Annotated in this window: 58 protein-coding genes (2 of these 58 running past the window's edge); 28 read left to right on the top strand and 30 right to left on the bottom strand. The window is 58.7% G+C overall.

Features of this window, described 5'->3' with window-relative positions:
• Together addA and trxA are read left to right on the top strand one after the other, a co-directional pair.
• Positions 1–3,087, top strand: partial view of a double-strand break repair helicase AddA gene (gene addA, locus CLM58_RS02440; RefSeq protein ID WP_095594309.1) — the 3' portion only. Its footprint begins 276 nt before the window's first position; only the last 3,087 of its 3,363 coding nucleotides appear in the window; the start codon falls outside the window, past its left edge; the stop codon is at positions 3,085–3,087.
• A gap of 35 nt (positions 3,088–3,122) precedes the next feature.
• Entirely contained in the window at positions 3,123–3,443 is a 321-nt protein-coding gene (gene trxA / locus CLM58_RS02435; protein WP_095594308.1) for a thioredoxin, read from the top strand.
• Between the two features lie 46 nt (positions 3,444–3,489).
• Here the strand turns inward: trxA and CLM58_RS02430 are convergent, their stop codons facing one another.
• From CLM58_RS02430 to hslO, 6 genes are all read right to left on the bottom strand, one after another.
• A complete protein-coding gene (locus CLM58_RS02430; protein WP_233132961.1) occupies positions 3,490–4,731 on the bottom strand; it encodes a class I SAM-dependent RNA methyltransferase in 1,242 nt (413 codons plus the stop codon).
• An 89-nt stretch (positions 4,732–4,820) separates the two neighbouring features.
• Entirely contained in the window at positions 4,821–6,650 is a 1,830-nt protein-coding gene (locus CLM58_RS02425; RefSeq protein WP_095594306.1) for an ABC transporter ATP-binding protein, read from the bottom strand.
• A 25-nt stretch (positions 6,651–6,675) separates the two neighbouring features.
• Positions 6,676–7,257, bottom strand: coding sequence for a LysE family translocator (locus CLM58_RS02420; RefSeq protein WP_095594305.1), 582 nt, complete (start codon positions 7,255–7,257; stop codon positions 6,676–6,678).
• A 4-nt stretch (positions 7,258–7,261) separates the two neighbouring features.
• Positions 7,262–8,410 carry a CCA tRNA nucleotidyltransferase gene (locus CLM58_RS02415; protein ID WP_095594304.1) on the bottom strand — a complete coding sequence of 383 codons (1,149 nt, stop codon included), beginning with the start codon at positions 8,408–8,410 and terminating at the stop codon, positions 7,262–7,264.
• A complete protein-coding gene (locus CLM58_RS02410) occupies positions 8,407–9,000 on the bottom strand; it encodes a CoA pyrophosphatase (protein WP_188720510.1) in 594 nt (197 codons plus the stop codon). Before CLM58_RS02410 ends, CLM58_RS02415 begins: the two co-directional genes overlap by 4 nt.
• Positions 8,987–9,982 carry an Hsp33 family molecular chaperone HslO gene (hslO, locus tag CLM58_RS02405; RefSeq protein WP_095594303.1) on the bottom strand — a complete coding sequence of 332 codons (996 nt, stop codon included), beginning with the start codon at positions 9,980–9,982 and terminating at the stop codon, positions 8,987–8,989. The genes CLM58_RS02410 and hslO overlap by 14 nt, the downstream gene beginning before the upstream one ends.
• A gap of 78 nt (positions 9,983–10,060) precedes the next feature.
• Between hslO and CLM58_RS02400 the strand changes: the two genes are divergently transcribed.
• Positions 10,061–10,498 carry an NUDIX hydrolase gene (locus tag CLM58_RS02400; RefSeq protein WP_095594302.1) on the top strand — a complete coding sequence of 146 codons (438 nt, stop codon included), beginning with the start codon at positions 10,061–10,063 and terminating at the stop codon, positions 10,496–10,498.
• A 1-nt stretch (position 10,499) separates the two neighbouring features.
• Here the strand turns inward: CLM58_RS02400 and CLM58_RS02395 are convergent, their stop codons facing one another.
• Both CLM58_RS02395 and CLM58_RS02390 read right to left on the bottom strand, forming a co-directional pair.
• Entirely contained in the window at positions 10,500–11,765 is a 1,266-nt protein-coding gene (locus CLM58_RS02395; RefSeq protein ID WP_268236433.1) for a PP2C family protein-serine/threonine phosphatase, read from the bottom strand.
• A gap of 109 nt (positions 11,766–11,874) precedes the next feature.
• Positions 11,875–12,996 (bottom strand): THUMP domain-containing class I SAM-dependent RNA methyltransferase, encoded by a 1,122-nt coding sequence (locus CLM58_RS02390; protein WP_095594301.1) that lies wholly within the window; start codon positions 12,994–12,996, stop codon positions 11,875–11,877.
• 125 nt (positions 12,997–13,121) lie between these two features.
• On the opposite strand from CLM58_RS02390, the gene CLM58_RS02385 reads away from it, so the two are divergent.
• From CLM58_RS02385 to CLM58_RS02360, 6 genes are all read left to right on the top strand, one after another.
• Positions 13,122–13,448, top strand: coding sequence for an Hpt domain-containing protein (locus tag CLM58_RS02385; protein ID WP_095594300.1), 327 nt, complete (start codon positions 13,122–13,124; stop codon positions 13,446–13,448).
• 204 nt (positions 13,449–13,652) lie between these two features.
• Positions 13,653–14,870, top strand: coding sequence for a hypothetical protein (locus tag CLM58_RS02380; RefSeq protein ID WP_095594299.1), 1,218 nt, complete (start codon positions 13,653–13,655; stop codon positions 14,868–14,870).
• A gap of 130 nt (positions 14,871–15,000) precedes the next feature.
• Entirely contained in the window at positions 15,001–16,224 is a 1,224-nt protein-coding gene (locus tag CLM58_RS02375) for an argininosuccinate synthase (RefSeq protein WP_095594298.1), read from the top strand.
• Between the two features lie 150 nt (positions 16,225–16,374).
• Entirely contained in the window at positions 16,375–17,043 is a 669-nt protein-coding gene (gene msrA / locus CLM58_RS02370; RefSeq protein ID WP_229666179.1) for a peptide-methionine (S)-S-oxide reductase MsrA, read from the top strand.
• A 166-nt stretch (positions 17,044–17,209) separates the two neighbouring features.
• Positions 17,210–18,346, top strand: coding sequence for an S-(hydroxymethyl)glutathione dehydrogenase/class III alcohol dehydrogenase (locus CLM58_RS02365; RefSeq protein ID WP_095594798.1), 1,137 nt, complete (start codon positions 17,210–17,212; stop codon positions 18,344–18,346).
• 81 nt (positions 18,347–18,427) lie between these two features.
• Positions 18,428–19,267 (top strand): beta-1,6-N-acetylglucosaminyltransferase, encoded by an 840-nt coding sequence (locus CLM58_RS02360; protein ID WP_095594297.1) that lies wholly within the window; start codon positions 18,428–18,430, stop codon positions 19,265–19,267.
• Here CLM58_RS02360 and CLM58_RS02355 read toward each other — a convergent pair.
• Both CLM58_RS02355 and CLM58_RS02350 read right to left on the bottom strand, forming a co-directional pair.
• Complete coding sequence (locus CLM58_RS02355) at positions 19,249–20,121, bottom strand: ribokinase (RefSeq protein ID WP_095594296.1); 873 nt, start codon at positions 20,119–20,121, stop codon at positions 19,249–19,251. The genes CLM58_RS02360 and CLM58_RS02355 overlap by 19 nt on opposite strands.
• Complete coding sequence (locus CLM58_RS02350) at positions 20,121–22,379, bottom strand: NADP-dependent malic enzyme (RefSeq protein WP_095594295.1); 2,259 nt, start codon at positions 22,377–22,379, stop codon at positions 20,121–20,123. The genes CLM58_RS02355 and CLM58_RS02350 overlap by 1 nt, the downstream gene beginning before the upstream one ends.
• 157 nt (positions 22,380–22,536) lie before the next feature.
• Here CLM58_RS02350 and mutS point away from each other — a divergent pair, with 157 nt between their 5' ends.
• Entirely contained in the window at positions 22,537–25,152 is a 2,616-nt protein-coding gene (mutS, locus tag CLM58_RS02345; RefSeq protein ID WP_095594294.1) for a DNA mismatch repair protein MutS, read from the top strand.
• Position 25,153: 1 nt separating this feature from the next.
• Here the strand turns inward: mutS and CLM58_RS02340 are convergent, their stop codons facing one another.
• The 3 genes from CLM58_RS02340 to hrcA all read right to left on the bottom strand — a co-directional run bounded on the left by CLM58_RS02340 (position 25,154) and on the right by hrcA (position 27,862).
• A complete protein-coding gene (locus CLM58_RS02340) occupies positions 25,154–26,179 on the bottom strand; it encodes a TPM domain-containing protein (RefSeq protein WP_158221834.1) in 1,026 nt (341 codons plus the stop codon).
• Positions 26,180–26,252: 73 nt separating this feature from the next.
• Positions 26,253–26,819, bottom strand: a complete 567-nt coding sequence (locus CLM58_RS02335; protein WP_095594292.1) for a nucleotide exchange factor GrpE — start codon at positions 26,817–26,819, stop codon at positions 26,253–26,255.
• 5 nt (positions 26,820–26,824) lie between these two features.
• A complete protein-coding gene (gene hrcA, locus CLM58_RS02330; protein ID WP_373286811.1) occupies positions 26,825–27,862 on the bottom strand; it encodes a heat-inducible transcriptional repressor HrcA in 1,038 nt (345 codons plus the stop codon).
• A 143-nt stretch (positions 27,863–28,005) separates the two neighbouring features.
• Here hrcA and rph point away from each other — a divergent pair, with 143 nt between their 5' ends.
• The 4 genes from rph to CLM58_RS02310 are packed head-to-tail and all read left to right on the top strand — an operon-like array spanning position 28,006 to position 30,844.
• Entirely contained in the window at positions 28,006–28,722 is a 717-nt protein-coding gene (gene rph / locus CLM58_RS02325; protein WP_095594290.1) for a ribonuclease PH, read from the top strand.
• Complete coding sequence (gene rdgB, locus CLM58_RS02320) at positions 28,722–29,327, top strand: RdgB/HAM1 family non-canonical purine NTP pyrophosphatase (RefSeq protein ID WP_188720505.1); 606 nt, start codon at positions 28,722–28,724, stop codon at positions 29,325–29,327. The genes rph and rdgB overlap by 1 nt, the downstream gene beginning before the upstream one ends.
• Positions 29,320–30,486: a radical SAM family heme chaperone HemW gene (gene hemW / locus CLM58_RS02315; RefSeq protein WP_229666178.1), complete on the top strand. Its 1,167-nt coding sequence runs from the start codon at positions 29,320–29,322 to the stop codon at positions 30,484–30,486. The genes rdgB and hemW overlap by 8 nt, the downstream gene beginning before the upstream one ends.
• Before the next feature lie 4 nt (positions 30,487–30,490).
• Positions 30,491–30,844: a YbaN family protein gene (locus CLM58_RS02310; protein ID WP_095594287.1), complete on the top strand. Its 354-nt coding sequence runs from the start codon at positions 30,491–30,493 to the stop codon at positions 30,842–30,844.
• Here the strand turns inward: CLM58_RS02310 and CLM58_RS02305 are convergent.
• From CLM58_RS02305 to hemJ, 7 genes are all read right to left on the bottom strand, one after another.
• Entirely contained in the window at positions 30,819–31,724 is a 906-nt protein-coding gene (locus CLM58_RS02305; RefSeq protein WP_095594286.1) for a ParB/RepB/Spo0J family partition protein, read from the bottom strand. The genes CLM58_RS02310 and CLM58_RS02305 overlap by 26 nt on opposite strands.
• Positions 31,725–31,740: 16 nt before the next feature.
• Positions 31,741–32,541 (bottom strand): ParA family protein, encoded by an 801-nt coding sequence (locus CLM58_RS02300; protein ID WP_095594285.1) that lies wholly within the window; start codon positions 32,539–32,541, stop codon positions 31,741–31,743.
• Positions 32,531–33,130, bottom strand: a complete 600-nt coding sequence (gene rsmG / locus CLM58_RS02295; RefSeq protein ID WP_095594284.1) for a 16S rRNA (guanine(527)-N(7))-methyltransferase RsmG — start codon at positions 33,128–33,130, stop codon at positions 32,531–32,533. Before rsmG ends, CLM58_RS02300 begins: the two co-directional genes overlap by 11 nt.
• A complete protein-coding gene (mnmG, locus tag CLM58_RS02290) occupies positions 33,127–34,992 on the bottom strand; it encodes a tRNA uridine-5-carboxymethylaminomethyl(34) synthesis enzyme MnmG (RefSeq protein WP_095594797.1) in 1,866 nt (621 codons plus the stop codon). Before mnmG ends, rsmG begins: the two co-directional genes overlap by 4 nt.
• Before the next feature lie 11 nt (positions 34,993–35,003).
• Positions 35,004–36,293 (bottom strand): tRNA uridine-5-carboxymethylaminomethyl(34) synthesis GTPase MnmE, encoded by a 1,290-nt coding sequence (gene mnmE, locus CLM58_RS02285; protein ID WP_095594283.1) that lies wholly within the window; start codon positions 36,291–36,293, stop codon positions 35,004–35,006.
• A gap of 9 nt (positions 36,294–36,302) precedes the next feature.
• Positions 36,303–37,574, bottom strand: coding sequence for a transcription termination factor Rho (rho, locus tag CLM58_RS02280; protein WP_095594282.1), 1,272 nt, complete (start codon positions 37,572–37,574; stop codon positions 36,303–36,305).
• A 122-nt stretch (positions 37,575–37,696) separates the two neighbouring features.
• Entirely contained in the window at positions 37,697–38,146 is a 450-nt protein-coding gene (gene hemJ / locus CLM58_RS02275; RefSeq protein WP_095594796.1) for a protoporphyrinogen oxidase HemJ, read from the bottom strand.
• Positions 38,147–38,560: 414 nt separating this feature from the next.
• Here hemJ and CLM58_RS02270 point away from each other — a divergent pair, with 414 nt between their 5' ends.
• The 4 genes from CLM58_RS02270 to dnaQ are packed head-to-tail and all read left to right on the top strand — an operon-like array spanning position 38,561 to position 41,322.
• Complete coding sequence (locus CLM58_RS02270; protein WP_095594281.1) at positions 38,561–39,160, top strand: Maf family protein; 600 nt, start codon at positions 38,561–38,563, stop codon at positions 39,158–39,160.
• Positions 39,157–39,990: a shikimate dehydrogenase gene (locus tag CLM58_RS02265; RefSeq protein WP_095594280.1), complete on the top strand. Its 834-nt coding sequence runs from the start codon at positions 39,157–39,159 to the stop codon at positions 39,988–39,990. The genes CLM58_RS02270 and CLM58_RS02265 overlap by 4 nt, the downstream gene beginning before the upstream one ends.
• On the top strand, positions 39,987–40,589 hold the full coding sequence (gene coaE, locus CLM58_RS02260) for a dephospho-CoA kinase (RefSeq protein WP_095594279.1): 603 nt from the start codon (positions 39,987–39,989) through the stop codon (positions 40,587–40,589). Before CLM58_RS02265 ends, coaE begins: the two co-directional genes overlap by 4 nt.
• The gene (gene dnaQ, locus CLM58_RS02255; protein ID WP_095594278.1) at positions 40,582–41,322 is read left to right on the top strand and encodes a DNA polymerase III subunit epsilon; all 741 of its coding nucleotides are present in this window, start codon (positions 40,582–40,584) and stop codon (positions 41,320–41,322) included. Before coaE ends, dnaQ begins: the two co-directional genes overlap by 8 nt.
• 64 nt (positions 41,323–41,386) lie before the next feature.
• Here dnaQ and secB read toward each other — a convergent pair whose 3' ends face one another.
• Both secB and CLM58_RS02245 read right to left on the bottom strand, forming a co-directional pair.
• Positions 41,387–41,887, bottom strand: a complete 501-nt coding sequence (secB, locus tag CLM58_RS02250; protein ID WP_095594277.1) for a protein-export chaperone SecB — start codon at positions 41,885–41,887, stop codon at positions 41,387–41,389.
• A gap of 56 nt (positions 41,888–41,943) precedes the next feature.
• Positions 41,944–42,429: an FxsA family protein gene (locus CLM58_RS02245; RefSeq protein WP_095594276.1), complete on the bottom strand. Its 486-nt coding sequence runs from the start codon at positions 42,427–42,429 to the stop codon at positions 41,944–41,946.
• A 113-nt stretch (positions 42,430–42,542) separates the two neighbouring features.
• Between CLM58_RS02245 and CLM58_RS02240 the strand changes: the two genes are divergently transcribed.
• Both CLM58_RS02240 and CLM58_RS02235 read left to right on the top strand, forming a co-directional pair.
• On the top strand, positions 42,543–43,190 hold the full coding sequence (locus tag CLM58_RS02240; RefSeq protein WP_095594275.1) for a Tim44/TimA family putative adaptor protein: 648 nt from the start codon (positions 42,543–42,545) through the stop codon (positions 43,188–43,190).
• Positions 43,191–43,202: 12 nt separating this feature from the next.
• Positions 43,203–43,799, top strand: a complete 597-nt coding sequence (locus CLM58_RS02235) for a Smr/MutS family protein (RefSeq protein ID WP_095594274.1) — start codon at positions 43,203–43,205, stop codon at positions 43,797–43,799.
• On the opposite strand, the gene CLM58_RS02230 is transcribed toward CLM58_RS02235, so the two are convergent.
• Both CLM58_RS02230 and hslU read right to left on the bottom strand, forming a co-directional pair.
• On the bottom strand, positions 43,796–44,881 hold the full coding sequence (locus CLM58_RS02230) for an alpha/beta hydrolase (protein WP_095594273.1): 1,086 nt from the start codon (positions 44,879–44,881) through the stop codon (positions 43,796–43,798). The genes CLM58_RS02235 and CLM58_RS02230 overlap by 4 nt on opposite strands.
• Before the next feature lie 52 nt (positions 44,882–44,933).
• Positions 44,934–46,247 (bottom strand): ATP-dependent protease ATPase subunit HslU, encoded by a 1,314-nt coding sequence (hslU, locus tag CLM58_RS02225; protein ID WP_095594272.1) that lies wholly within the window; start codon positions 46,245–46,247, stop codon positions 44,934–44,936.
• Between the two features lie 129 nt (positions 46,248–46,376).
• Between hslU and CLM58_RS02220 the strand changes: the two genes are divergently transcribed.
• Complete coding sequence (locus tag CLM58_RS02220; protein ID WP_095594271.1) at positions 46,377–47,051, top strand: 5'-methylthioadenosine/S-adenosylhomocysteine nucleosidase; 675 nt, start codon at positions 46,377–46,379, stop codon at positions 47,049–47,051.
• Between the two features lie 3 nt (positions 47,052–47,054).
• Here the strand turns inward: CLM58_RS02220 and CLM58_RS02215 are convergent, their stop codons facing one another.
• Positions 47,055–48,119, bottom strand: a complete 1,065-nt coding sequence (locus CLM58_RS02215; protein WP_095594270.1) for a hypothetical protein — start codon at positions 48,117–48,119, stop codon at positions 47,055–47,057.
• Positions 48,119–48,676 (bottom strand): ATP-dependent protease subunit HslV, encoded by a 558-nt coding sequence (hslV, locus tag CLM58_RS02210; RefSeq protein ID WP_095594269.1) that lies wholly within the window; start codon positions 48,674–48,676, stop codon positions 48,119–48,121. The genes CLM58_RS02215 and hslV overlap by 1 nt, the downstream gene beginning before the upstream one ends.
• Positions 48,677–48,778: 102 nt before the next feature.
• On the opposite strand from hslV, the gene CLM58_RS02205 reads away from it, so the two are divergent.
• Positions 48,779–49,690, top strand: coding sequence for a hypothetical protein (locus CLM58_RS02205; RefSeq protein ID WP_143226500.1), 912 nt, complete (start codon positions 48,779–48,781; stop codon positions 49,688–49,690).
• Between the two features lie 127 nt (positions 49,691–49,817).
• Positions 49,818–50,348, top strand: coding sequence for a L,D-transpeptidase family protein (locus CLM58_RS02200; RefSeq protein ID WP_188720502.1), 531 nt, complete (start codon positions 49,818–49,820; stop codon positions 50,346–50,348).
• 15 nt (positions 50,349–50,363) lie between these two features.
• Here the strand turns inward: CLM58_RS02200 and dalA are convergent, their stop codons facing one another.
• Positions 50,364–50,900 (bottom strand): divisome-associated lipoprotein DalA, encoded by a 537-nt coding sequence (gene dalA, locus CLM58_RS02195; protein WP_095594267.1) that lies wholly within the window; start codon positions 50,898–50,900, stop codon positions 50,364–50,366.
• A gap of 163 nt (positions 50,901–51,063) precedes the next feature.
• On the opposite strand from dalA, the gene CLM58_RS02190 reads away from it, so the two are divergent.
• A complete protein-coding gene (locus CLM58_RS02190; protein WP_095594266.1) occupies positions 51,064–51,669 on the top strand; it encodes a L,D-transpeptidase in 606 nt (201 codons plus the stop codon).
• A 60-nt stretch (positions 51,670–51,729) separates the two neighbouring features.
• On the opposite strand, the gene hemH is transcribed toward CLM58_RS02190, so the two are convergent.
• On the bottom strand, positions 51,730–52,776 hold the full coding sequence (gene hemH / locus CLM58_RS02185; protein ID WP_095594265.1) for a ferrochelatase: 1,047 nt from the start codon (positions 52,774–52,776) through the stop codon (positions 51,730–51,732).
• Between the two features lie 73 nt (positions 52,777–52,849).
• Entirely contained in the window at positions 52,850–53,662 is an 813-nt protein-coding gene (locus CLM58_RS02180; RefSeq protein ID WP_095594264.1) for a methyltransferase domain-containing protein, read from the bottom strand.
• A 46-nt stretch (positions 53,663–53,708) separates the two neighbouring features.
• Here CLM58_RS02180 and CLM58_RS02175 point away from each other — a divergent pair, with 46 nt between their 5' ends.
• Genes CLM58_RS02175 through CLM58_RS02160 form a run of 4 tightly spaced genes read left to right on the top strand, consistent with a single transcriptional unit; the run spans position 53,709 to position 55,988 of the window.
• A complete protein-coding gene (locus CLM58_RS02175; protein ID WP_229666177.1) occupies positions 53,709–54,410 on the top strand; it encodes a ComF family protein in 702 nt (233 codons plus the stop codon).
• A gap of 32 nt (positions 54,411–54,442) precedes the next feature.
• Positions 54,443–54,700, top strand: coding sequence for a glutaredoxin 3 (gene grxC / locus CLM58_RS02170; RefSeq protein ID WP_095594262.1), 258 nt, complete (start codon positions 54,443–54,445; stop codon positions 54,698–54,700).
• Entirely contained in the window at positions 54,700–55,533 is an 834-nt protein-coding gene (locus CLM58_RS02165) for a carbon-nitrogen hydrolase family protein (RefSeq protein ID WP_095594261.1), read from the top strand. The genes grxC and CLM58_RS02165 overlap by 1 nt, the downstream gene beginning before the upstream one ends.
• Positions 55,530–55,988, top strand: coding sequence for a MarR family winged helix-turn-helix transcriptional regulator (locus CLM58_RS02160; protein ID WP_095594260.1), 459 nt, complete (start codon positions 55,530–55,532; stop codon positions 55,986–55,988). Before CLM58_RS02165 ends, CLM58_RS02160 begins: the two co-directional genes overlap by 4 nt.
• Here CLM58_RS02160 and ubiG read toward each other — a convergent pair whose 3' ends face one another.
• Positions 55,989–56,190: the final stretch of a bifunctional 2-polyprenyl-6-hydroxyphenol methylase/3-demethylubiquinol 3-O-methyltransferase UbiG gene (ubiG, locus tag CLM58_RS02155; RefSeq protein WP_095594259.1), read on the bottom strand. Its footprint extends 542 nt past the window's final position; only the last 202 of its 744 coding nucleotides appear in the window; its start codon lies beyond the right edge, outside the window; the stop codon is at positions 55,989–55,991.

The raw sequence follows: 56,190 nt of genomic DNA, 5'->3' as shown, positions 1-56,190 counted from the left end.
GAACGGGCGGTTGATGACGAGACCCTGCGCCGTGCCCGCCGCCTGTTCGCCCGCGCGATCGAGACGCCGGGCGGATTGAAGATCCAGACCATCCACTCTTTCTGCGCGGCCCTTCTGCGCCGCTTCCCACTAGAGGCGGGCGTGTCGCCGCAGTTTGTCGAAATGGACGACCGCTCGGCCCGCCGCCTGCGCGAAGAGGTGTTAGAGACCCTGGCTGATCAGGAAAACCCGGAAACCTTCGACGGGCTGGTCCGCTATGCCTCGGGCGATGATCTGTCGGGGCTGATCAGCGAGATCACCAAACATCGGGCCGAGTTTTCCTCGCAGGCGGATGCCGCCATGATTTGGGATCGCTTCGGCCTGCCCGCAGGGTTTGACGAAAACGATCTGCTGGCGAAAGTGTATTTGGGTGGCGAAACCGAACTGATCCGTTATCTTTGCGCCGGGCTTGAACAGGGCAGCTCTACCGACGCGAAAGCCGCCGCCAAGCTGCAAGCATTTCAGGGACCCACGCGGGACATGCTGCCACTGCTGGAAGGGGTCTTCCTGTTTGGTGCCAAGTCCAAGGCCCCCTTTGGGGCGAAGGTCGACAGCTTCCCGACCAAGGCAACGCGAGACGCCCTTGCCGACCTGATGCCCCGCCTGAACGCGCTGATGCTGCGGGTCGAGGATGCCCGCGCACAACGTCTGGCCCTTGCCGCCGCAGAGCGCACCCATGCCCTGCACCGGTTCGCGCAGGACTTCCTGCCGGAATACGAACACCGCAAACAGCTGCGTGGTTGGCTGGACTTTGACGACCTGATCCTGAAATCCCGCGACTTGCTGACCGATCCCGGTGTCGCCCAGTGGGTTCTATTCCGTCTGGACGGCGGCCTTGACCACATCCTTGTGGACGAGGCGCAGGACACCAGCCCCTTGCAGTGGCAGGTCATCGACCTTCTGGCGCAGGAATTCACTAGCGGCATTGGGGCGCGGGACGACACGCAGCGCACAATCTTCGTGGTGGGGGACAAGAAGCAGTCGATCTATTCCTTCCAGGGTGCAGATCCGGACGGGTTCGACCGGATGAAGGACCATTTCGGCACCAAGCTGCTCCAAGTGGATCAGACCCTTGCCGACCGGCAGCTTGAATACTCTTTCCGGTCCGCCGCGCCGATCCTGCAGCTGGTGGATGAAACCTTCACAAACGCTTCTGGCATGGGGGACACCGTCCACCACAAGGCGTTCCAGTCCGAAATGCCCGGCCGCGTCGACCTGTGGCCTGCCATCGCCAAGACCGACAAGCCGGAAAAACCGGACTGGACCGACCCGGTTGATATCCTGTCACCCGAACACCACGCGGTTCAGCTGGCAGAAACCGTGGCCGCAGAGATCGCGGCAATGCTGGACAGCGACCAGACGCTATGGACGCAGAAAGGTCGCCGCAAAATCTCTGCTGGTGACGTGCTGATCCTTGTCCAGCGCCGTTCTGACCTGTTTCACGAGATCATTCGCGCCTGCAAAGCCGCCAAGCTGCCCATCGCCGGTGCCGACCGCCTGAAAATCGGCGGAGAGCTGGCAGTGCGCGACCTGACAGCGCTGCTGGCCTTTCTGTCACTGCCAGAGGATTCACTATCGCTGGCCTCGGTCCTGAAATCGCCGCTGTTCAATTGGGATGAGGCGCGGCTTTACGATCTGGCGGCGGGCCGTACGCAGAAACACCTGTGGCCCTGCCTGCGCGATGGTTCGGATGAGGCCACTAAAGAGGTTCTGTTCGACCTGCTCGCCCATGCCGATTTCCTGCGCCCCTTCGATCTGCTGGAACGCATCCTGACCCGTCATAAGGGCCGGGAAAAGCTGATCGCGCGACTGGGGCCAGAAGCCGAAGACGGGATCGACGCGCTGCTGTCGCAGGCGCTGACCTATGAACAGGCCGAAGTGCCCAGCCTGACCGGCTTTCTTGGTTGGCTGGAAACGGACGAGGTCGAGATCAAGCGCGAGCAGGGCTCTGCGGGGGACCAGATCCGCGTGATGACGGTTCACGGGGCCAAGGGATTGGAGGCGCCGATCGTCATTCTGCCCGACACGGCGCGCCGCGACATCCGCATCCGCGAGAACATCTTTGTCGATGAAACCCCGATGTGGGCGCCAACCAGCGACGAAAGCCCGTCGCAAATCACGGCGCAGCGCGAAGCCGCGCGCGCTCGTCAGGAAGAAGAACGCCAGCGACTGCTGTATGTTGCAATGACGCGGGCCGAACAGTGGCTGATCGTTTGCGCCGCAGGAGAAACCGGGAAGGGCAACAGCTGGTACGACCAGATTGCCGCGGCCATGGCGCGCACAGAGACTGTGCCCCTGAACACCGATCTTGGTCCGGGGCTGCGGTTGGAATCCGGCGATTGGGGCAAAGAGGCAACCCTTGGACAAGCCCCGGAAAGCAGGGGCGAAACCACCCTGCCGGGCTGGGCGAAAGCCACTGCGACAAAATCTGGGGCAAGCAAATCCACCTTTTCACCCTCCGACCTTGGCGGCGCAAAGGCCATGCCCGGAGAGCACGCCGGATGGGACGAAGAGGCCTCGAAAGCCCGGGGATTGGCGTTGCATTTATTGTTGGAACACCTGCCGAACTATCCACGGGAGCGGTGGGAAGAGATTGCGGATCACCTTCTGCCTGATCCCGGTGAACTGGCCTATTCCGCTGATATCGAACCCGTTTTTGACGAGGCCATGCGGGTTTTGTCGAACCCCGACTTGGCACAGGTCTTTGCGGACACCACGCTTGCCGAAGTCCCCCTAACAGCCCCGGTCCCAGGGTTCGACCGGCCATTCTATGGCATCATTGATCGCCTGATCCCAAGTGACGGCCGCATCCTTGCCGTCGACTTCAAATCGAACCTTTTGGTGCCCACCAAACCAGAAGACACACCCGAAGGCGTATTGCGCCAACTTGGGGCCTATGAGGCCATGCTGTCGGCCATCTATCCGGGCCTTACGGTTGAAACCGCCGTCCTTTGGACCCGCACTGCGACCTTAATGCCCATCCCCCGCGCCCTGATCACCGAAGCGTTAGCGCGCGCGGCCCTTGACGGGGATGCAGGGGGTTCTTAGGTTCCCAGTCCAACGCAGCCTTTAGGAGAGCATCAATGGCAACTGTCGCTGTAACCGACGCCACATTTGACGCCGAAGTCCGCCAGTCGGACATCCCCGTCGTCGTAGATTTTTGGGCCGAATGGTGTGGCCCGTGCCGTCAGATCGGCCCGGCTCTGGAAGAGCTGTCGGCAGAGCTGGATGGCAAGGTGAAAATCGTCAAAGTCAACGTTGACGAAAACCCGAACTCGCCCGCGCAACTGGGTGTTCGTGGTATCCCGGCTCTGTTCATGTTCAAAGGCGGCGACGTCGTTTCGAACAAAACCGGCGCAGCTCCCAAGGCGGTACTGCAAAGCTGGATCGAAGAAGCCATCTAAGGCAGCTTCGATATTCTGATTGAAAGGGCGCTTTAAGGCGCCCTTTTTATTTGGAGAACCGCGCTGCGATCTCGATATGCGGGGACCAGCGGAACTGATCGACGACCTGCACCCAGTCAAGCGTATAGCCCGCACCGACCAACACCTTGGCATCCCGCGCGAAGGTGACCGGGTTGCAGGACACCGCCGCAATCACCGGCACATCCGAACGCGCGATCTCTCGGAATTGCGCCTCGGCCCCAGCACGAGGCGGGTCGATGCAGATCGCGTCGAACGCATCCAGTTCATCGGGCATCATGGGTCGGCGAAACAGGTCACGCGTTTCGGTTTTCACCCGCTTCAGCCCTTGGGCCCGCCGCCAGCCCTGATCCAGCGCTGTCATCATGTCCGCGTCGCCCTCGACCGCGACGACCTCTGCTGTTTTCGCCAAGGGCAAGGAAAAGGTCCCACTGCCCGCGAATAGGTCAACGACCTGAGCGGCATTGCCGACGGCTTCGCGCACGGCATCGGTCAACGCCTGCTGCCCTTCTGCCGTGGCTTGCAGGAAAGCACCTGCAGGCGGGACCACATCAGCCATGCCAAAGCGTTGGCGCGGGGGCCGGCGGGTGACGACAACCTCTTCCTCCCACGTCAGGCGAGCAAGGTCATGGGTCTGCGCAATCTCGACCAGCGGCAGGAACATGGACTTGTCCATCGGCTTCACACCGCGCGCGGCCACATCGACACCATCCTGCGACAGGGACACGGTAAAGCTGGCTTCACCCTTTCGGCTGGCACCGGCCATGGTCAGCTGCTCTAACGCCGGGATCGCCGCCATCAGGTCGGGATGCAGCAAGGTGCAGCTTGGGATCGGGATGATCGTGTCCGAGGCCCGGGCATGAAACCCAACCAAGGCCCCCTTTTTCGTTCTGCGCGCGGACAGAACCGCGCGACGACGGGACTTTGGCGGCGAGGTCAGGATCGGGCGCATCGGCGCCGTTAGCCCCTGAGCGTCCAATGCGGTCTGGACGACCCCGACCTTCCAAGCGGCGACAAAGTCATCACTGGCATGTTGCAGCGCGCAGCCACCGCAGCTTTTAAAATGAGAACAGGGCGGGCGCACCCGGGCATCCGAGGGCGTAACGATCCGCCCCTCGCGCAGCTTGTCGCCGTCCAGCACGCCTTCAACCTCTTCCCCCGGCAGGGAAAGCGGCACATATACCGGCCCTTCGGCGATCCCATCGCCGTGGTGCCCCAGTCGTTGAATTGTCACCTTGGTCATAGGCGCGGCATAACCGCTTCTGTCCATCAGGGGAAGAGTCAGTCCAACGTCCGGGCCAGAGCGAACACACAGCTTTCGGGCGACAGGATCGTCCCTTCGCGCTGGTTTCTGTCGCCTTACTCGGCCGCCTCTGTCTGGATGAAACCACCAGATTGGCGCGCCCAGAACCGGGCATAAAGTCCACCCTTGGCAAGAAGCGCGTCATGCGAGCCTTCTTCGACGATCTGACCATCTTCCATCACGATGATCCGGTCCATGGCCGAGATCGTGGACAGCCGGTGCGCGATGGCCAGAACGGTCTTGCCCTCCATCAGCTTGGACAGGCTGTCCTGAATGGCGGCCTCGACCTCGGAATCCAGCGCGCTGGTGGCTTCGTCCAGCACTAGGATCGGCGCGTCCTTCAGAAAGGCGCGGGCCAGGGCGATCCGCTGGCGCTGACCACCAGACAGTTTCACACCCTGTTCACCCAGATGCGCCTGATAGCCCGCGCGATCCTTGTGGTCCTTAAGCCCCAGAATGAACTCATGCGCCTCGGCGCGGCGGGCGGCGTCGATCATCTGGTCTTCACTGGCTTCGGGGTTGCCATAGATGATGTTGTCGCGGGCCGAGCGATTGAACATCGCCGTTTCCTGCGTGACCATCGCGATCTGGCGGCGCAGGCTTTCTTGCGTCACGTCGCGCAGGTCCGTGCCATCGATGGAAACGGTTCCGGCCTCTGTATCGTAAAGTCGCAGCAGCAGTGACACCAAGGTCGACTTGCCCGCGCCAGAGGCCCCGACGATGCCCAGCTTCTCGCCCGGGTGGATCGTCAGATTGATCCCGTTCACCCCGCCAACCTGCCGCCCATAGGCGAAACTGACGTTATCGAAATGGATTTCGCCTTTTGAAACCACCAGCTCTTTCGCGTTCTCGGCATCGGTCAGGTCATAGGGGGAAGTCAGGGTCCGCATGCCGTCTTCGACCTCACCAATGTTGGAATAGACCCCCATCAAGGCAAAGCTAAGCCAGCCAGTCATCTGCGAGATACGGATCGCAATCGCGCCGGCCGCGACGACATCGCCAGGGGTGGCAGACCCGCGCGACCACAGGATCAGCGACGCACCCACCAGCAGCACCGGGATCAACCCCGCCACAAATGTCAGGGTCAGCCGGAAGGTCGCGGCGACCTTGCCATGGGCAACAGCGGCATGGCGGAAAGTGTCCATCGCGGCCAGTGCCTCTTGGTCCTCAAACTCTGAGGTGGCGAAGAGTTTCACGGTTTTAGAGTTGGTGATCGTATCCACGACCTGACCCGTCACCATCGCCCGCGCCCCGGCCTGTGCCTTGGACCGCGAACGGATGCGCGGCATGAACCAGCGGATCATGTTCAGGTAACCCGCCAACCAGATCGCGAGGATCAGCGCGACCCAGAAATCGATCGCCAGCAACAACAGAACCGATCCCACGAAAGACGACACCGCAAAGGTCACGACCGAGATCATCTCGTTCGTGACTTGGGTCGTCGCCCGCGCGGTTTGCATCTGTTTCTGCGCCAGACGTCCCGCAAAGTCGTTTTCAAAGAAGGTGATCGATTGCCCAAGGGTCCAGCGATACAGCCGCGACAGGATCAACGGGGTGATATTGGGACGGATCAGGATCTCGTTCATCGTGGCGGCGGCGGCAAAGACCAAGGGCCGAAACACAAGAAAGAACAGAACGAACGCAGCAAGGATTGGACCATTTGTGGCCCAAAAACCTTCGACCCCGGTTTCCAATGCCAAATCGACGACGCGGCCCAGGATCAGCGCAGTGACCACATCCATCGTGCCCACCGCCATCGACAAGATCACCGCCCCGCCCAGCCATGGCCATGCCCCGGACAGGCACCAGCGCATGAAAGCCAGCAAGGATTGCGGCGGTGGACCCTCTGCCGGACGGAAGGCGTCGATCAGGTTCTCAATCTTCATGCGCTAAGGATATAGCGTTGAGGGCTCACAGGAAAACCATAAGCGCAGACATTGCCAAGGCCGCCGCCATCACGGTGGTAAAGATCCGCCAAGCGCGTGGAGTGGTCAAAAGATAGGTCAGAAGGGAGCCGGCAAAGCTCCAGAAAAGGCAGACGATCAGGTTGAGGCCTGAAAAGGCACTGCCAAGGCGTAAGGCTTCGCCCCAAGGTTCCAACCCGATGCCATAACCAGAGGCCGCCGCGACGGCCACGGCCCAGACCTTGGCATTGACCCATTGGAACAGAACCGCCTGCCAAAAGGTAAAAGGCTTGTCGCCGGCCTTCATTTGCCCGCCACGAGATTGCAGCAGTTTCCAAGCCATCCAAACGATCCAAGCCGCTGCGATCAGTTTCAACGCAATTGTCAGCACTGGCAGCGCCAAGATCAGCGCACCGACCCCCAGACCGGTCAGCCCAGCTGTCACTCCGACGCCCACGACAACGCCGGCCACATGAGGCAAGGTCGCGCGAAAACCGAACCGCGCGCCCGAGGCTGTTAGCAGGATCACGTTAGGACCGGGCGTGAATAATCCAAGGAATACAAAGATGTAGAGCGGGTCGATGGTCATGAAATTAGCCCAGAAGGTCTGACTTTGTCAGCGTCATGCCCGATTCCAACCAGCGTGTCTCCAGCTCTTTCAACTTCGCGCCCAGCGCCGCGCCAGTAACGTCCGGCATCAGGTCTGCGGATTTGACGGGGAAGGTTGCTTTTGCACCTTTGGCAACGGCGTCTTGCCACCCCTCAGCAGGGGGCGTTCCCATCAGCGCAGCGCGCAGAAGGACCACGTCGGTGGCTTGATCCTTCAGGCGATAACCCAGTTCCATATTGGCCTCGGTGCCGCCAATCCCGTCGCGCAGTGCCTGTAAGCGCCGTTGGTTTTCTCTGCTCAGGCGCAAACGGTCCGTCTGGTTTTCGCCGCCGATCAGTGCCAATCGGCGAACCGGGTCCGGGGCGATTTTGAAAAGCCCTTCCAGATGCACCAGAACAGCCAGCGCCGTCGCATCGGCCCCCGGCAAAACCTGTGCCAGAATACCGGCCTGCTGCATCGACGCGACAGAAGGTGCAGGATCGGGTGCGCCCAGAAGCTTCAGCATCTCGGTACCTATGCGTTCCTTCGAAAGGGTCTCGATCCCTTCAAGGTTCGCAGCGCAGGCAGCCAAACCATCGGGATCAATCCCTACCGAGGCGTCGCCGTACCACGCATGAAACCGGAAGAAGCGCAAAATACGCAGGTAGTCTTCGCGAATGCGGTTCTCGGCCGTCCCGATAAAGCGGAAACGGCGGTCGGCAAGGTCGCTTAGGCCGCCCACCGGGTCGATCACCTGACCATCGGGGCGCGCATATAGGGCGTTCATGGTGAAGTCGCGACGGTGCGCATCTTCTTCGATCGTGTCGGCATAGGCGATCACGGCGCGGCGACCGTCGGTTTCGACGTCCCGGCGGAAAGTCGTGATCTCATAGGGTTCGTGATTGGCCACGACTGTGATTGTGCCGTGGTCGATACCGGTCGGGACCGCCTTTAGCCCGGCTGCCTTGGCCAGTTCCATCACCCGTTCGGGCCGCGCATCGGTCGAGATATCAAGATCGCTGACCGGCACACCCAACAGGGCATTGCGCACGCAACCCCCGACGAACAGGGCCTGATGCCCGGCATCGGTCAGTATCGCGCAGACCTTTTGCGTGACGGGATCAGTCAGCCAGTCCTCGGTAACCTTGGTCACGCCTGCATCCTTTCGGCCAGCCCACGCAGGATGCGTGCGGTGGCACCCCAGATGTAATAGGGGCCATAGGGGACGGTGTAATAGCGCCGCCGGCGACCCTGCCAACGACGGTATTCAACCTGAAACCGAGCGGGGTTGGTCACATGGGTCAGGGGGACGGTAAAGACTTCTTCCACCTCGCCAGCCTCGGGCAGGGGGTCAAACCTTTCCCGGATCAAACCAACAATCGGGGTCACGGTAAAGCTGGTCACCGTCTCGTGGGTCGGCAAAGTGCCGATAATATCCACGATTTCAGTGGGCAATCCGACCTCTTCCTGCGCTTCGCGCAAGGCAGTCGCGGCCAGATTAGCATCACCTTCGTCTTGTTTGCCCCCGGGAAAGGCAATTTGGCCGGGGTGGTGTTTCAGCCGCGATGACCGTTTGGTCAGCAACACGCTGCCATCCATCGTCACGCCAACAAGAACCGCCGCCGGACGCAGTTTGCGCCCCTCGGGCAGAACCACATCCGGGTTCAGATCAAAGTCAGACGAGACGCCACCCGTTACAGACAGCGCCCGGTTCAACTGATCCCTTATGTCACTCTTCACCATCCGATTTGGCCTCGAAACCCACTGTCTTCGGGTCCAGATCGTAATGCGCTCCGCAGAATTGGCAATCGGCGGTAACGCGGTCATCCTCGGTCGTCATCTTCTCGATGTCCTTGGCCGAATAGATCGACAGGGTCTGGCGAACCTTATCTTCGGAACAGGTGCAGCCAAATTTTACGATCTGCGGGTCAAAGACGCGGGGGGCCTCTTCATGGAACAGGCGCACCAGCAGTTCGGTGGGTTGGACGGTGGGGCCGATCAGCTCCATATCTTCAACCGAATCCAACAGGATGTTGGCGCGGTTCCAGTTATCCTCATCATCGCCATCCAGAATGTCGGTCGGCTCTAGCAACCCGCCTTCACCAGACCCCTCTTCGCTGGCCGCGAAAGGGGACGCCTTTGGCATGGACTGCAGCATAACGCCACCGGCGCGCCAGGATTCGGGCTGGCCCGGAAGGGTGGATCGCCCGAAAGACAGCGAGAACCGTGTAGGCAGCTGCTCGGATTGCGCGAAATAGGATTCGGCACAGGCAGACAGTGAGCCGCCCGCGATTGGGGTGATCCCCTGATAGGGTTGCGTGCCTTTGCCCTGATCGATCAGGATCGCAAAGAAGCCATCACCAATCTGACTAAAGGGATCTGCGCTTTCATCCAGTCGCTCGCCGTCATAGCTGGCATAGGCGCGGATCTGCGCCTGCTGCCCGGTTGCCTTCGGGCCGAAATAATCTGTTGCGATCAAGCGCGCAGGACCACGGCCGCGGATTTGCAGCGACAGCTTCCAACGCAGGTCAATCGTCTGCCCAATCAATGCGGTCAGCATGGCGGCTTCGGCCACCAGCGCCTCGATCACCGGGGGATAGTCATGCTGTGCCAGCACTTGGTCCAACACGCCGTCAAGGCGCGCGACCCGACCGCGAATGTCGCTCCGGTCAAGCTGAAAGGGCAGGACGGTGTCGTCCCAGGCGATTTGAGATCCGATATTCATGGGGTTTCCTTACGCGTCTCGCGTTGGCATACCGCGGCTATATAGGCGCAGCAACCAGCAGAACCAAGGGGCATAGGTATGCGACGATTTGGGGAACCGGTGAAATCCGGTCAGAAATACATCTTGCGACCGGGGGTCTATGCTGTTCTGCCCCGCGAAGGGTCGATGCTGGTAACCCACCAGATGCACCCCTACACAGAGGTTCAGTTGCCCGGCGGCGGCATTGACCCCGGAGAGTCGCCCCTACAGGCGCTGCACCGCGAAGTGCTAGAGGAAACCGGCTGGCGCATTGCCCCGCGTCGCCGCCTTGGCGCTTTCCGTCGGTTCACCTTCATGCCGGAATATGAAATCTGGGCCGAGAAACTGTGCCATATCTATCTTGCACAGCCTGTCCGTAAACTTGCCGACCCGACAGAGCCTTTTCACACCGCGCTTTGGATGCCCAGCGAGGATGCGGTTGAAGAACTGGGGAACGCAGGCGACCGACATTTCGCGGCCAGCTGGCTGAACGGCTAAGCTATTCGGGGCCGTTGTATTCCATCATCAACGCCGAAACATCGTCCTCGAACTTGCTTGCGGGTACAAAGCGTCGAAGCTCCTCGACCAAAGATGAAAGAAAGGCGTGGCCATCTTTGCACAGGTGTTGGCGCACGAGGTTCATTAATCCCTCTTCGCCCAGCATGTGACCCTGACGATCCACCGCTTCGACAAAGCCATCTGAATAGAACAAAAGCCGTTCTCCGCGCTGCATTTGCAGATCGATGGCTTCGAATTCCAACCCTGACAGCAAACCAATCGGTGGCCCGCCGTCGCCAACAAAACTCATCGAGCCATCCGCACGGATCAACAGGGGGTGAGGGTGGCCTGCTTGCACAAGGTGCACATCACCCCGCATCAGGTCGATGGTGCCATAGGCAAGCGTGAAATATTCTTCGACACCCACGTCATGCATCAGGCGTTCGTTCAACCGATGCGCCACCTCTTCCGGCGGCAACAGCGAATATAGTTCTTCAGGGCTGCGCGCGAGCGCCAAATTGTTTTCCGGATAATTTCCACTGAGATAGCCCGCAAGCCGCGCGGTCATCATGGCCGAGGTCACCCCGTGGCCGGACACATCCAGACCGTAGAATCCAACCCGGTTGGTGCCGGGCGAGAACGCCCCGATCAGATCGCCACCGACATGTCCGCAGGGCTCTAGCAGCATCGATACCCGCGTTGGACCAAAGTTAAGTTCTGTCTGGGGGACCAGCGCCTCTTGGATCTTGCGGGCTTGGGCCAGATCCCGGTCGATCGCATCGTAAAGCGTTTGCAGTTCCGACAGGGTTTCGGCAAGGATCGCGTTCTTGGACTGAAGCTCTTTCTCCATCCGTAGAACACGTTCGCCGGCCTGCAGGCGCGCCCGCAATTCACTTGAATTTACGGGTTTGGTTAGAAATTCGTCCGCGCCGACCTCTAGCCCATTGACCATTTCGTTGACTTCCGACTTCGAGGTCAAAAGCATGAAATAGCCATAGCTGTCACGATCCAAAGCCCGGAACAGGCGGCAGAATTCGACGCCGTCCATCTCGGGCATGACCCAGTCGCTGATCACGATATCGACCGGGGTGTTGCGACAGATATCCAATGCTTCGTGGCCCGAGGCGGCCTCGATCACATTGTATCCCCATTTGGCCAGCAGGGCATGCAGGATGCGGCGCTGCATGCGGCTGTCATCCACCAGCAAAACGGTGCCTTGGCCGGACGCAACATGGGAAGGTTCAAAACCTTCCCGGACGGACTCCAATATGACTTGTCCCAAAAATCACCTGCAATAATCCCAATTCCGAATTGCTAGGCCGATTGAGTTAACCAACAGTAAAGATTTAGGGTCGCTTTGCTTGGATTTGTCTCAATCAGGGCTTTGGTAGCGCCTTGGTCTGAAACAATTTTACCTTCAAACCACCGTGCGGGATCGGAGGCCCGGGGGGCAAGAACGGAAGGCCAGTTGCACGGGCCAACGCTGGCTCGGTGGTCACGATGCCCACGCGCCAACCCCCAAAATGCTCTTTCAGGGTCTTCCCAAGACTGCCGTATAGCGCGAACAATAGCTTCTTGTTGCCAATCCGCGCGCCATAAGGCGGGTTCACGATCACAAGGCCCGGCGGGCCTTCGGGCGGGGTCAAATCGGCGACGGCTTGCTGTTGGAACTTGGCAAACTCTGAAACACCGGCCCGTTCTGCGTTGGCTTGCGACATTTCGATCGCCCCGGCGTTACGGTCAAAACCGTAAAAAACCGATTTCGGCTGACAGGGGGCGACGTCTTCCTTCATCGCCTGCCAGGTCTCAGCGTCAAAGGAGCCGAATTGCTCGAACGCAAAGTGGCGATGACGCCCGGCGGGCAGGCCTGCGGCAATTTCCGCAGCCTCGATCACGAAAGTACCCGACCCACACATCGGGTCCAGCACCGGTTCCTCGCCGGAGTACCCGCAATCGCGCAGGAACAACGAAGCGAGGGTTTCGCGCATTGGCGCCTTGCCAACGCCACCCTTGTGTCCACGCTTGTGCAGGCTCTCGCCAGAGCTATCGAGGCTGATGGTGCACAAATTATCGTCGATCCGAACCTTGACGCAGATCGGAGCATCTTCGGACAGGTTTGCGCCAAAGCTTTCGGTCAGAGCTCGTTCAATCCTCTGACGTGCAGCCCCGGCGTGATAAATCTTGGACTTACGCGTTGTGACCTCTACCCTAAGAGGAACATCGGGCCGCAGGTGATCGGCCCATGGGAACTTGCGCGCGCGTTTATCCAGCTGCGCAAGATGGAACGCCCGAAAGGAACCGATGCGCACAAGAACACGCGTGGCGCCCCGCAGCCAAAGATTAGCGCGCCAAACGTCAGGCCAGGTTCCCTGAAATTGAACGCCACCGGGCACCACTTTCGCGTCCGCGAACCCCAATCCCTTTGCTTCGTTGCAAAGCACGGTTTCAAGGCCGGGGGTGGCAATCAGGAAGATCTCAAGGCGGTTGGCGTCAGTCATTCCGACTGATTACGCGCTATTCGCTCAGTCGGCGAGCGGTTTTTACGAGATTTTCAGTTATGAAAACCTTTTCTTAAGACCCGCGACAGTACCTATTTGAAATTAACAGGAGAAAGCTCGCCCAAATGATCGACTGGAATCGCGTAGATGAATTGCGGGAAGAAGTCGGGGAAGAGGCGTTTGAAGAAGTGGTCGCGCTGTTCCTTGAAGAGGTTGATGAGACTGTTGCTGGTATCTCTGCAATTTCCGATGCCGCGCAGGTTCGGGACGTCCTTCATTTTCTTAAAGGGTCAGCCCTGAACCTTGGGTTCCAGTCCTTGGCCGACTACTGCCGTGACGGGGAAAGCAAAGTCGATCAGGGCAAAACCGTCGAACTTACCTTGGTAATCGATCGTTACAGAGATTCGCGGCGAGCTTTTTTGGCCGAACTATCCAAACGTACAGACGCCTGACTCCAAAGCATCAGAGATCCGCTCAAACCGGTAGATAGACCGCGAATTCTCGGCGATTTGCCGCTGAATTGGGGCGAAAACTGGGCGAATTGTGCCGATGCGCTTCAGTTTGGCAGAGTTTGGTCGAATTTGGGCCGCCAAGACCTGCTATCAAGACCGAGAAGAAGTGGCTATTTAGCCGCTTGAAGGCTTTTGGAGTTCACGATGAATACTTTTGGAAAAACGGTATCGGCACTTGCAATCAGCACGCTTGCCCTTGGGGCGGCAGCGACGACCACGATCATGATCACAACCGACGCAGCCTACGCCAAAGGCGGTAACGGTGGCGGCAACGGTGGTGGTAATGGCGGCGGCAATGGAAATGGCAATTCCGGCGGTAAAGGGAGCGAAAAAAGCAGCTCTAACGGAAATGGCAACAAGGGCGGCAATTCGTCGAACACCAACAAAGGCGGCGGCAACGGCAAGCTGTTTGGAATCTTCTCGGTAGGCAAGAAGAACGAGCCGAAAGCAAAGGCAGGACCCAAAGCTACAACCGCAGCGGCTAACACAAACGCGGCGAAGACCAACCCGGCGTCCTCCAAAAAAGCGGCGCGTGCAGCAACTGGCCTGCGCCCGAACCAGCTGGGCAGCATGAATGGCGCGCTGATGGCCAATATCAACGCGGTTCTGGCCCATATTCGTAACGGCAACACCAACGGCCCGGTTGGCGCGATGGCTGCTTTGGTCGCGGCGGATTATGCTTGGGCAGAATTAGGTCTGGAAGGGACACCCGCAGAACTGCTTGCTCTGCAGGCACAATTTGACCTGCTGAGTGCGGAACTTGCAGGCGATGTGCCCGCAATTCCGGTCTATGCAACGATTCAAGAGTACTATGCAGCGTTGGGTGACCTACCGGTCGCAGAAATTGAGAGTCTTCTGGACGCCGAAGGAAACCCCCTAGAGAATGTAGTAGCTCTTGATGGAACTGTTACAGTCGACAATGAAGCCGCGCTGGCAGCTGCACTTTCCGCCGCAGGATACGCAGACCTGACCGACTATAAGACCAGTGTGGCTGGTACTGGTGCGGAGCGTGATGCAGAGCTTGACGCAGCCATCGCAGCACTTGGCGGCAGCACCGATACCCGTACTGACATCACCGCGGTTGCACCAACCGAAGAACAGGTCGCTGCCGCTGAAGGTGTGGTTGCGTCCGAAGGCGGTATCGTCAGCGCATGGAACAAGGCAACGGTCGAAGACGAAGCAGCGCTGCTTGATGGCCTTCGCACACGCTTTACCACTGAGGAAGAGCAGGCCGCGATCGCCGCAGCAATTGCAGAGGCCGAGGCTGCCGCCGCAGCGGCAGCAGCCGAAGCCGAAACTGCTGAGGTTACTGAAGCGGAAGCCGAAGGATCCGAAGGCGAAGAGGTCATTCTGGTTCAATAAATCGTCCATTTGGTCAAAAAATTCGACGGGGCGGCCTTTGGCGGCCCCGTTTTTCTGTCCGGCCCTTGCCCCCTTGGACAAAAACCAATAAACGCCGCCCGATACTCCAACGAAACAAAGGCGTTTGCGCATGTCTGCTCCGAAGAAAGTAGTCCTGGCCTATTCCGGCGGTCTGGACACCTCGATCATCCTGAAATGGCTGCAGACCGAATACGGCTGCGAGGTCGTGACCTTTACCGCTGACCTTGGTCAGGGCGAAGAACTGGAACCAGCGCGTGAAAAGGCGCTGATGCTGGGGATCAAGCCAGAGAACATCTATATCGAAGACCTGCGCGAAGAATTCGTGCGCGACTACGTCAACCCGATGTTCCGCGCCAACGCGCAATACGAAGGCCTGTACCTTCTGGGCACCTCGATCGCACGTCCGCTGATCTCGAAGCGCCTGATCGAGATTGCCGAGGCAACCGGCGCCGACGCTGTGGCACATGGTGCAACCGGCAAAGGCAACGACCAGGTGCGTTTCGAGCTGGCCGCCTATGCGCTGAACCCCGACATCAAGGTCATCGCCCCGTGGCGTGAATGGGACCTGACCAGCCGTACCAAGCTGATCGACTTCGCTGAGAAAAACCAGATTCCGATTGCCAAGGACAAGCGCGGCGAGGCGCCATTCTCGGTCGACGCAAACCTGCTGCACACCTCGTCCGAGGGTAAGGTTCTGGAAGACCCGGCGGTTGACGCGCCCGACTATGTCTATCAGCGCACCGTTCACCCCGAAGACGCCCCGAACGAACCCGAATATATCGAGATCGGCTTTGAAAAGGGCGACGCGGTTTCGATCAACGGTCAGGCCGTGAACGCCGCTGAAATGCTGACCCAGCTGAACGAATACGGCCGCAAGCACGGCATCGGCCGTCTGGATCTGGTTGAAGGCCGCTTCGTCGGTATGAAATCGCGCGGCATCTATGAAACCCCGGGCGGCACCATCCTGCTGGAAGCACACCGTGGCATCGAGTCCATCACCATGGACCGTGGCGCGATGCACCTGAAAGACCAGCTGATGCCGCAATATGCAGAGCTGATCTACAACGGTTTCTGGTTCTCGCCGGAACGCGACATGCTGCAGGCCGCCATCGACAAGTCTCAGGAATATGTCACCGGTACCGTGCGCCTGAAACTCTACAAAGGTCTGGCACGCACCGTGGGCCGCTGGTCTGACTACTCGCTGTACTCGGAAGAGCACGTGACGTTTGAAGACGACGCCGGCGCCTATGACCAGAAAGACGCTGCGGGCTTCATCAAGCTGAACGCCCTGCGCCTGCGCCTTCTGGCAATGCGCGACAAGCGTCAGCGCTAAGGCCCCAAGACAACAGAATTCGAAACCGCCCGCGACACCCTCGCGGGCGGTTTTGTTTCAGCCGATCCCGTTGCCGTGACCTCACGGGCTTGTCAGTTCAGCGCGAGCAGGCGGGTGGTCTAGTTTAAGCCATTCACGACGGAGGCTAAGATGATCCTGACCCGAGACATGTTGAAAACCTGGACACTGGTGTTTGCCATTGCCGTGGGCGCCATCGCGCGCTGCGACATTGCCCAAGCTGCCCCAGCCGAGAAACTGGTGGTTGCCGGGGGGTGTTTCTGGTGTGTCGAATCCGATTTTGAATCCGTCGATGGCGTGATCGAGGCCGTTTCGGGCTTTACTGGCGGCAAGTCTGCAAACCCCAGCTACCGCGATGTGGTGTCGGGCGGCACCGGCCATTACGAGGCGGTCGAGATCACCTTTGATCCTGATGTCGTGTCCCGTAAGACGCTTTTGAGCCTGTTCTTCCGATCCGTGGATCCAACCGATAAGGGCGGACAATTCTGCGATCGGGGGCCAACCTATCGCACAGCGATCTTCGTGTCGTCAAAGGCGGAAGAGACCCTTGCGAAACGGGCAAAACGCGAAGCTTCGGGCGTGCTGCAACGCCGGATCGTCACTCCGATCCTGCCTTTAGGCGCATTCTTTCCGGCCGAGGCGTATCATCAGGATTATTACAAGCAGGATAAGGTCATCCTCACGCGTTTCGGACCGCGTAAAAAATCCGTTGCCTACAAGAAATACCGCGATGCCTGCGGGCGCGATGCCCGCACAAAAGCCCTGTGGGGGGACGAGGCTGCCTTTGCCATGGGCAAGTAGGGCTTCGACCGATAGACCTTCTTTGCGTGATTTGTCCGTTACAGATCGCGCTCTATTCTTGACGAGTCGATCCCCTCTATCCTTTTATCAGACCAATTGCGTTCCCCGGGCCATTGCCCGTCGTCCAGTTCTGGACCGCCCATTGATTTGAAAGGATACCACCATGATGCGCACCCGTGCCGCCGTTGCCCTTGAAGCTGGCAAGCCGCTTGAGATCATGGAGGTCAATCTTGAAGGCCCGAAGGCCGGAGAGGTTCTGGTAGAGATCAAGGCCACCGGCATCTGCCACACCGACGAATTCACCCTGTCAGGCGCAGACCCCGAAGGCCTGTTCCCATCGATCCTTGGCCACGAAGGCGCGGGCGTCGTGCTAGAGGTGGGCGAGGGCGTGACCACGTTGAAACCCGGCGACCACGTGATCCCGCTTTACACGCCGGAATGCCGTGAATGTCATTCCTGCCTTTCGGGGAAAACCAACCTGTGTACCGCCATTCGGGGCACGCAAGGTCAGGGGCTGATGCCGGACGGGACCTCGCGCTTTTCGATGCTGGATGGGACGCCGATCTACCACTACATGGGCTGCTCGACCTTCGCCAACCACACCGTCATGCCCGAGATTGCGCTGGCCAAGGTGCGCGACGACGCGCCCTTCGACAAGATTTGTTACATTGGTTGTGGCGTGACCACCGGGATCGGCGCCGTGATCAACACCGCGGGCGTCGAGATCGGATCGTCCGCCGCTGTCTTTGGTCTGGGCGGTATTGGCCTGAACGTGATCCAGGGTCTTCGCATGGCCGGGGCCGACAAGATCATTGGCGTGGACCTGAACAACAGCAAGGCCGAGATGGCCCGGAAGTTCGGCATGACCGATTTCGTCAACCCCGCAGAGCTGCCAGAGGGTCAATCGGTGACCGAAGCGATCATCGAACTGACCAAGACAGAAAAAGACCAGTTTGGCGGCGTGGATTACTCGTTCGACGCCACCGGCAACGTGCAGGTCATGCGCGACGCGCTGGAATGCTCGCACCGGGGGTGGGGCGTTTCCGTGATCATCGGTGTGGCCCCGGCAGGTGCCGAGATTTCAACCCGTCCGTTCCAGCTGGTCACCGGTCGCGTCTGGAAGGGTACAGCCTTTGGCGGCGCGAAGGGTCGTACAGACGTTCCTAAGTTTGTCGACTGGTACATGGACGGCAAGATCGAGATTGACCCGATGATCACACACAAACTGTCATTGGACGAGATCAACAAAGGCTTTGACCTGATGCACGAAGGTAAGTCGATCCGCGCCGTTGTTGAATACTGATTTTGCATCACTGAGCCATACTCAAAGCGACCAGCGCATGAGCCGCTAGAGCGTCAGAACGTTCAAATAGCAAAGCCAAAGATGAAATGTGCAGCCATCATACTTGCCCATGAGCGGCCGGATTGCTTGTCTAGGCTTCTAACGCGGTTATCGGGCCCGTTGTGGCAGCCTTATGTCCATGTGGATGCAACTTCGGATATGGCGCAATTCGAACATCTGCGCCCAAAGGCCAAATTTTTGGAGGATCGCATAGCAGTCCATTGGGGGCATGTCAGCATTGTCGATGCTACGCTTAAGATGTTGCGACAGGCGCTTCAGGACAAAAATATCACCCATTTAGTCCTGCTGAGCGGGCGCTGCTTTCCCGCCCGACCAGATAAAGAGATCGCAACCGCGCTGTTGTCTTGCACGCATGGCGGCAACTTCATTGATCAAAATCCAATGCCGAACGCAGGTCACAAACTTGGCCGTATCACGAAATCGCATTTTCGGTATATACGTTCCAAGTTCTTGCGCAGGCTCATGTACCATCTGCGGAAATGGCGGATACCAGCAGAGACCAAGCATCTCCTTGCAACGACCGAATTGAAGTCCGGCTCTAACTGGATGATCCTATCGCGAGAGGCTTGCGAGAAGATTTTGCGGCTGCTTGAAGATGAGCCTTGGTTCCGGCCCGCCTTTGAGCGCGCGCTTTGCCCAGACGAGTTCTTTTTCCATACTGCGTTCCACTTTCTTGAATTGAAGCCCGATGGGCCAAGCCAGACCTATTCGCGCATTCCAGATGGGACAGCCAATGCTGTTTCATTAAAGAAAGCTGATTGGGATGACATACGCAGGACCGGGAATCTGTTCGCACGGAAAACGGACGTCTTCTTTCCTGAAGAGACCACAGAGCCTGATTTTCAGAACCGGGCGTCCTGAACCTCTTTCAGGTCGGGGATAACGTCTGCCGTGCCATGGCGCGAAACCATCAGCGCTGCCGCACGGCTGGCCAGTTGCATGGCTTGCGGGATCGGCAGGCCTCGGTCCAGTGCCGCCAGAATATAGCCGGTGAACGTGTCGCCCGCGCCCGTGGTATCGACCACCTTGGTCGGCAGGGCGGGGAAGCTGCGCGAGGTTTTGGCCTGATTGTCGTGAAACACCGCCCCGTCGCTGCCTTTGGTCACGACCACATGGCGGATTGGCAGGTCTTGCGGGGCAAGGCCCATGGCCTCTCCCAGCTGCGCGGCCTCAACCGCATTCAGGATCAGGAAATCCAGATAGGGCAGGACCGCCTGTACCGCGTCAGCATCGAACGGCGCGGCGGCATAGGCGACGCGAAGGCCAAGCTCTTTACCCATTTGGGCAGCGAAGGCCTGCCCGTTGGTCTCGTTCTGCAAAAGCAGGGTGTCACCGACCGAGGCCTCGGACAAAGCGGCGCGGATCGCGTCTTTGGAAATCTGGCCATTGGCGCCCGACAGCAGGATGATCGAGTTCTCGCCAGCGTCATCCACCATGATCACGGCTTGCCCCGTGGGCACATCAAGAATGGCGATGTGACGGGTATCCACGCCGTATTCCATCAGCCGGTCCACCGCCCAGCGCCCGTCGGGCCCAACGGCCCCGATATGGCGCAACTGCGCGCCCGCACGGGCCGCGGCGACCGACATATTGGCCCCTTTACCACCCAGACCTGTGGTCAGGTCCGAGGCGGTCAGGGTCTCCCCCGGCAGCGGCAAATGCGGGACCCGGTAAAACAGGTCCGCATTAATCGAGCCGAGGTTGTAGATCGGCATCAGCCGACCTTACAGGCAGCCAGAAGCGCCATATTGGTGATGTCGCTGACGGTCGAACCGATGGAACAGATCTGGATCGGCTTGTCGACGCCCGACAGGATCGGACCAATCACGGTCGCACCCGCCATTTCCTGCATCAGCTTGACCGAGATTGAGGCAGAGTGCCGCGCGGGCACCACAAGCACGTTCGCGGGACCGGTCAGGCGCGAGAAGGGGTATTTCTCCATCGCATCCATGTTCAGGGCCACGTCGACGGTCATTTCGCCCTCGTATTCGAAGTCCACACCACGCTGGTCCAGCACTTGCGGGGCAAGGTGCATCTTCTCGGCGCGTTCGCTGACCGGATAGCCGAAGGTCGAGAAGCTAACGAAGGCCACGCGGGGCTCAACACCAAAGCCACGAGCCACTCCGGCCGCGCGTTCGGCGATATTGGCCAGATCGTTTTCGTCGGGCCATTCGTGAACCAGCGTATCGGCAACCAGAAGGAAGCGGCTTTTGTGCAGCAGGGCGGTGACACCCACCGCGCCGTCCTCTGCTTTGGCGTCGAAGACGTGGTTAATCAGCTCCATCACCTGCGCCGACTTTCGGGTCGCGCCGGTGATCATCCCGTCGCCATGGCCATGGGCCAGCATAAGCGACGCAAATACGTGGCGATCGCGCGAGGCCAATCTGTGGGCATCCTGATTGTCGAAACCTTTGCGCTGAAGGCGCTTGTACAGGAAGTCACGATATGTGGACAAATGTCGTGTGTTGGCGGCGTTCACGACTTCCAGCTCGCGATGGGCATCGCCAAGACCAACAGATTCCAGCTTTTCCTTCACGTCGTTCTCTCGACCAACAACCAGCGACTTGCCGTAACCGGACCGCTGATAGTTCACCGCCGCGCGCAGGACGCGGACATCGTCGCCTTCGGTAAAGATCATCCGGGCCTGTGCCGCACGGGCGCGGGCCGAGATCGACCGCAGGATCGTGGCGGTCGGGTCCATCCGCGCCATCAGGTCCTGTTTGTATTTCTCTAGGTCCACGATCGGACGGCGGGCCACGCCAGTGTCCATCCCGGCCTGTGCGACAACCGGCGGGATCGTGTGGATCAAGCGCGGGTCGAACGGGGTGGGGATGATGTAGTCACGGCCAAAGGACAGCTTGCGGCCATAGGCCATGGCGACTTCGTCCGGCACATCTTCGCGGGCCAGTTCCGCCAACGCCTGAGCACAGGCGATCTTCATCTCGTCGTTGATGGCGCGCGCGTGGATGTCCAGCGCGCCGCGGAACAGGTAGGGGAAGCCCAGAACGTTGTTCACCTGGTTGGGATAGTCCGAGCGGCCGGTGGCCACGATCGCATCGGCGCGCACCTCGTGTGCGTCTTCCGGCGTGATCTCGGGGTCGGGGTTGGCCATTGCGAAGATGACCGGGTTTTCGTTCATGCTGGCGACCATATCCGCCGTCACAGCACCCTTGACCGAAACGCCAAGGAAGACGTCCGCGCCGTCCATCGCCTCTTCAAGCGTGCGCTTGTCGGTGTTGGCGGCATGGGCCGATTTCCACTGGTTCATGCCTTCCTTGCGGCCCTGATAGATCACGCCCTTGGTGTCACACATGATACAGTTGTCATGCTTGGCACCCATGGCCTTGACCAGTTCCAAACAGGCGATGCCAGCCGCACCCGCGCCGTTCAGGACGATTTTGCAGTCCTCGATCTTCTTGCCGCTCAGATGCAGCGCATTGATCAGGCCCGCCGCGCAGATCACGGCGGTGCCGTGCTGGTCGTCGTGGAAGACGGGGATGTCCATCTCTTCCTTGAGCCTTTGCTCAATGATGAAACATTCCGGCGCCTTGATATCTTCTAGGTTCACGCCACCAAAGGTCGGGCCCATCAGTTTGACGGCCTTGATGATCTCATCGGGGTCTTCGCTGTCCAACTCGATATCGATGGCATTCACATCAGCGAACTTCTTGAACAGGACGGCCTTGCCTTCCATCACCGGCTTTGACGCCAAGGCACCAATGTTGCCCAGCCCCAGAACCGCGGTCCCGTTCGAAACTACGGCCACCATGTTGCCCTTGGTGGTATAGTCGTAGGCCGTCGCCGGATTTTCCGCGATCGCCTCACAAGGCACGGCAACACCTGGGGAATAGGCCAGCGACAGGTCCCGCTGCGTGGTCATCGCGGTGGTCGAACTGATCTCGAACTTACCCGGGGTCGGTTCCAGGTGGTAAGCAAGTGCTTCTTCCGAGGTCACTTTAGTCTTGCCGGCCATATGTCTTTCCTCCTTAGACGTCCCCCGTTCTTAACCGCGCGGAAGTTTCGCGACAACCACCGATGATTTCGGGCTTTCGCCCAGTTTGTCGCATTTGTAAGCTGCGGGTCGAACCACGGGGCAGGGGGCAAGCTTGGCCGCAGCAGCAGTGACGCCGATGATGGCGCAGTATCTGGAGATCAAAGAGGCGCATAAAGATGCGCTGCTGTTCTACCGGATGGGCGATTTCTACGAGATGTTCTTTGACGACGCGGTCGCGGCGGCTGAAGCGCTGGATATTGCCCTGACCAAACGCGGCAAACACGCGGGCGAAGAAATCCCCATGTGCGGCGTGCCTCATCATGCGGCCGAAGGCTATTTCCTGACGCTGATCCGCAAGGGGTTCCGCGTCGCTGTCTGCGAACAGATGGAAAGCCCGGCCGAGGCCAAGAAACGTGGCTATAAGGCTGTTGTGAAGCGTGAGGTCGTGCGGCTGGTCACGCCCGGCACGCTGACCGAGGACTCTCTGCTAGAGGCGCGCCGTCACAACTTCCTTGCTGCCTATACCGAGGTTCGGAATGAAGCCGCGCTAGCCTGGGTCGATATCTCGACCGGGGCGTTCCACGTGATGCCGATCACACCAGTGCGCCTGTCGCCTGAAATGGCCCGTCTTGGGGCGCGCGAATTGCTGGTGGTCGACGACGCCGACAGCGCCTTGCGCGATATGGCCGAAGACAGCGGCGTTGCCCTGACGCCCTTGTCGAACGCCAGCTTCGACAGCACCTCTGCCGAGAAGCGCCTGAAAGAGCTGTTCAAGGTTGGCTCGCTAGACAGTTTCGGCCAGTTCACCCGCGCCGAGCTGGGCGTGATGGGCGCGATCGTCGATTATCTGGATATCACGCAGAAGGGTAAACTGCCCCTGCTGCGCACACCGGTGCGCGAGGCCGTTTCGGGCACTTTGCAGATCGACGCAGCCACCCGCCGATCACTGGAATTGACGCAATCCATGGCCGGGGGGCGCGATGGGTCCCTGCTTGGGGCGATTGACCGAACAGTGACGGCTGCCGGGGCCCGGTTGCTGGAACGTCGGATTTCCGGGCCATCAACCGATCTGACGTCGATCCTTGATCGTCAGGAAAACGTCCGGTTCGCCGTGGAACAATCCCGCCTGCGCGACCGTTTGCGCGACATGCTACGCAAAGCACCCGACATGGATCGCGCCTTGTCGCGCCTAGCGCTGGACCGAGGCGGCCCGCGTGATCTGGCCGCCATTCGGAATGGCTTGGCCCAGGCCGCTGACATCGCCGAAACGCTTCAGGGTGATCTGCCAAAGCTTTTGGCCCAAGCGACCCAAGACCTGACCGGCCACGAAGAGTTGCAGCAATTGCTGGACGACGCGCTGATTGCCGAGCCCCCACTTCTGGCGCGTGACGGTGGCTTTATCGCCCCCGGTCATCACCCGGAACTGGACGAGGCCCGGACCCTGCGCGACGAAGGCCGCGGCGTGATCGCCGGAATGCAGGCCGATTTCGCCGCGCAAACCGGCATTCAGTCGCTGAAGGTCAAACACAACAACGTCCTTGGTTATTTCATCGAAACGACGGCCAAACATGCCGACGTGATGATGTCGCCGCCCTTGTCGGAAACCTTCATCCACCGCCAGACCACCGCCAACGCGGTGCGGTTTACAACGGTAGAGCTTTCCGAACTGGAAGCCCGCATCCTGAGCGCCGGCGCCCGCGCGTTGGAGATTGAGAAACAGTTGTTCGAAGGGCTGCGCAGCGCGATCCTTGACCAAGCAGATACCGTCGGCATGGCCGCGCGGGCCTTGGCAGAGATCGACCTTGCCTGCGGTCTTGCCGATCTGGCAGTCGACCAAGACTGGTGCGCCCCGCAGGTCGATGACAGTCGCTGTTTCACGATTGTCGGCGGCCGCCACCCAGTGGTGGAACAAGCGCTGCGTCGCCAAGGCGGCGAAAGCTTCGTCGCCAACGATTGCGATCTGACGGCTGACGCTGGTGCGGCGATCTGGTTGCTGACCGGTCCGAACATGGCTGGTAAATCGACCTTCCTGCGCCAGAACGCGCTTATCGCACTGCTGGCCCAAGCTGGTAGCTTCGTACCCGCGAAGTCAGCCCATATCGGCCTTGTCAGCCAGATCTTCAGCCGGGTCGGCGCGTCGGATGACCTTGCCCGGGGCCGATCGACATTCATGGTTGAAATGGTCGAAACCGCAGCGATCCTGAACCAAGCCGACGACCGTGCGCTGGTGATTTTGGACGAGATCGGCCGGGGCACGGCAACCTATGACGGCCTATCAATCGCATGGGCCACGCTGGAACACCTGCATGACGTCAACCGCTGCCGCGCACTGTTTGCCACGCATTATCACGAGATGACATCGCTCGCGACGAAGCTGGAAGGGGCCGATAACGCCACCGTCGCCGTGAAGGAATGGGAAGGTCAGGTGATCTTCCTGCACGAAGTTCAAAAAGGAGCCGCTGACCGATCTTATGGTGTGCAGGTCGCCAAGCTGGCTGGCCTGCCGCCCGCCGTCGTCGAACGCGCCAGATCGGTTCTGGAAAAGCTGGAACAAGGAGAGCGTGACCGCGAAGGGCCCAAGGCCTTGATCGACGAACTGCCCTTGTTTGCCGCAACCCCGGCGCCTGCGGCAGCGCCCGCTGCGGGTCCGTCCGAAGTTGAAGACCGGCTAGAGGACATCCACCCCGACAACCTGACCCCCCGCGAAGCATTGGAATTGCTTTACGAACTGAAAGCGCTGAAGAAAAGCTGATCTACCAGCTGCCGCTTGCGCCGCCGCCGCTAGAGGATCCACCTCCGAACCCGCCCGAAGAGGACGCGCTTTTTGACTTCTTAGGAATGGTTCGGGTGACGCTCCACGCATCCTGACAGTGGTGGCAGTGGTAGTCGATCCGCTTCTTGCCTGTGGACGACGTGGTCGCCGTCTTCAGAACCGTGGTGTCGCCCTCGACAGTGCGATAGCCGCAGGAACGACAAGCGCCATATTGCGAAAACCACGCCTTATAGCCCTCGACCGTCACGTGGTTACATTTCGGGCAATCCCAAACGTCATAATCGACGCTTTTCAACTGTTCTTCCTTGATTTGTCCCTGCTGCAAATGGTTGTCGTCCCAAACCTCGTCCAGCCGCACCATTTTCGAGCCGTCGCGCGGGCAAATCCGCGGCGTATTGCGTTTCCACCGGCGATAAGCCTGAACCGGTATCAGCATCAGCGGGCCGAGGATGGCCCACAACCAGTTTCCCAGACCATGAATGATATCCATCACACCGCCCCACAGATGGCTGGCGGTGCTCTTGTCGTATTCCCCGGGGTAACGGCCGGTAAGCTCCAAGATGACCTCGTCCACACCTTCTTCGATTCCGCCGATGTAATCGTCACGCCGGAAATAGGGTAGGATATTGCTGTCGATAACGATCTGCATCGGCTTGTTCATTCGGGTGCCGTAACCCGCGCCGACCTCGATCCGCATTTCGCGGTCAAAGCGCGCGATCAGCATCATGACCCCGTCATTACGCTGCGCATCGCCCACACCCCAATAGTTGAACAGCCCTGTGGCAAAAGGTTCGATCGCACCGCTGTGGCCATAGTTTGACATGAGGTTGATTGTCACGACCGTGAACTCGATGTCTTTCTTTTCCTTCAGCTCGATCAGCTTGTCGCGAATGCGGGCTTCATCCGCCTCCGGCAAAAGATCGGCGAAGTCATTTACATAGGTTTCGGTGTAATCCGGGTAGGTCTGGGCCTGCGCTGCAATCGGCACCCAAACTGTAAAAATCAAAAAAAGAATACGTCGCAAAAGAAAAGCTCCCGCCAAAGGACGGGAGCTTTCTAACATCGTTTCCAAGGGCTGTTTAGCCGGGATTGGACGAAACGCCCACCTGCGCGGCCCGCAACAGGCGGTCATGCAGTTTGAAGCCTTGGCCCAGAACCTGAATGATCTCACCCTTTGTGGTATTCGGCACAGGGGCTTCGAACATGGCTTCGTGGACGTCCGGATCGAACGTATCACCAACCTCGGGTGCGATCACCTCGATGCCGTGCTTGGAAAACACGTTGGTCAGCTCGCGCATGGTCAGGTCGATGCCTTCCAGCAGCGCCTTGTTTGCTTCGCGCTGCTCGTCGGTCACCGCGCCCAAAGCGCGTTTCAGGTTGTCGTAAACCGGCGCCATATCGCGGGCCAGCTTGGACCCGCCGTATTTCTCGGCATCGCGACGATCACGTTCGCCACGCTTGCGCAGGTTCTCTGCGTCTGCCAGCGCACGCATGAAACGGTCTTTGTATTCGTCACGCTCAGCAATTACTGCCTCGACCGCTTCACTAATCTCTTCCGGTTCTTCCATGGATTCCGGATCGGTAATATCAATCAGCTCTTCTTCAGACATCAGTTCGTCTGCCACGTCTTTCTTAGCCTCAGCCATAAGTCTCAACCTTTGCCACTGCCGGAAATCAGCTTTCCGACCAGCTGCGCTGTGTAGTCGACCACCGGTACCACGCGCCCGTAATTAAGACGGGTCGGTCCGATCACGCCTACAGCGCCGATTATCTTTCGATCAGCGTTCATATAGGGAGAGACCACCAAAGAGGAACCCGAAAGTGAAAAAAGCTTGTTCTCAGAGCCGATAAAAATGCGCACACCCTCGCCGTCTTCGGCCAGTTCAAGGAAATTGGCGATGTCGCGCTTGCGTTCAAGGTCATCAAACAGGCTGCGGATGCGTTCCAGCTCTTCCGCTTCTGCTGAGTTTTCCAGAAGATTCGCCCGTCCGCGCACGATCAGGCGTTCGTATGCAGTGTCTTCGTTTTCCCAGATCGCCATGCCGTTTTCGACCATGTCGCGGGCCAAGGCGTCCAGCGTTTGGCGGTGTTCCTTGATTTCTCGTGAAACAACGTCGCGCAGTTCGGACAATGTATGACCCTCGGCCACGGCGTTCAGAAAGTTCGCGGCCTCTCGCAAAGACGACGGGGTCTGGCCCGTTGGCGGGGTGAAAACACGGTTCTCGACCTGCCCGTCGGCAAACACCAGAACCACTAGTGCGCGGTCCGGAGCAAGGCTGACAAATTCGATATGGCGAATGGGCGCCTCTTGCTTAGGTGCCAGCACCAGTGATGCGCCATGGGTGACGCCAGACAGGGCCGAGCCAATGCTGTCCAGCATATTGGTCACGTCCGAAGACCCACCGACGGTCGCGTCGATCTTGCTTTGATCTTCGCGATCCAGATTGCGGACCTCTAGCAGTCCATCGACGAACATCCGCAGACCCAGTTGCGTCGGGATGCGCCCGGCCGAAACATGGGGGCTGTCCAGAAGGCCCAGGAACTCTAGGTCCTGCATTACGTTGCGGATCGTCGCTGCCGAGACCTTCTCGGATAAGGTGCGTGTCAGCGACCGAGAGCCTATCGGCTCACCCGTTTCCAGGTATCCTTCAACCACCCGCCGAAATACTTCGCGCGAGCGATCGTTCATCTCTTCCAACAGGCTGTTAGGGTCAGTCACGGCATAAATCCTCTGACTGTCATTAAAGTGCTGTCGTTTCCGGCGTCAATGACCCTTGCATCATGCGCGCCAACATGTGAGCAAAGCGCCAAGTTTTACTAGGAGAGATCCCCATGCGCCCCTCTGGCCGTCAGCTTGACCAAATGCGTTCCGTTTCGATCGAAACCGATGTGACCAAACATGCAGAAGGCTCGTGCCTGATCAAGATGGGTGACACCCATGTTCTGTGCACCGCCTCGCTGGAAGAACGCGTACCGCCCTTCCTGCGCAACAAGGGTCTGGGCTGGGTCACCGCCGAATACGGCATGCTGCCGCGCTCGACTTCGTCCCGGATGCGCCGGGAAGCGACGGCTGGCAAGCAAGGTGGCCGGACCGTCGAAATCCAGCGCCTGATTGGCCGCTCGCTGCGTGCAGGCGTGGATCGTCAGGCCATGGGTGAACGTCAGATTACCGTCGACTGCGACGTTATTCAGGCCGATGGCGGCACCCGTTGTGCTTCGATCACTGGCGGTTGGGTTGCCCTACGTCTGGCCGTGAACAAGCTGATGAAGGCTGGCGACATCATCTCTGACCCGCTGACCGACAATGTCGCTGCCGTGTCCTGCGGCATCTATGCGGGCCAACCGGTTTTGGATCTGGATTACCCCGAAGACAGCGAAGCTGGCACCGACGGCAACTTCGTCGCCACCGGCAGCGGTCGGCTGATCGAGGTACAAATGTCGGCGGAAGGCTCTACATATTCACGGGATGAGATGAACAAGCTGATGGATCTGGCGGACAAAGGACTGGCCGAACTGGTCGCAGCACAGAACGCCGCCGTGGGGGCATAATGCGCAAATTCACTGAAAAGAAGCTGGTGATCGCCACGCATAACGCGGGAAAACTGGCGGAAATTCAAGCACTTATGGCCCCGTTCGGGATCGAGGTGACCTCGGCCGGCGAACTGGGTCTGGATGAACCCGAAGAGACAGAAACCACGTTCATCGGCAACGCCCGGATCAAGGCGCTGGCGGCTGTCAAAGCCACCGGCCTGCCCGCACTAGCCGACGACAGCGGGATCGAGATCGACGGTCTGGGCGGCGCCCCCGGCGTCTACACCGCCGACTGGGCCGAAACGCCCAACGGTCGCGATTTCAAGATGGCGATGACCAAATCTTGGGAAAAGCTGGAAGAGGCCAAAGCCCCCTTCCCCCGCACCGCACGGTTCTGCTGCACCTTTGTATTGGCCTGGCCTGACGGGCACGAAGAGATCTTCGAGGGCCACGCCCCCGGCGAGATCGTCTGGCCCATGCGCGGCGAAGAAGGTCATGGCTATGACCCGATCTTCCAGCCGAACGGGTACGACATCACCTTTGGTGAAATGGCCGCCGATGAGAAAAACCGCATCAGCCACCGCGCCCGCGCCTTCGAAAAACTGGTCGCGATCCTTGGCTGATGACTGGCAAAACGGGGGCTTTGGGCTTTATGTCCATTGGCCCTTCTGCCAGGCGAAATGCCCCTATTGCGACTTCAACAGCCACGTTGCTGCCAGTATTGATCAAACGCGGTGGCGCGATGCCTATCTATCTGAAATTAAACGAATTTCTGACCTTGTTCCGGGCCGCACCCTGAACACGATTTTCTTCGGGGGCGGCACGCCCAGCCTGATGCAACCCGAAGTCGTGGCCGATATCATCGACGCTGCCCGCGCTGCGTGGCCCACAGCCAATGACATGGAAATCACGCTAGAGGCCAACCCGACTTCTGTCGAAGCGGGCCGCTTTCAGGGCTACCGTGAAGCCGGGGTGAACCGCGTTTCGATGGGCGTACAGTCCCTGAATGACGACGATCTGCGCCGTTTGGGCCGCCTGCACAGTGTTGCAGAGGCTCGTAAGGCGTTCGACATCGCCAGAAACACCTTTGACCGGGTCAGTTTCGACCTGATCTATGCGCGTCAGGACCAGACGCCTGACCAATGGGTCGCAGAACTGCGCGAGGCGCTGTCGATGGCCATCGACCACCTGTCGCTATACCAGCTGACGATCGAAGCCGGCACCGCCTTTGGCGACCGCTATGATCGCGGCCTTCTGCGTGGCCTGCCCGACGAAGATAGCGCGGGTGACATGTACTTCCTGACGCAAGAGATTTGCGATGCCGCCGGCCTGCCCGCCTATGAGGTGTCGAACCACGCCCGCCCCGGGTCGGAGAGCCGCCACAACAAGATCTACTGGCGCTATGGCGACTATGCCGGGATCGGCCCCGGCGCCCATGGCCGGTTGACTTTTAACGGGCAACGACATGCCATAGATACGGCGCTTGCCCCGGGTAAGTGGTTGGAAACAGTAGAAAAAACTGGAAACGGCGACCAATCCTGCACACCCCTGACGGGTTTCGATCAGGCCGGTGAATACATGATGATGGGCTTGCGCTTGCGCGATGGTATTAGCGTTAACCGCTATGAATCCCTGCTTGGGCAACCCATTGCGAACACGGAAGAACTGGAATCTTTGGGCATGATCGAACATTCAGGCGACCAATTGAAAACCACGGACCAAGGTCGCGCTGTCCTTAACGCCGTGATCCGGGAGCTTCTTCCAGACAGCGAGGGTGCCTGATCACATGCAGATCGTCTGGCTTCTTCTTGGATTGCTTTGCGTCGGGTTGGGACTGATCGGTATCGCCCTGCCCCTGATCCCGACAGCGCCATTCCTGCTGCTGGCTGCGTTCTTCTTTGCACGCTCGTCCGAGAACCTGCACAACTGGCTGATCACACACCCCACCTTTGGTCCAATGATCCTAGACTGGCAGGAACGCGGGGCCATCCGCCCCAGTGCAAAAAGAGCCGCGACACTTTCCGTTGCTGTGGCTTTTCTGTTGTCCCTGCTGTTGGGTGTGCCAACCAAGATTCTGATCGTTCAGGCCTTGGCCCTGATTGGCGTCCTGATCTTTATTTGGACACGTCCATCGGCGTAGCAGACAGCACGCCGCACAGCGCATCCAACTCTTCCAACGTCTTGTAAGAGATCACCATCTTCCCATTTTCGCCGCCAGCGACATGATCAATGGTCACTTTCAGCCCCAAATTGGCCGAAAGGTCCCCTTCGAGAGCTTTAGTATCTGCATCTTTACCCGGCTTAGAAGATTTTGCTGGACGAGAGGGCACAGATTGTTTCGCAAGTTTTTCGGTGTCACGGACCGATAATCCGCCCGAAATCACCTGTTTTGCCATCGCCAGCGGATCTACCGTTGTGACCAGCGCTCGGGCGTGTCCCGCAGACAGTTTTCCTTCGCGCAAGTAATCCTGCACTTGATCCGGCAAAGTCAGCAACCGCATCAGGTTTGCGATGTGGCTTCGGCTTTTCGACATCGCCTCTGCCAGCTTTTCCTGGGTATGACCGAAGCGATCCATCAGCTGGCGATAGCCCATCGCCTCTTCAATCGGGTTCAGGTCGGCACGCTGAATGTTTTCGATGATCGCGACTTCCAGAACTTCGGTGTCATCCATCTCGCGGATGATGACGGGAACCTCATGCAGCTGAGCCCGCTGAGACGCGCGCCAGCGGCGTTCTCCTGCGACGATCTCATAGCTGTCTGCCTTGTTCGGGCTTGGGCGCACGATAATGGGCTGAATAACGCCCTTTTCGGCAATCGAGTCCGACAGCTCTTCTAGCGCATCGTCCGAAAAATGACGACGTGGCTGGTTCGGATTTGGCACCAGTTGTTCGATCGGAAGCGTGCGATCAGCCGGTTTTGAGGTCGGTTGCTCGGCTTTTGCCGGCTCATCCAAGTTCACATCGGCCATCAGCGCCGACAAACCGCGCCCCAGACCCCGGCGTTCACTGTTTCGTGCCATGGGTTTTCCTTTCCGATTAGGCGGCGGCTGCCACCGACTTTTTCAGCATTTCCTGCGCCAGCGCGATATACGCCTGTGCCCCACGCGATGAGGGCTCGTAATCCAACACGGGAATACCGTAGGAAGGCGCCTCGCTTACGCGGACATTGCGGGGAATGACCGTTTCAAATACCAATTCGCCCAAATATTCGCGGGCGTCGTCTTCTACCTGCTGCGACAGACGGTTGCGCTGATCATACATGGTCAGCACGATTCCTTCGATCCGCAGGTTCGGGTTCGCAGCCTCACGCAGCTCCCGGATGGTCAACATAAGCTGAGAAAGCCCTTCTAGGGCGAAAAACTCGCTTTGCAGCGGCACCAGAATGGAATCCGCGGCCACCATCGCATTCACAGTCAGTAGGTTCAGCGATGGCGGACAATCAATCAGGATATAGTCAAAGGCCTTGCCCTCTGCCCCACGCAGCGCATCCCGCAACAGAAATACACGGCGGTCGTTGTTCGCAAGATCAATATCGGCCGAGCTAAGATCCGTCGTCGCCGGGATGATCAACAGCCCATCAACCGGGGTCGGACGCACGATTGCGGCAAGGGGCGTCTTTTCCAGCAGGTCATAGCTGGTTTTTTCGCGTTCTTCTGTACCAACCGACAAACCCGTCGAGGCATTGCCCTGCGGGTCTATGTCCACGATCAGAACCTTTTTGCCCTGCGCGGCTAAAGCTGCACCGAGATTGATGGTGGTTGTCGTTTTGCCAACACCACCCTTCTGGTTGGCCACGGCAACAATCTTGGTCGGGGTAGTACTCGGGCTATTTGGCACGGCGGATGTCCCTGATCAGCAAAATAACGGCGTCTGAGTCCGTTTGACTTACTACTTTCTGCAGGTCGAAGGACCACGTTTCAAGCGCGGCGTTAATTTCATCCACAGCTGATTTTCCTTTGGGGAAAACTGTGAGTCCTTTTGGGGATAAATGCCGTTCGGCAAAGCCCAAAAGGTCCGTCAAGGGCGCCAAAGCGCGGGCCGACAGGACATCTGCCTGTTGAGGAGGCGCTTTTTCAATACGTTCTGACAGTACCTTAGCCGAAATTCCGGTTTCTCGAATCACTGTCCGCAGAAATGTCGCCTTGCGCAAATCGCTTTCGATCAAGGTTGTGGACATCTCGGGTCGCGCTTCTGCCGCCATGATCGCAACGACCAATCCGGGGAAGCCGCCACCGCTTCCGATGTCGACCCAATGGCGGGTGTCATCAGGGGTCAGATCAAAGATTTGGGCAGAGTCCACAAAGTGCCGGGTCCAGGCATCATCCAGCGTCGATTTCGACACCAGATTAATGGCTGGGTTCCACTTCTTCAGAAGGGATTCGTAGGTTTCCAGACGCTCGCGTGTTTCACGTGAAACATCGATCATGCGCTTTGCCGCTCCATCTGACGAAGACGCGCCAGAATAACGGTCAGCGCCGCCGGCGTCATGCCCTCTACACGGCCCGCCTGCCCCAATGTGCTGGGGCGAACCCGCTTCAGCTTCAGCGTCAGCTCATTTGATAGACCGTTCAGAGCGTCATAGTCGAAATCGACCGGAATTTTATGAGCCTCGTCACGCTTGATGGCGGCAAGGTCCTGTTCCTGACGCTTGATGTAGTTGGCATAAAGCGCATCGCGCTCTACCTGAGCCCGAATTTCCGAATCTACGCCCGACAATTCTTCGTTCAGGGCGACCATGTCGTCAAAACCAACGTCAGGGAACGCCAGAACGTCCATCCCGTTGCGGCGATTACCGTCTTCGCTGACGCTAATACCGGCTGCCCGAATTTGCTTGGGTGTTAGAGACATGGCCTCCAAAGCAGTTTTCGCCGCCTCTAGCCGCTCCATCTTCTGGGCAAAGGCCTTTTGGCGTGCTTCCCCCACGCAGCCGATATCTATGCCTTTCTGGGTAAGGCGTTGGTCAGCGTTATCTGCCCGCAAAGACAGACGGAACTCTGCCCGCGAGGTGAACATACGATAAGGCTCTGTTACGCCGCGTGTGATCAGGTCATCGACCATCACGCCGATATAGCTGTCAGAGCGGCTGAACAAGATCGGATCTCGGTCTTGTGCCTGCATCGCGGCGTTCAAGCCGGCCACTGTCCCCTGTGCTGCGGCCTCTTCATAGCCGGTGGTCCCGTTGATTTGCCCCGCCAAATAAAGGCCCGGAACATCTTTCACACCCAATTGAGCGTTCAGCGCCCGCGGATCAACATAGTCGTATTCAATCGCGTAACCCGGTTGCAGGATGACAGCCTCTTCCAAGCCTTTGATCGAGTGCACGTAATCATGCTGCACATCTTCTGGCAAAGAAGTTGAAATCCCATTCGGATAAACGGTGTGATCGTCCAGCCCCTCGGGTTCAAGGAAGATTTGATGAGAGGTTTTATCAGCAAACCGCACCACCTTATCCTCGATCGAGGGGCAATACCGCGGGCCGACGCCCTCAATATGACCGCCATACATGGCCGAGCGATCAAGATTATTCCGGATAAATTCGTGTGTTCGTTCGTTCGTATGCGTGATTCCGCAAGAAATCTGGCGCGCGAATGGTTTGTCCGACAGGAAGGAAAACAGCACCGGATCATCGTCACCGGGTTGTGCGTCAAGCTCATCCCAGGCAATCGTCCGCCCGTCCAGTCGCGGCGGGGTCCCTGTTTTCAAACGACCCAAGGGCAAACCAAAGCTGTCCATCCGCTCGGCCAGCTTCACCGAAGCGTTGTCGCCAATACGTCCACCCGGGCGCTGAACGTCACCGATATGGATAATGCCGCGCAGGAATGTGCCGGTTGTCAGTACGACAGCAGCAGCTTTCAGCTCTGACCCATCCGCCAAAACCACGCCGCGAACAGCCCCGCCATCCATGATCAGGTCGGTAACCTCGCCTTCGACGACTTCCAGATTAGGGGTCGCCGAGATGAAGGCTTGCATGGTTTCGCGGTAAATCTTGCGGTCTGCTTGGGCGCGCGGCCCTTGTACTGCAGGGCCTTTGCGGCGGTTTAGCAGGCGAAACTGAATGCCGGCGCGGTCCGCGACCTGCCCCATCAACCCGCCAAGCGCATCGACCTCGCGTACCAGATGGCCCTTCCCCAACCCGCCGATTGCCGGGTTGCAGGACATCACCCCGATACCGTCGAATCGAAGTGTTACCAGTGCGGTGCGCGCTCCAACCCGCGCGGCGGCATGCGCTGCATCCGCCCCGGCGTGGCCACCACCGACCACCACAACATCAAAGTCGCGATGTTTCACGTGAAACACTCCTACTTACCGATACAGAAGCTCGAGAAAATCTCGTCGAGGATATGCTCGACATCCACCCGCCCAACAAGTGAGTCCAATGCCCGGGCGGCGGAGTTGAGTTCTTCTGCAGCCAGCTCTGCCAAATCAGGGGCCCCTATTACCTGATTCCGTGCATTTTCAACAGAGGTAATGGCAGACAGTACTGCCAGCCTGTGACGCTCTCGTGTCATGGTCGCAGCACGGGCGGCACGGGTTTCCAGAACCTCGGTGATCCCAGAGACCAGCGTCCCGACGCCGACGCCGGTTTTACCAGAGACGGCTAGCGCATCACCCCAGGTTTCCAGATCGGCCTTGCCGTGAACGATCAGGTCATCAGGCGCTGGATCTAGGCCCGGTTTATCGTCTGGTCCCGACAGCAAAAAGACACGCAGATCCGCATCTGTCGCGCGTTGTCGGGCGCGGTCGATACCAATGCCTTCGACCACATCTTCGGTTTCGCGAAGTCCTGCTGTGTCCAAGACCGTTACCGGCAGTCCGTGCAGCTCCATCCGCACCTCGATGACATCGCGCGTTGTGCCCGCGTATTCCGAAGTGATCGCGGCTTCTCGCCCAGCCAAAGCATTCAGCAAGGTTGATTTACCAGCATTAGGCGCCCCGACAATAGCGACCTCAAACCCGTCTCGGATACGCTCGGCCACTGCGACCCCGTCCGCCTCGGCCTTGAGATCAGAAGCGACTTCATCAAGTAATTCAAGGACTTCCGGTGTTACATCGACCGGAACCTCTTCATCTGCGAAATCAATCGTAGCTGCCAGCAACGCGGCTGCCCGGATCAGTTTGGCCCGCCAGGCTTCGGCCCTTTCACCGATCGCGCCAGACAGGACTTGCAGTGCTTGACGACGCTGCGCCTCTGTCTCTGCTTCGAGCAGATCGGACAGACCTTCGACCTGGGCAAGATCCAGTGTTTCGTTTTCCAAGGCACGGCGGGTGAACTCTCCGGCCTCTGCCATGCGCAACCCGTCAATTTCCGACAAGGCTTGCAGAACTGCGCGAACAGTTGCCGGGCTGCCATGCAGGTGAAGCTCGACAACCTCTTCGCCGGTGAAGCTGGCCCCTTTCGGGAACAGCAGAACCAAGGCCTGATCCAGCAAGACGCCATCCCAAAAGATCTCGCGCAGAGCAGCCCGCCGCGCGGGCGGCTCGGACGCCCCCAAAGCAGACAAGGCCGCACGTGCGTGCGGCCCCGAGATCCGGATGACAGCGACGCCCGCTTTTCCGCGGGCCGTCGCCAAGGCATAGATCGTGTCCATTGACCCCTCTTAGGTGTTCATGGAATCGAAGAACTCGGCGTTGTTCTTGGTTTGCTTCAGCTTCGAGATCAGGAATTCGATCGCGTCGGTCGTACCCATCGGGTTCAGGATGCGGCGCAGTACAAAGGTCTTTTGCAGGTCCTTCGCGTCGACCAGCAGGTCCTCTTTCCGGGTGCCGGACTTAAGGATATCCATCGCCGGATAGACACGCTTGTCGGCAACCTTGCGGTCCAGAACGATCTCGCTGTTACCGGTGCCTTTGAATTCTTCGAAGATAACTTCGTCCATCCGCGAGCCAGTATCGATCAGCGCGGTCGAGATGATGGTCAGCGAACCACCTTCTTCAATGTTCCGCGCAGCACCGAAGAAACGCTTGGGGCGTTGCAGGGCGTTTGCGTCGACACCACCGGTCAAAACCTTACCCGAAGACGGGACGGTTGTGTTGAAGGCCCTACCAAGTCTTGTGATCGAGTCGAGCAAGATAACAACATCTCGTTTATGTTCGACCAGACGCTTGGCTTTTTCGATGACCATTTCAGACACGGCCACGTGACGCGACGCGGGTTCGTCGAAGGTTGAGGAAATCACCTCACCCTTCACAGAGCGCTGCATGTCAGTCACCTCTTCCGGGCGTTCGTCGATCAGCAGAACGATCAGGTAACACTCTGGGTGGTTGGCCTCGATCGAATGGGCGATGTTTTGCAACAGAACGGTTTTACCGGTCCGCGGCGGCGCCACGATCAACGAGCGCTGGCCTTTACCGATCGGCGCAACCAGATCGATGATCCGGGCGGAACGGTCTTTGATGGTCGGATCGTCGATCTCCATCTTCAGGCGCTCATCCGGGTACAGCGGCGTCAGGTTGTCGAAGTTGATCTTGTGCTTCGCCTTCTCGGGATCCTCGAAGTTGATCTTCGTCGGCTTGGTGATCGCGAAGTAGCGTTCATTGTCGCCCGGGGCTTTAATGACACCTTCCACCGTATCACCGGTCCGCAAAGAGTTCTTACGGATCATGTCGGGCGAGACGTAGATGTCATCGGGACCCGGCAGATAGTTCGCTTCGGGCGAACGTAGGAAACCAAACCCGTCTTGCAGAACCTCGAGAACACCGTCACCGGAAATCTCCCAGCCTTCTTCGGCATGTTCCTTGAGGATCTCGAACATCATCTCGCCCTTACGCATGGTCGAGGCGTTTTCGATTTCAAGTTCTTCGGCCATCGCCAGAAGGGCTTTGGGGCTTTTGGCTTTCAGCTCAGCAAGAGCCAGACGGTTCTCTGCCATAAGAAATAACTGCTTTCGGTTTCATCCAAACGGATGATGATTTTGGTTTTCCAGGGGAATTCAACAAGCCGGACGGCCTGCGGGAAGGGAGATAAGCAGTCGTAACCTTGAAGTCAAGTTTATCAGAATTTCACGATGACCGAGAACACGATGACAATCATCAGCAAAGTCGGCACTTCGTTCATCCAACGGTGCTGCTTGCCGGTTAGCGCGTTCTCGCCCTTGATGAAATCCTTTCGTCGCAACCCAAGCCAGTGATGGAACCACGTCATCGCCAAGACCGATGCCGCCTTCGTATAGGGCCACACAGCGCCCCAATCGACGACTCCCGGGGTGAAGACCAGCATCAGGCCAAAGATCCATGTGGCGATCATTGCGGGGTTCATGATGAACCGAAGCAATTTCCGCTCCATGGTTTGGAACAAAGTATCCCTGTCGGACCCCACCTCACATTGTTCGGTGTGATAGACAAATAAACGCGGCAAATAGAACAGGCCCGCCATCCACGCCATTACCGACACCACATGTAACGATTTCGTCCATGGGTAAAGGGAAGCCAGAATATCAGTCATATGAAGCACTCCTGTTTCCATCTCTCTAAAATAATAAAATATAAAAGAGAAAGATGATGTATTTGTTGGGCCTGTGGATATCTGGGATTAATGCCTTGACCCCGAGGTCATCCACAAGCGGAAACGGCATGTGAATATATATGTTTACAAGTCAGCTATAATTTCCCTCTTGGCATTTTTTCTATACAAAACAGAAAGTTAGTTTTTGATTTCTCTGCAGTATCTGTGGATAACTTTATAAACCAGTTGGTCAAAGACAAGTTATCCCAAGGCCCAAAAAAATTTTCTCCTCTGTGAGATTCAATGTGAGATACGTTGACAAAACTTTGGCATTCGGGTGAAGCAGGAAATCTGCCCCAAACAGCTCGGGCGTTGTCCTGACGGTTCAGAGCAATTCATCCACAGGGTTATTCAATGGCTGCCTCTCTTATCATCGCCTCGGGCTCTGACATACGTCAGCAGTTGCTGCGCAACGCCGGGGTCGAGTTCGCGGTTCAACCCGCGCGCGTTGATGAGGAAGCGATCAAGCAATCGCTGTTGGCCGAAGGGGCAACCCCACATGACATCGCGGACGCGTTGGCAGAGTTCAAAGCCAGACGTATCGCCGAAAAGAACCCCGGCGCGTTGGTGCTGGGCTGCGACCAGATACTGGAATTGAAAGGAGAGATGCTGTCCAAGCCCTCTTCTCCTGATCAGGCGCGCGATCAGCTGAAACGGATGCGGGGCGCGCGGCACAAGCTGTTGTCGGCCGCCGTTCTTTATGAAGACGGCAAACCCGTGTGGCGGCATGTTGGTCAAGTGCGACTTACGATGCGACCTTTTTCCGACAGCTATCTGGAATCCTACATTGAACGGAACTGGGACAGTATCCAACACGCGGTAGGATGCTATAAACTAGAGGAAGAAGGGGTACGCCTGTTCTCTCAGATTGAGGGGGACTATTTTACAGTGCTGGGCCTGCCGCTGCTGCCGTTTTTGAATTACCTGACCCTGCGTGGAGATTTGCCCGCATGAGCGAACGAATACCTTTGGCTGGTGTGATCGGATCCCCGATCGCCCATTCCAAGTCGCCGAAGTTGCAGAATTATTGGCTGTCCCGATACGGGATCGAGGGCTACTACATTCCGATGGATATCAGCCAGTCTGATCTGGCCGAAGTGCTGCGCATGTTGCCGCGCCAAGGGTTCGTAGGGGTAAATGTCACTATTCCCCATAAAGAAGCCGCCTTGTCGCTGGCCGATACTGTCACCGATCGCGCAGCCCTGATCGGGGCCGCGAATACTCTGACTTTCGGCGCTGACGGCAAGATCATTGCAGACAACACAGACGGATACGGGTTTCTGGAAAACCTTCGCCAAAACGGAGGCGATTGGGATCCATCTTCGGGGCCAGCGGCTGTTTTAGGTGCAGGCGGCGCAAGTCGAGCGGTGATCTCGGCCCTTTTGGATGCGGGTGCCCCGGAAATTCGGCTGGCCAACCGTACCAAGGCACGGGCAGAGGCACTACGTCAGGACTTTGGCTCTCGGGTAGAGGTCTATGACTGGGTTCAGACCGGCGCGATGCTGGAAGGCGTCGCGACCCTGGTGAATACCACATCGTTGGGAATGACCGGCAAGGCAGAGCTGAAGATCTCGCTAGAAAACCTGCCAACAAGCGCGCTGGTCAATGACATCGTTTATTCACCGTTGATGACTCCCCTGCTGACAGAGGCGCAAGCGCGTGGAAACACCGTCGTAGATGGATTGGGCATGCTTCTTTACCAAGCGACCCCCGGGTTCGAACGCTGGTTCGGTCAAAAACCCGAGGTGGATGAAACCACCCGCCTCTTGGTTCTTGGAGAATGAGCAAACCGTTCCTTCTGGGACTGACCGGATCTATCGGGATGGGAAAGTCCACTACGGCGAAGATGTTTGCCGAGGCGGGCGTGCCCGTCTGGGACGCAGATGCCGCGGTTCATCGGCTGTATTCCAAGGACGGGGCAGCGGTTTCAGCCATTCAAGCGCTGCATCCCGACGCAATCGTGGATGGCGCCGTTGATCGCGTAGCGCTGAAAGATTGGATTGGTGCTGAACCGGGCGCGCTGGCCAAGATAGAAGCCGTGGTTCACCCCCTTGTTGCCAAGGATCGCGCTGATTTTATCAATGAAAATCAGGGGGCTAAGGTGGTATTGCTGGATATCCCCCTGCTTTTTGAAACAGGTGGATCATCGCTGATGGATGCCATTGTCGTGGTTACCGCCCCAGCCGATGTACAACGCGCCCGCGTCCTAGAACGCGGCACGATGAGTGAAGAGCAGTTTGAACTGATCCTGTCGAAACAAGTGCCAGACGCGGAAAAGCGCAAGAAAGCGGACTACATCATCGAAACCACCAGCCTTGAAGCCGCCCGTGCCGCCGTGCAGGATGTGCTGACCGACATTTCGAACAGGCAGGCCAATGCGTGAGATCGTTCTCGATACCGAAACCACGGGGTTTGACCCGGAATCCGGCGACCGGATCGTCGAGATCGGGGCGATCGAGCTGTGGAACCACCTGCCCACCGGAAAAACCTATCACCAGTATATCAACCCCAAGCGCGACATGCCGGACGAGGCCTTTGGCGTGCATGGGATCGGCCCGGATATCCTGTCGCCCCCGCGCGACGCGAAACCCGGAGAGGTCACGCTGCTGGACAAGCCCGTGTTTCACGAGGTTGGACAGGCCTTCGCTGATTTCGTCGGAGACTCTAAACTGGTGATCCACAACGCCAGCTTCGACATGAAGTTCTTGAACGCAGAGCTGGGCTGGATGAACCTGCCCCAGATGCCGTTTGATCAGGCGATCGATACGCTGATGATCGCGCGGAAGAAATTCCCGGGGTCTCCGGCGTCGCTGGATGCTTTGTGCCGCCGGTTCGGGATCGATAACTCGAACCGGACACTGCACGGCGCGTTGCTCGACTCTGAAATTCTGGCCGAGGTCTATCTGGAACTGATCGGTGGTCGTCAGCCGGGGCTGGTGCTGGGTGCAAGCATTCAGGCCAGCAGTTCCAGTGGTCCTGCGGTTGACGAATGGCGCCCCACAGCGCGACCAAACCCCCTGCCATCTCGGATCACCGAGGCAGAAACCTCGGCCCATGACGCCTTTGTAGAAAAGCTTGGCGATGATGCGCTTTGGAAGAAGATGCGACAGGCCTAAGACAGGCTGCTCAAAACAAAAAACCCCGGGACCAGCCCGGGGTTTTTCGTTTAATTGAAAAGGCTTAGTTAACCTGTTCGCCTTCGGCCTGCTGTTGGGCACGGCGGGCGATTTCCTGGCGGTACAGCGCAACAAAATCGACCGAGTCCATGTTCAGCGGCGGGAAGCCGCCGTCACGGGTCACATCGCTGACGATACGGCGCGCAAACGGGAACAGCATCCGCGGGCATTCGATCAGCAGATAGGGGTGCAGCTGCTCTTCGGGGATGTTGGCAACGTAGAAAATTCCGCCATAGTCCAGCTCCAGCAGGAACAGCGGGGTGTCGTCACCCTTGTTGTTCGAGGTCACGGTGAATTTGGTGAACACTTCGTATTGGTTCTCGGCTGGGCGCTTTTTCGCATCCAGCGCGACCTGTACCTTAACGTCGGGGTTCACGTCGCCGGTGACACCCTTCTGGACCAGGAAGTTTTCAAAAGACATGTCCCGGATAAACTGACCCAGGACTTTCATTTGCGGGGCGGTGGGTTGCGCGGCGGCTTCGCCAGCTTGGTTCTCTTCAGCCATCAGAGGCTCCTGTCAAAATATTTTCGGAAGATGCTTACCAGACTGGCGAGGGACCCTCAATGCTGAGTCCAGCGCGACGGTGCATCACTGTCTTTGGGGGCCTGATCGGTGATATCGACGTAGTCGCCATTCACCACATCGTCCGAGGCCGGGCGGTGAAACCCCTGCGTGGTTTGATGCGCGCTGAAGGACTGAACCTTCACCCGTTTACGAAGCCAGCGGAAGGCAGCGCTTCGAAACGCCGGAACCAACAAAGCAAAGCCAACCGCATCGGTGAAGAAACCGGGTGTCAGCAGCAAAGCGCCGGAAAACAGGATCATCGCCCCATGGGCCAGCGGCTCTGTCGGATCGTTCATCTGGTTGAAAGAGTTCCGAATGTCGGCCATCGCTGCCGAGCCCTGCGCGCGCATCAGATAGGTGCCGAGTATCGCAGTCAGAACCACAATCCCAAGGGTCGACCACAGGCCGATCGCCCCGCCAACCTGGATGAACAAAGCGATCTCGATCAGGGGAACGCCGACGAAAAGGGCTAGAAGCCACATAGAATTGATCCTCTTTTATTACGGGGCGGTGATGGTGGACTTGACCTGCCCCCTCGCATACATATGTGCGACATAAGCCAAGATACCAACCCCCCTGCCGTTACGAGGTTCTAATGAACGGACTTTTACAGCTTCTTGTCCTTGCCGGGATCGCATTGTTCCTGATCCTGCGCCTGCGGTCCGTATTGGGAACGCGTGAGGGATTTGAAAAGCCACCCGTTCCGCGTCAGGCGCCTGACCGCAGAGGGTTCGAAGTGATCGAAGGTGGGCCGGACACGGATATCACCGATCATGTCGATGACGGTACTGAATCCGCCAAGGCGCTTGCCGCGTTGAAGATGGCAGAGCCGGGGTTCAGCGTGACCGAATTCCTGGGCGGTGCGCGCGGTGCCTATGAGATGATCCTGATGGCCTTTGAAAACGGCGATCTGTCCGAGGTAGAGGGCTTTATCTCTCAGGACATTCACGACGCTTTCGTCGACGTGATTGGTGCACGTGAAGATCAGGGCCTCAAGGTCGAGGCCAACTTTGTGGGCGTGCGCGAGTTGACGCTGAAAGAGGCTTCGTTCGACCGCAACACCAAAGAAGCCGAGATCACGGTGAAATTCGTGGGCGAGATGACCTCGGCCGTGCGCGATGCCGAGGGCAATATCGTCGAAGGCGATCCCAACACCATCAAGCGTCAGCGCGACGTCTGGACATTCGCGCGTGTTGCCGGCTCGGGGAACCCGAACTGGACGCTGGTTGCCACGGGCGAGTGATCGCTTTGGGCAATGACACGACGGCGGAAGAAACTTAGCGACGAAGACAAAGAGCTTTGGTCGCGGGTCGCAGCGACTACCAAACCGCTGCACCCGGCCCGTCCGAAAAAAACGGAAGTCGCGTTTTCCGTTCCTAAGCCGCCAAAAGTGACCAACCCGCGCTTGCCGATCGAGCACTTCGATGTCGGCGCGCGGGCACCCACGCATAAACCCCCAAACAGCCTTGCCTCTGACCCCGCCGACCATCTGCGGGGGCAGCCGGTTCACATGGATCGCAAGACCCACGGCAAGATGACCCGCGGCAAGCTACAGCCCGAAGGGCGGATCGACTTGCACGGCAAGACCTTGGCGCAAGCCCACCCCGCGCTGATCCGTTTCATCCTGAACGCCCAGTCCGAGGGCAAACGGTTGGTTCTGGTTATCACCGGCAAGGGCAAGCACCGGGACGAGCCGGGCCCGATCCCGGTGAAAAACGGTGTGCTGCGTCATCAGGTGCCGCAATGGCTGCATCAACCGCCGCTGTTGGGCTGCGTGCTGCAGATCACGCCAGCACACCAGCGCCACGGGGGTACTGGTGCCTATTACGTCTATTTGCGTCGGGACCGTTAGTTCGGCGCGCCCAGAATGACCTCGGTCGCATTGCGCACGGTTAATACAGTAGCGGGAAGCAATCCGTTGCGGCCAGATGCGTCGGTTCTGAACGCATTCTCCAATTCCTCGAAGCCGCTTAGCAGGTTGATCAGGGCTGGCGACGAGCCGATGGTGAAATGCCCAACCCCTTCGCCAAAATTTGAGACGTTCAGGACGGTGATATCCAAATCCGCCACCTGAGAGACGTCTTTCAGGTTCCCCAGACGGTTCGTCGCCCCGTTCAGGCGGGACGAAACCGCCAAAGCCCGGTCCTTACGCGAAGTGAAGACAAAGAAGGGCTGTGGCAAGCGGCCGATACGGCTGGCCTGCTGCCGGAAAAGATCCACATCCAGATCCGGAGAGATCAGGATCACACCATCTACCAAGGCGTCGACCTGCCCCGGTGACCGGATTGCGATCTGGCGCAGAGCCTCCATCGTCAGGGCAGAGCCCATAGAGTGCGCGACGATGTTCACCCGCGTCGCCCCGGTCTTGTTGAGTTCGATCAGAAGTTCTTCCAGCCCGTCCCGGGCAAACAGGATACTGTCTCGGTCATGGGTGTAGCCAAAGACATGCGCCGCCGACGGCCACGAATAGAAGACGTTCACTCCGGGAACCCTGAAGTCATGCGCCAACTGGGCGGCGCGATAGACGCTTTCGCCGAATGTCGTGTTGAACCCGTGGACGAAAACAATGACCTCTCGCTCTCGGGCGGGGCGTCTTTGAAGGGCAGTTCGGATCGACCGACGAAAGGCGGCGGGGTCATAGTGCACCAATTCGGTCGCGACAAAGTCTTGGGCCGGGTTGGGGTTTCGGGCGCGGGTCTCGACCTTACCCTGTTCGTGCTCTGGCGGGACGGAAACGACAATGCGACCATAAGCGGGCTCTGATGTACGTTCTCGGGAGAACTTTTGAGCGCTTTTCTGAACGCGGGTGGTGCTGAAGTAGACATCCACGTTGTCACCGATATCATTGGCTTCGGGCAACACAGTCAGGTCTGGCCGCGGCCCACAGGCCGCGACGAGGGTCAAAAAGAAGAAACAAACAAACGGACGGACCATGGGATCGCCTGCTAAAATACCTTAGCGAACCCTAGGCCCAAGAATCCGGAAATCACAAGACGTAACGGCTCATATCCGTGGATTTCGTCAGCTCACCAAGGTGTTTTTCGACGAAAGCCTCGTTGACCTCGATCGCCTCTCCGCCGCGGTCCGGGGCCGAGAATGACAGTTCTTCAAAGACGCGTTCCAGAACGGTGTACAGACGGCGCGCACCGATGTTCTCGATCGTCCGGTTGACCTCTGCCGCGATCTTCGCAAGCGCCGCGATGCCTTCCGGGGTGAAGGTCACGGTGACCTCTTCGGTTGCCATCAGTGCGGTGTACTGTCGGGTCAGGGCGTTGTCGGTCTCTGTCAGGATGCGGACAAAATCATCTTCGGTCAGGTCGCGCAGGGTCACGCGGATTGGCAAACGGCCCTGAAGTTCGGGCAGCAGGTCCGAGGGCTTGGCGATGTGGAATGCCCCCGAGGCGATGAACAGGATATGGTCGGTCTTCACTGCGCCGTATTTGGTGCTGACGGTGGTGCCTTCGATCAGCGGCAGCAGATCGCGCTGCACGCCTTCGCGGCTGACATCGGCGCCACGCGCATCTGACCGCGCACAGACTTTGTCGATCTCATCCAGGAAGACGATGCCGTTTTCCTGAACCGCTTCCAACGCGGTCTTGTTGACGGTTTCTTCGTCCAGAAGCTTGTCGGCCTCTTCACCAATCAAAATGTCGTAGCTTTGCGCGACGGTCATCTTCTTCTTCACGGTTCGGCCGCCGAAGGCTTTGCCGAACATGTCGCCAATGTTCATCATGCCGCCCATCTGGCCGCCGCCAGGCTGACCCGGGATTTCGAACATCGACATCGGGTTCGAGCTGTCGGCGACCTCCAGCTCAATCACGGTATCGTCCAGCTCGCCCCGTTTCAGCTTGCCGCGGAACATTTCGCGCGTCTGTTCACGGGCGTCGACGCCAGCAATGGCTTCGATCACACGATCCTCGGCCGCCTTATAGGCCTTGGCCTTCACGTCTTCGCGCATCCATTCGCGGGTTTCGATGATCGCAGAATCGACCAGATCGCGGATCATCTGTTCCACGTCGCGACCGACATAGCCGACCTCGGTGAATTTCGTGGCCTCAACCTTGATGAACGGCGCGCGCGCCAGCTTGGCTAGTCGGCGGCTGATCTCGGTTTTACCGACACCGGTCGGCCCGATCATCAGGATGTTCTTCGGGTAGACCTCGTCGCGCAGGTCATCACCCAACTGCTTGCGCCGCCAGCGGTTGCGCAGGGCCACAGCCACGGCGCGCTTGGCGTCGTTTTGGCCGATGATGAAGCGATCCAGTTCCGAGACGATCTCACGCGGGGTCAGGTTGGTCACGAGGTTACCCTTTCCTTGGTTTCGCTCCTAGGTAAGCGCTTTGTCACTGAACGCAAGCGGGTCCAGCAGTTGGTCTTGCCAAAAAGCGCCGAAATTTGCAGGTTTCGGGCCAAGATAAAGAGGTAACTCATGGCCCAGCTTTCCCGATTTGGCGATACCAAGGTTCTGTTCATCATGGCGGCAGAGCTTGAATACGGCCCCCATCTGCAAGCACGGTTCACCCCGCTGATCACCGGGGTGGGCCCGGTCGAGGGTGCGGTATCGGCAACGCGCGCCCTAGCGCGGCTAGAGGCCTTGGGCACAAAACCCGATCTGGTGGTCTCGATCGGTTCTGCCGGGTCGGCGCATCTGCGAAAGACCGACATCTATCAGGTGTCCGAAGTGTCCTATCGCGATATGGATGCCTCTGCCCTTGGGTTCGAAAAAGGGACAACGCCGTTTCTGGACCTTCCCGCGGTGTTGTCATTGCCGGTAATGATCGCAGGCGTGCCCGCGGCGACCCTGTCGACCGGCGCGAATATCGTTTCGGGAGAGGCCTATAAGGACATCCCAACCGATATGGTCGACATGGAGACCTTCGCCATCCTTCGCGTGTGCCATCAGTTCGATGTGCCACTTTTGGCTTTGCGCGGCGTGTCAGATGGTGACGCTGAGCTGTCGGATGTGACGGACTGGACCGAGTATCTGCATATCATCGACGAAAAGCTTGCCGCGATCGTTGACCAATTCGGGGCCGCTCTTTCAGAACGTCCGTTGGATTGGCCGGGCTACAAGGCGCTTCGTACGCCCATCCAGATTGGCTGATCGTCAGTTGGTGTGATCTACAGGCTGCTGCCAAGGCGGCAGGCGGTCCTTACCGGGAAAGTCGGGCAGACGCTTCATCATCCAGTTCCGCAGCGCTTCCCACTGTGCGCCAAGCGTCACAAGGAACACGCCTAGCAGAAGCATGAAATAGAACGCTTTGCCGTCAAGCGCCGTGACCGCAATGGCCACCGCATAACCAACACCCGAGATCAGGAACGACCGCCGGTCGATGATGATGGCAAAGGCCCCGATCAGGATCACAAAGACCAATACGCCGATCTGCCCAACCATGGTTCCAGAGGTGGAAATCGTCAGGGCAACCGTGTTCACAATCGCAGGGGCCGCAATGACATGCAGCCAGAAACCGTCCACAGATCTTCGTGTCACGCGGTGGGGATCAGACATGTCAAAGCGCATGGCAAAGAACAGGGCGACCAGTCCCAGAACCAAGGTGACCAATGGATAGGGGCCACTTGAGGTCAGATCGAACAGATCCTGAAACCGCAGTAAACTGAACCCGTTCTGCGATGTCGCCGCAAAAGACGTCATCCACGCCGACAATGCGACTAGGGCCAGAACAAAGGGCACGTGGAAAACACGCCAGAAAAGAAGCAACAAACCCGTTGTCGATGCGCCAACAATCGCCGCGACAGCCTCGTTCGAGGCATCGAACAATGATGCGACTGATAGGCCCAAGGCGATAGAGAAACAGGCGAACATGGCCGCCAAGGCGCTGGCCGGGCCGATCATGCGGCGCACGCCGATAAAATACCGCGCCGCAACCCAGACCCCGGCGATCCCGATGATAGACGGTAGGAAAGAGGCCTCGCCCACAACGACGCTCAACAACCCTGTGACGCCTACGAAACCGGCAAACAGGATCGATAGGCCAAGGACGATGAAGATCTCGTTGAACCCTTTGAACAGCTCAAACGGTTCATCCAGCCCTTCGATGTTTTCTCGAAAACCCTGCCGGGCTTCGGACAAAGTAATGATACTGACGGCCTGAGCTTCCGTGATAGTGCCAGCCTGAACAGCGGCGCGCAGGTCGTCAGTAGAGATCGTCATCAGGCGCTGATTTTCTCAACGGTCAGGTTGCCGTTGGTATAAACGCAAATGTCCGCGGCAATCGCCATCGCCTTGCGGGCGACCTCTTCCGCTGACAGATCGGTTTCAAGCAATCCGCGCGCGGCGGCCAACGCGAAGTTCCCGCCAGAGCCAATCGCCGCCACATCGTGTTCCGGCGCCAGAACGTCGCCAGCACCGGTGATCACATATATCTCGGCACCATCGGTGACGATCAGCATCGCTTCCAGCTTTTGCAGATACTTGTCGGTGCGCCAGTCCTTGGCCAGCTCGACCGCGGCGCGTTGCAATTGGCCGGGGGTGGCTTCCAGTTTGGCCTCTAGCCGCTCCAGCAGGGTGAAGGCATCCGCCGTCGAACCGGCAAACCCGCAGACCACATCATGCCCCCCGGGCGAAAGTCGCCGCACCTTGCGGGCCGAGCCTTTGATCACGGTCTGACCAAGGCTTACCTGCCCATCACCAGCGATCACCACTTCGCCACCGCGTTTCACGCCAATGATCGTGGTGCCATGCCAACCGGGGAACTGATCGTCTGCCATTTCGGCCTCCTGCCTAATCTTTCGCCGAATATGGAGAGCCGGGCCCCTTACTACAACCCGTTTCGCTTGAGCCTTTTCCCGCGCAGCGATAGCAAAGACGGTATGAAACAGGCAAAAGTTCTTCGAGTTTATCTTGGCGATCCGCTGCTCGCCGCGGCCAGGGCCGGGAAGCAGAATTTCTGTAACCGGATTGTGCGGGCCTTTGCGGGGATCGGCTATCGGGTCGAATTTCGCCCGAATACGGCAGAAGAACGAGAGTCCTCTGGCGACCGGCGGGGCTATTCTCTGTATCAAGTGGACATGCCGGGGCACGAGAATGCCCTGACCTTCCGTAAAGCCTATATCGCGCCCTTCTGGCAGATTGATCAGACGGTGGAGCGCTGGGAATGGCACGTGGCACGGTCAGAGTTTGACCCCGCGAATGTCGACCCCGAAACAGCGCAGGATTTTGTGGAACGGACGCGCGAACGGGTTTTTCCCGACCTGCCAGCCCCCACCACGGACGGGTATATCTACATCCCGCTGCAAGGCGCGTTGACCACACGGCGGATTTTCCAGACGCTGAGCCCGGTCGAGATGATCGAGGCGACGCTGGCCTATGACCCGCGCCCGATCGTCGTGACGCTGCACCCGAACGAGGATTACTCTGCCGAAGAGCTGTCCACGATCACCGGGTTGGCCAAGAAACACAGTCGTCTGACACTGGATACCGGCGGCATGGAGAAATACCTGCCCGGTTGCGACATGGTGGTGTGCGAGAACTCTGCCGTGGCCTTCAATGGCTACTTCCTGAAGAAGAAGGCGGTCCTGTTTTCCCAGATCGACTTTCATCACATCGCCTCGAACGTTCCGCAGCTGGGCGTGGCAGAGGCCTTCCGTCACGCAGCAGAAGCGGAACCAGCGTTTGACGCGTTTCTTTTCTGGTATTTGCAGAAAATGTCGATTAACGCGGGCAGAAAGGACGCAGAAGAGCGGATTTTGGCGGCTGTCCAGCGCTGCGGCTGGAAAGTTTAGCGAAAATGACCTAAGGTTAGGCATAATTGTAGGCAGGTAGACTGTCTTTCGCCTCATTTTCTGCAAAATGTTTCAACATAAGAAACGAAGTCAGATAAAGCGGGCAATAGACGAGACGGGCAGTAGAATGATTCACAGACGTTCCCTGATAGTGGGCGGTGCTGCCTTGGCACTTTCGGGATGCCAAAGCACAACGGGCCAAGGCACGAACGCACGCCTTAGCACGCGGGCCTATACTGGGCCGCGGGTGACACGTATTGTTGTCATGAAAGGCAAGCGCCGTTTGTATCTGATGAGCGGCGACGAAGTTCTCAAGACTTACCGTATCGGGCTGGGGTTTTCTCCGAAAGGGGACAAGAAGGTTGTCGGTGACGGCAAAACACCCGAGGGCCGGTACATTATCGACCGTCGCAATCCGCAAAGCGAATTCTACCTGTCGATCGGGATTTCATATCCAAACTCGCGCGACCGCGCCGAAGCAGCAGCACTGGGCCGAAGCCCGGGCGGCGACATCTTCATTCACGGTCAGGCACCCCGGAAATACGGTGTGCCGACGCGACGCGACTGGACCGCAGGGTGTATCGCGGTCCAGAACCACGAAATGCGCGAGATCTACAATATGGTTGGGAACGGAACGGTCATCGACATCTACGCATAGACCTGATCCGGCTCGTTAAGAGCCGGGTGCGAATGCTGTAGCGCGTCTGCCGGTGACGAGGCTCCACCAGATTTTCCCGTTCTTTTCTTGGAAGAATGCAAAGCCCATGTCTTGCGCTCGCGGGTCCAGAAGAACGGTGCGTGCGCCTTCGTCTTCCATCCATGCCGCCAGTGTTACCAGCTCGGTTTCATAGGTTTCACGGATGTTCTGACCGACAAAGCTGCCTTGATAGCCTGACCGTACAACGCGGTCGATTGGCGACGACCCGTCCGAGCCAAACAGCCACGGGCGGTTTTGAACAGACATGTCGCGGGCATGGGTGGCGGCGGCGGCATTTAGTTCAGCATTCAATGCCAGCGGTGCGACCCCGCGCGCCTGACGCAGCGAGTTCACCGAATCCAACATGCGGAACTGAACCGTGCCCTGCTGGCGGTCATTCAGCCGATAAACTTTGGGCAATGGTTTCCCGTCTGGGCCAACTTGTACCGGAATGCCAGTAGAGCAGGCCGACAAGGCCATCGAGGCAATCAGAAGTAACGAAGACAGACGCATGAGGGCCACCTTAAAAAACCGAATATCGCCAACTCCTACTCGGGATTGTTGTCCCTTTCAAACGGTTCAAGCGAGAATCGGCCAAATGACGCGAGTTTGAATTGCGAATGAGGCAAACGAGACATATGTTTCTGACGAACTTTGTATTTGAAGGAAGTGGTCTATGCCCCACCTGCCCAAGTCAAAACTTTCTCGCCGAGGTTTTCTGGTTGCCTCTGCTTCCGCTCTGGCGGCACCTGCCCTTGCGCAATCCAACGCCGCCGAAGTCTTTGGCGCCGAGATTGAACCGGAAGTCACGCAAACCACGCGCGGTAATATTGCAAGTTTCCGCGCCCTGGACTGGCGCCCGTATTTCTCGAACCTGAACAACGGCGCGATCCTGGTCGATATCAACTCGCGCGCTTTGCACTATTGGTCGGCTGATGGATCGGATTACCGCCTGTACCCGACCTCGGTTCCGATGACCGACGATCTGACCCGCCGCGGCCGCACCAAGATCACGCGCAAGGTCGAAGGCCCTGACTGGCGTCCGACCCCGTCGATGAAAAAGCGTAATCCGGACTGGCCGGACTACGTGGGCCCCGGCCCGGACAATCCGCTTGGCACCCACGCGATGCACCTGTCGTGGACCTATTACCGGATTCACGGCACCCATGACACGCGCAAGATCGGTCGACGCTCGTCGAACGGCTGCATCGGTCTGTTCAACGAACATATTTCTGAACTGTTTGGTCTGTCGAAGGTAGGAACGCAGGTTCTGCTGATCTGACGGTTCTACGACCTGAGAGATAAGAAAGGCGGTGCTGTTGCACCGCCTTTTCTTTTGGTCTTACGAGGTCCAGCCTTGAAGGTTGTCGGCAATCACCTTGCACAGCACATCGATATGCGCGGGTTCATCGTTGAGGCAGGGAATATAGGTAAAGTCCTCTCCGCCGGCCTCTTCGAAGCTTTCCTTGATCTCTTCGTTGATCTCTTCCAGCGTCTCGATGCAATCGGCAGAGAATGCCGGCGCGATCACAGCGATCTTCTTTTTGCCCTGCTTGGCCAGATCGGCCACATGGTCGACAGTGTAAGGCTTTAGCCATTCTTCGGGGCCGAAGACCGACTGGAACGTCGTCATGATCTTACTGTCGTCCCAGCCCAGACGCTCTTTCAACAGGCGCGTCGTTTTCTGGCATTGGCAGTGATACGGATCGCCCTGCATCAGATAGCGCTTCGGCATGCCGTGGTAGGACACGACCAGAATGTCGGGCTCTTCCTCGGCCGCGGCATAGGCGCGTTCAACCGATTGGGCCAGCGCGTCGATATAGTCGGGGTGTTCGAAATAGGGGGCCACGGTCCGGGCCGCCGGTTGCCAGGTTTCCTTCATCAGCGCACGGAAGAACTGATCGTTGGCAGTGGCAGAGGTTGCGCCCGCGTAATGCGGATAAAGCGGGAAGAACAGGATTTTGTCGCAGCCGGCCTTCACCATTTCTTCGACCTTGGACATGGTCGAGGGATTGCCGTAGCGCATACAGAAATCGACCATGACCTGATCCCCGAACGTGTCCGCCAATTGGGCGGCGATGGCTTCGGTCTGGTTGCGGGTGATGGTCAAAAGCGGGCTTTCGTTACGCTCGTGATCCCAGATGGATTCATAGGCCTCACCAGAGCTGAAGGGCCGTTTGGTCAAGATGATCAGCTGCAACAGCGGCTGCCATTTCCACGAGGGATAATCGATGACGCGCTTGTCCGAGAGGAACTCGTTCAAATAGCGGCGCATCGACCAATAGTCGGTCCCGTCCGGCGTACCAAGGTTGGCGATCAACACACCAATCTTGGCTTTGGGCAGTTTCGGGTGGTCGGAAGGGGCGTGCGCGGGCCGGGTGGCGGTCATGGATGGCGTCCTGTTGGCAGTCTCGTTGGCAACAGAAGTAACCGCATTTACGGCTACGTCAAATGCTGCAACGTCACAGCTTGGTTTCACGTGTCCCAAGCGCATCGGCCAACCGGCTTTCGGCGGACCCCGGGCGCAAGGGTTTTTGTTGGCTGGCGTCTGGCGACCATCCGGTCAGAAAGATGGTTTCAAATGTCGCTGGGATGCGGCCGTCTTCGCCAAAGTTCTGCGCATAGATTGCTGCGGCTTGTGGAAACAAGGCCTTGGGCGGCGTGGCCTTGCGGCGCGAGGTCAGTGCATTGCCTTCCCCCATCGCGCGCAGATCGTGCATCAGGTGCAGCGCATCGCGATAGCTGACCGTGCGCGGCGTGCTGTCGGCCACAGGCAGGGCGTATCCGGCCCGCTGAAGCAGGCCGCCTAGGTCGCGGATTTCGGCCATCGGCAGGACCCGGGGGGACAGGCCGCCAGTGATAGAGGTTTCCGCCTCGGCCAGCGCGATCCGCAGCTCTTGCAGGGTCTGGCCCCCGAACATCGCGGTCAGAAAGAACCCGTCGGGTTTCAGAGCATGGCGGCACTGCACCATCTGGCCCACAGGATCGTTCGCCCAGTGCAGCGACAGCGCGTGGATCACCAGATCATGTGCGCCGGGTTGCAGATCAAGAACCTCATCATCGGTGACATGGGTCATTTCGGGGAAATGCTTGGCCCAGATCTTTGGCTGACCAGACACTACGGCCGGGGACGTAAAGGTCCTGTTAACCAGTTCCAGCCTTTCCTTGATCTCGTCCGCGGTGACCTCGATCAGGAATTGCCCCTCTTCGGTCAGGCGGCGGCGAAACCGGGTCAGGGCGGCGCGGTCGGTCAACTGGGGCGGGCTTTGGGTCATGCCCGCGATGTAGAGGGTTCTGGCCGGAATGCAAAGACTAACCCGCATGCTTTACCCACCACAGTGCATCTTGTGCCGGGCCTTGGTCGAAGAGGATTTCGCGCTGTGCGGTGGGTGTCGGCGCGACACGTGGTTTATCTCTGGACTGGTTTGCGATGCCTGCGGCGTGCCATTGCCCGGCACGGCCGAAGCGGACGAGCGGGTGTTGTGCGATGACTGCCTTAAGATCGCGCGACCATGGGTGCAGGGCCGCGCGGCGCTGATCTATCGGGACACAGGGCGGAAACTGGTGCTGGCGTTGAAACACGGGGACCGAACGGATCTGGTCCGCCCACTGTCGCGCTGGATGTCACAAGTGGCCTCCCCGATCCTGCTTCCGGACACGGTGGTGGTTCCCATCCCGCTGAACCGGTGGCGGTTTTTCAAACGTCGCTACAATCAGGCGGCTTTACTGGCCCGCGCGGTGGCCGATCAGACGGGCCTGACCTATCTGCCAGATGCCCTGATCCGGCCCCAACGGACCCGACCTTTGGATGGGATGAGCGTCGAGCAACGGTTCGAAACCTTGTCCCAGAAAATTCGCCCACATCCGCGCAGATCGACCCAACTAAAGGACCGGTCCGTGCTGCTGGTCGACGATGTCATGACATCGGGCGCGACGCTCGCCGCTGCGACAGAAGCCTGTCTTGTTGCGGGCGCAACGCGGGTTTGCGTTCTAACACTGGCAAGAGTCGCAAAGGACGATTAAGTACTGCACGAACGCATCGAAGGAGATCGCCAATGAAGACGGTCGAAATCTACACTAAATCGACCTGTGGTTTCTGCCACATGGCCAAACGCCTGCTGACGTCCAAGGGCGTCAAGTTTTCGGAAGTCGACATTCTGGTCGACCCGGACCAGCGTCCGACCATGATCCAACGCGCCAATGGCCGGTCCACCGTTCCGCAGGTTTTCATCGACGGGCAGCATATCGGCGGCTTCGACGACCTGAGCGCCCTTGATCGGGCCGGCAAGCTGGATCCCATTCTGGCCGCCTGATGCGCACAGCCCTTCTGCAACTAAGTTCAAGCGACGACCCCGCAGACAATCTTGCGTGGACGCAGGACCATGTATTGCAGGCTGTCCAAGACGGCGCGGGTTTTGTCCTGACGCCCGAGGTCACCAACTGCATCTCGACCAGTCGGACCCGCCAGAACGAGGTTCTTCGGACACAGGATGAAGATCCGACACTGGCCGGCCTGCGGGATACGGCCGCGAAGGCGGGTATCTGGCTGATGATCGGCTCGCTGGGGTTGAAGACCGGCGACCCGGACGGGCGGTTCGCCAATCGGTGCTTCCTGATCTCTCCGACGGGCGAGATCGCCGCTTGGTACGACAAGATCCACATGTTCGACGTACAGGTGACCGAAACCGAGACCTACAAGGAATCCGCCGCTTATCGCCCCGGGGCCCGCGCGGTCGTCGTCGACACGCCCTTTGCCAAGATCGGGATGGCGATCTGTTATGACATCCGCTTCCCACACCTGTTTCGCGGTCTGGCCAAGGCCGGGGCGCAGGTTCTGACGGTTCCCGCGGCGTTCTCTCCGGTTACCGGCGCTGCCCACTGGGAACCCCTGCTTCGCGCCCGTGCGATCGAGAATACATGCTATGTTCTTGCGCCCGGCCAATGCGGAAACCATGCAATCAGCCGCGGCAAGCCCCGGCAAACGCATGGCCATACGATGGCGATTTCCCCGTGGGGAGAGGTAATTTCACAAGCAAATGCCTGTCCGGACACGGTTTTCCTTGATATCGACCTTGCAGAAGTGGAAAAAGCTCGGGCACGGGTCCCCTCGTTAGACCACGACCGGACATACAGGACGGAAACTTGAACGAAACAACCGAGGCCCTAGCCGTAACCCTGTTCGGCGAGCTGTTCATGGCGGATCAGCTGGCCCGTAACGTGCTGTCCCGCGCTTTGCCCAAGGGAATGGAACTTAGCCATTTCTCGGTTCTGAACCATCTGGCGCATATTCAGGAAGAGCGGTCCCCCGCCCAATTGGCGCAGGCCTTCCACGTGACGCGCGGCGCGATGACCAATACCTTGTCCAAGCTGGAACTGGCGGGATATATCCACATCCGCCCCGACTGGGACGATGCGCGTCGCAAGCAGGTGCATATCAGCCCCTCGGGCGTGCGCGCGCGCGACGTCGCAATCGACGCCGTGCTTCCCATTATTCAGGAAATGCTGGATGACCTCGGGGTCGATGAAGTGCGCAGCGCCCTGCCGATATTGCGGGCCCTGCGCCGAAAGCTTGCAGAAGAAGGCGCGCCTTCGAAAACCTGATCAGGCGGGCTTAACGCTGGCGGTAACGTAGTTCACGCTGAGATCACGATCCGAGATCGACCATGTCCAGGCGATTGGGTTGAAGACGAACCCTTTGCGATCCACCGGATCAAGCCCGGCTTTCTCAATCAGACCAAACAGCTCGTCCGGTGTGATGAATTTGTGCCATTCATGGGTACCCTTGGGCAGCCAGCGCATGATG

The sequence above is a fragment of the Actibacterium pelagium genome (assembly GCF_002285415.1).
GTDB classification, from domain to species: Bacteria; Pseudomonadota; Alphaproteobacteria; order Rhodobacterales; family Rhodobacteraceae; genus Actibacterium_B; species Actibacterium_B pelagium.
Note: the sequence above shows the minus strand (reverse complement) of the source record. Positions and strands in the feature narration are given on the sequence as shown.

Coding starts and splice junctions, on each gene's coding strand:
- trxA (WP_095594308.1), top strand. CDS start 3,123: ATGGCAACTGTCGCTGTAACCGACGCCACATTTGACGCCGAAGTCCGC.
- CLM58_RS02430 (WP_233132961.1), bottom strand. CDS start 4,731: ATGGACAGAAGCGGTTATGCCGCGCCTATGACCAAGGTGACAATTCAA.
- CLM58_RS02425 (WP_095594306.1), bottom strand. CDS start 6,650: ATGAAGATTGAGAACCTGATCGACGCCTTCCGTCCGGCAGAGGGTCCA.
- CLM58_RS02420 (WP_095594305.1), bottom strand. CDS start 7,257: ATGACCATCGACCCGCTCTACATCTTTGTATTCCTTGGATTATTCACG.
- CLM58_RS02410 (WP_188720510.1), bottom strand. CDS start 9,000: ATGGTGAAGAGTGACATAAGGGATCAGTTGAACCGGGCGCTGTCTGTA.
- hslO (WP_095594303.1), bottom strand. CDS start 9,982: ATGAATATCGGATCTCAAATCGCCTGGGACGACACCGTCCTGCCCTTT.
- CLM58_RS02400 (WP_095594302.1), top strand. CDS start 10,061: ATGCGACGATTTGGGGAACCGGTGAAATCCGGTCAGAAATACATCTTG.
- CLM58_RS02390 (WP_095594301.1), bottom strand. CDS start 12,996: ATGACTGACGCCAACCGCCTTGAGATCTTCCTGATTGCCACCCCCGGC.
- CLM58_RS02385 (WP_095594300.1), top strand. CDS start 13,122: ATGATCGACTGGAATCGCGTAGATGAATTGCGGGAAGAAGTCGGGGAA.
- CLM58_RS02380 (WP_095594299.1), top strand. CDS start 13,653: ATGAATACTTTTGGAAAAACGGTATCGGCACTTGCAATCAGCACGCTT.
- CLM58_RS02375 (WP_095594298.1), top strand. CDS start 15,001: ATGTCTGCTCCGAAGAAAGTAGTCCTGGCCTATTCCGGCGGTCTGGAC.
- msrA (WP_229666179.1), top strand. CDS start 16,375: ATGATCCTGACCCGAGACATGTTGAAAACCTGGACACTGGTGTTTGCC.
- CLM58_RS02365 (WP_095594798.1), top strand. CDS start 17,210: ATGCGCACCCGTGCCGCCGTTGCCCTTGAAGCTGGCAAGCCGCTTGAG.
- CLM58_RS02360 (WP_095594297.1), top strand. CDS start 18,428: ATGAAATGTGCAGCCATCATACTTGCCCATGAGCGGCCGGATTGCTTG.
- CLM58_RS02355 (WP_095594296.1), bottom strand. CDS start 20,121: ATGCCGATCTACAACCTCGGCTCGATTAATGCGGACCTGTTTTACCGG.
- CLM58_RS02350 (WP_095594295.1), bottom strand. CDS start 22,379: ATGGCCGGCAAGACTAAAGTGACCTCGGAAGAAGCACTTGCTTACCAC.
- mutS (WP_095594294.1), top strand. CDS start 22,537: ATGATGGCGCAGTATCTGGAGATCAAAGAGGCGCATAAAGATGCGCTG.
- CLM58_RS02335 (WP_095594292.1), bottom strand. CDS start 26,819: ATGGCTGAGGCTAAGAAAGACGTGGCAGACGAACTGATGTCTGAAGAA.
- hrcA (WP_373286811.1), bottom strand. CDS start 27,862: ATGAACGATCGCTCGCGCGAAGTATTTCGGCGGGTGGTTGAAGGATAC.
- rph (WP_095594290.1), top strand. CDS start 28,006: ATGCGCCCCTCTGGCCGTCAGCTTGACCAAATGCGTTCCGTTTCGATC.
- rdgB (WP_188720505.1), top strand. CDS start 28,722: ATGCGCAAATTCACTGAAAAGAAGCTGGTGATCGCCACGCATAACGCG.
- CLM58_RS02310 (WP_095594287.1), top strand. CDS start 30,491: ATGCAGATCGTCTGGCTTCTTCTTGGATTGCTTTGCGTCGGGTTGGGA.
- CLM58_RS02305 (WP_095594286.1), bottom strand. CDS start 31,724: ATGGCACGAAACAGTGAACGCCGGGGTCTGGGGCGCGGTTTGTCGGCG.
- rsmG (WP_095594284.1), bottom strand. CDS start 33,130: ATGATCGATGTTTCACGTGAAACACGCGAGCGTCTGGAAACCTACGAA.
- mnmE (WP_095594283.1), bottom strand. CDS start 36,293: ATGGACACGATCTATGCCTTGGCGACGGCCCGCGGAAAAGCGGGCGTC.
- rho (WP_095594282.1), bottom strand. CDS start 37,574: ATGGCAGAGAACCGTCTGGCTCTTGCTGAGCTGAAAGCCAAAAGCCCC.
- hemJ (WP_095594796.1), bottom strand. CDS start 38,146: ATGACTGATATTCTGGCTTCCCTTTACCCATGGACGAAATCGTTACAT.
- CLM58_RS02270 (WP_095594281.1), top strand. CDS start 38,561: ATGGCTGCCTCTCTTATCATCGCCTCGGGCTCTGACATACGTCAGCAG.
- CLM58_RS02265 (WP_095594280.1), top strand. CDS start 39,157: ATGAGCGAACGAATACCTTTGGCTGGTGTGATCGGATCCCCGATCGCC.
- coaE (WP_095594279.1), top strand. CDS start 39,987: ATGAGCAAACCGTTCCTTCTGGGACTGACCGGATCTATCGGGATGGGA.
- dnaQ (WP_095594278.1), top strand. CDS start 40,582: ATGCGTGAGATCGTTCTCGATACCGAAACCACGGGGTTTGACCCGGAA.
- secB (WP_095594277.1), bottom strand. CDS start 41,887: ATGGCTGAAGAGAACCAAGCTGGCGAAGCCGCCGCGCAACCCACCGCC.
- CLM58_RS02245 (WP_095594276.1), bottom strand. CDS start 42,429: ATGTGGCTTCTAGCCCTTTTCGTCGGCGTTCCCCTGATCGAGATCGCT.
- CLM58_RS02240 (WP_095594275.1), top strand. CDS start 42,543: ATGAACGGACTTTTACAGCTTCTTGTCCTTGCCGGGATCGCATTGTTC.
- CLM58_RS02235 (WP_095594274.1), top strand. CDS start 43,203: ATGACACGACGGCGGAAGAAACTTAGCGACGAAGACAAAGAGCTTTGG.
- CLM58_RS02230 (WP_095594273.1), bottom strand. CDS start 44,881: ATGGTCCGTCCGTTTGTTTGTTTCTTCTTTTTGACCCTCGTCGCGGCC.
- CLM58_RS02220 (WP_095594271.1), top strand. CDS start 46,377: ATGGCCCAGCTTTCCCGATTTGGCGATACCAAGGTTCTGTTCATCATG.
- CLM58_RS02215 (WP_095594270.1), bottom strand. CDS start 48,119: ATGACGATCTCTACTGACGACCTGCGCGCCGCTGTTCAGGCTGGCACT.
- hslV (WP_095594269.1), bottom strand. CDS start 48,676: ATGGCAGACGATCAGTTCCCCGGTTGGCATGGCACCACGATCATTGGC.
- CLM58_RS02205 (WP_143226500.1), top strand. CDS start 48,779: ATGAAACAGGCAAAAGTTCTTCGAGTTTATCTTGGCGATCCGCTGCTC.
- CLM58_RS02200 (WP_188720502.1), top strand. CDS start 49,818: ATGATTCACAGACGTTCCCTGATAGTGGGCGGTGCTGCCTTGGCACTT.
- dalA (WP_095594267.1), bottom strand. CDS start 50,900: ATGCGTCTGTCTTCGTTACTTCTGATTGCCTCGATGGCCTTGTCGGCC.
- CLM58_RS02190 (WP_095594266.1), top strand. CDS start 51,064: ATGCCCCACCTGCCCAAGTCAAAACTTTCTCGCCGAGGTTTTCTGGTT.
- hemH (WP_095594265.1), bottom strand. CDS start 52,776: ATGACCGCCACCCGGCCCGCGCACGCCCCTTCCGACCACCCGAAACTG.
- CLM58_RS02180 (WP_095594264.1), bottom strand. CDS start 53,662: ATGACCCAAAGCCCGCCCCAGTTGACCGACCGCGCCGCCCTGACCCGG.
- CLM58_RS02175 (WP_229666177.1), top strand. CDS start 53,709: ATGCTTTACCCACCACAGTGCATCTTGTGCCGGGCCTTGGTCGAAGAG.
- grxC (WP_095594262.1), top strand. CDS start 54,443: ATGAAGACGGTCGAAATCTACACTAAATCGACCTGTGGTTTCTGCCAC.
- CLM58_RS02165 (WP_095594261.1), top strand. CDS start 54,700: ATGCGCACAGCCCTTCTGCAACTAAGTTCAAGCGACGACCCCGCAGAC.